The 57,671-nt window shown below is 41.4% G+C and carries 53 protein-coding genes, 1 pseudogene and 1 riboswitch (1 of these 55 running past the window's edge); of the genes and pseudogenes, 30 read left to right on the top strand and 24 right to left on the bottom strand.

The features are described 5' to 3' along the window. Nucleotides 1–665, bottom strand: partial view of an NADP-dependent oxaloacetate-decarboxylating malate dehydrogenase gene (maeB, locus tag AACS92_RS09100; RefSeq protein ID WP_099110900.1) — the beginning only. The gene continues 1,615 nt to the left of window position 1, outside the view; 665 of the gene's 2,280 nt are visible here — the first part of the coding sequence; its start codon is at nt 663–665; its stop codon lies off the left edge, out of view. Between the two features lie 628 nt (nt 666–1,293). Between maeB and AACS92_RS09095 the strand changes: the two genes are divergently transcribed. The 5 genes from AACS92_RS09095 (at nt 1,294) to AACS92_RS09075 (ending at nt 5,102) form a co-directional block, all read left to right on the top strand. Beyond that, nucleotides 1,294–1,929 (top strand): response regulator, encoded by a 636-nt coding sequence (locus AACS92_RS09095; protein ID WP_099110899.1) that lies wholly within the window; start codon nt 1,294–1,296, stop codon nt 1,927–1,929. Between the two features lie 557 nt (nt 1,930–2,486). Then, nucleotides 2,487–2,897: an ArsC family reductase gene (locus tag AACS92_RS09090; protein ID WP_099110898.1), complete on the top strand. Its 411-nt coding sequence runs from the start codon at nt 2,487–2,489 to the stop codon at nt 2,895–2,897. Between the two features lie 171 nt (nt 2,898–3,068). After that, nucleotides 3,069–4,205, top strand: a complete 1,137-nt coding sequence (dapE, locus tag AACS92_RS09085) for a succinyl-diaminopimelate desuccinylase (protein WP_099110897.1) — start codon at nt 3,069–3,071, stop codon at nt 4,203–4,205. After that, the gene (locus AACS92_RS09080) at nt 4,192–4,869 is read left to right on the top strand and encodes a M15 family metallopeptidase (protein ID WP_099110896.1); all 678 of its coding nucleotides are present in this window, start codon (nt 4,192–4,194) and stop codon (nt 4,867–4,869) included. The genes dapE and AACS92_RS09080 overlap by 14 nt, the downstream gene beginning before the upstream one ends. Nucleotides 4,870–4,877: 8 nt before the next feature. Continuing rightward, nucleotides 4,878–5,102, top strand: a complete 225-nt coding sequence (locus tag AACS92_RS09075; protein WP_099110895.1) for a YpfN family protein — start codon at nt 4,878–4,880, stop codon at nt 5,100–5,102. On the opposite strand, the gene AACS92_RS09070 is transcribed toward AACS92_RS09075, so the two are convergent. Both AACS92_RS09070 and AACS92_RS09065 read right to left on the bottom strand, forming a co-directional pair. Continuing rightward, nucleotides 5,017–7,230: a tRNA(Met) cytidine acetyltransferase TmcA gene (locus AACS92_RS09070; RefSeq protein ID WP_099110894.1), complete on the bottom strand. Its 2,214-nt coding sequence runs from the start codon at nt 7,228–7,230 to the stop codon at nt 5,017–5,019. The two genes, AACS92_RS09075 and AACS92_RS09070, sit on opposite strands and share 86 nt — an antisense overlap. Further along, complete coding sequence (locus AACS92_RS09065) at nt 7,227–7,679, bottom strand: DUF441 domain-containing protein (protein ID WP_099110919.1); 453 nt, start codon at nt 7,677–7,679, stop codon at nt 7,227–7,229. Before AACS92_RS09065 ends, AACS92_RS09070 begins: the two co-directional genes overlap by 4 nt. 249 nt (nt 7,680–7,928) lie before the next feature. On the opposite strand from AACS92_RS09065, the gene AACS92_RS09060 reads away from it, so the two are divergent. Further along, entirely contained in the window at nt 7,929–8,264 is a 336-nt protein-coding gene (locus AACS92_RS09060; protein WP_099110893.1) for a hypothetical protein, read from the top strand. Nucleotides 8,265–8,406: 142 nt separating this feature from the next. On the opposite strand, the gene purC is transcribed toward AACS92_RS09060, so the two are convergent. From purC to dapA, 3 genes are all read right to left on the bottom strand, one after another. Further along, nucleotides 8,407–9,120, bottom strand: a complete 714-nt coding sequence (gene purC / locus AACS92_RS09055; protein ID WP_099110892.1) for a phosphoribosylaminoimidazolesuccinocarboxamide synthase — start codon at nt 9,118–9,120, stop codon at nt 8,407–8,409. Between the two features lie 212 nt (nt 9,121–9,332). Continuing rightward, entirely contained in the window at nt 9,333–10,379 is a 1,047-nt protein-coding gene (gene bamC / locus AACS92_RS09050) for an outer membrane protein assembly factor BamC (RefSeq protein WP_099110891.1), read from the bottom strand. Nucleotides 10,380–10,395: 16 nt separating this feature from the next. Next, on the bottom strand, nt 10,396–11,295 hold the full coding sequence (dapA, locus tag AACS92_RS09045) for a 4-hydroxy-tetrahydrodipicolinate synthase (protein WP_099110890.1): 900 nt from the start codon (nt 11,293–11,295) through the stop codon (nt 10,396–10,398). Between the two features lie 247 nt (nt 11,296–11,542). On the opposite strand from dapA, the gene AACS92_RS09040 reads away from it, so the two are divergent. Then, entirely contained in the window at nt 11,543–12,121 is a 579-nt protein-coding gene (locus AACS92_RS09040) for a glycine cleavage system transcriptional repressor (protein WP_099110889.1), read from the top strand. Nucleotides 12,122–12,291: 170 nt separating this feature from the next. Next, nucleotides 12,292–12,765 carry a thioredoxin-dependent thiol peroxidase gene (gene bcp, locus AACS92_RS09035; RefSeq protein ID WP_099110888.1) on the top strand — a complete coding sequence of 158 codons (474 nt, stop codon included), beginning with the start codon at nt 12,292–12,294 and terminating at the stop codon, nt 12,763–12,765. 87 nt (nt 12,766–12,852) lie between these two features. Here the strand turns inward: bcp and AACS92_RS09030 are convergent, their stop codons facing one another. Continuing rightward, nucleotides 12,853–13,875, bottom strand: coding sequence for an AbrB family transcriptional regulator (locus tag AACS92_RS09030; protein WP_241537982.1), 1,023 nt, complete (start codon nt 13,873–13,875; stop codon nt 12,853–12,855). Nucleotides 13,876–13,938: 63 nt separating this feature from the next. Further along, a complete protein-coding gene (locus AACS92_RS09025; protein ID WP_099110887.1) occupies nt 13,939–15,006 on the bottom strand; it encodes an AI-2E family transporter in 1,068 nt (355 codons plus the stop codon). A gap of 158 nt (nt 15,007–15,164) precedes the next feature. Between AACS92_RS09025 and AACS92_RS09020 the strand changes: the two genes are divergently transcribed. Continuing rightward, nucleotides 15,165–16,628 carry a beta-barrel assembly-enhancing protease gene (locus AACS92_RS09020; RefSeq protein WP_099110886.1) on the top strand — a complete coding sequence of 488 codons (1,464 nt, stop codon included), beginning with the start codon at nt 15,165–15,167 and terminating at the stop codon, nt 16,626–16,628. Between the two features lie 11 nt (nt 16,629–16,639). Beyond that, a complete protein-coding gene (gene arsC / locus AACS92_RS09015) occupies nt 16,640–16,999 on the top strand; it encodes an arsenate reductase (glutaredoxin) (protein ID WP_099110885.1) in 360 nt (119 codons plus the stop codon). Nucleotides 17,000–17,062: 63 nt separating this feature from the next. Here the strand turns inward: arsC and hda are convergent, their stop codons facing one another. The 4 genes from hda to upp all read right to left on the bottom strand — a co-directional run bounded on the left by hda (nt 17,063) and on the right by upp (nt 20,766). Continuing rightward, nucleotides 17,063–17,770, bottom strand: a complete 708-nt coding sequence (gene hda, locus AACS92_RS09010; protein ID WP_169926588.1) for a DnaA inactivator Hda — start codon at nt 17,768–17,770, stop codon at nt 17,063–17,065. Nucleotides 17,771–18,196: 426 nt separating this feature from the next. Continuing rightward, complete coding sequence (locus tag AACS92_RS09005; RefSeq protein WP_099110883.1) at nt 18,197–18,547, bottom strand: hypothetical protein; 351 nt, start codon at nt 18,545–18,547, stop codon at nt 18,197–18,199. A gap of 212 nt (nt 18,548–18,759) precedes the next feature. Next, nucleotides 18,760–20,073, bottom strand: a complete 1,314-nt coding sequence (uraA, locus tag AACS92_RS09000) for a uracil permease (protein ID WP_099110882.1) — start codon at nt 20,071–20,073, stop codon at nt 18,760–18,762. Nucleotides 20,074–20,139: 66 nt separating this feature from the next. Beyond that, complete coding sequence (gene upp / locus AACS92_RS08995) at nt 20,140–20,766, bottom strand: uracil phosphoribosyltransferase (RefSeq protein WP_099110881.1); 627 nt, start codon at nt 20,764–20,766, stop codon at nt 20,140–20,142. 229 nt (nt 20,767–20,995) lie between these two features. Between upp and purM the strand changes: the two genes are divergently transcribed. From purM to mgtE, 7 genes are all read left to right on the top strand, one after another. Continuing rightward, nucleotides 20,996–22,036, top strand: coding sequence for a phosphoribosylformylglycinamidine cyclo-ligase (purM, locus tag AACS92_RS08990; protein WP_099110917.1), 1,041 nt, complete (start codon nt 20,996–20,998; stop codon nt 22,034–22,036). A gap of 38 nt (nt 22,037–22,074) precedes the next feature. Further along, nucleotides 22,075–22,713: a phosphoribosylglycinamide formyltransferase gene (gene purN, locus AACS92_RS08985; RefSeq protein ID WP_099110880.1), complete on the top strand. Its 639-nt coding sequence runs from the start codon at nt 22,075–22,077 to the stop codon at nt 22,711–22,713. A 200-nt stretch (nt 22,714–22,913) separates the two neighbouring features. After that, nucleotides 22,914–23,477: a spermidine N1-acetyltransferase gene (gene speG, locus AACS92_RS08980; RefSeq protein ID WP_099110879.1), complete on the top strand. Its 564-nt coding sequence runs from the start codon at nt 22,914–22,916 to the stop codon at nt 23,475–23,477. 23 nt (nt 23,478–23,500) lie between these two features. After that, entirely contained in the window at nt 23,501–25,570 is a 2,070-nt protein-coding gene (gene ppk1 / locus AACS92_RS08975) for a polyphosphate kinase 1 (protein ID WP_099110878.1), read from the top strand. A 3-nt stretch (nt 25,571–25,573) separates the two neighbouring features. Then, nucleotides 25,574–27,106 (top strand): exopolyphosphatase, encoded by a 1,533-nt coding sequence (gene ppx / locus AACS92_RS08970; protein WP_099110877.1) that lies wholly within the window; start codon nt 25,574–25,576, stop codon nt 27,104–27,106. Nucleotides 27,107–27,118: 12 nt separating this feature from the next. Then, a complete protein-coding gene (locus tag AACS92_RS08965; RefSeq protein ID WP_099110876.1) occupies nt 27,119–27,283 on the top strand; it encodes a YfgG family protein in 165 nt (54 codons plus the stop codon). 46 nt (nt 27,284–27,329) lie between these two features. Further along, nucleotides 27,330–28,793, top strand: a complete 1,464-nt coding sequence (gene mgtE, locus AACS92_RS08960; protein ID WP_099110875.1) for a magnesium transporter — start codon at nt 27,330–27,332, stop codon at nt 28,791–28,793. Between the two features lie 186 nt (nt 28,794–28,979). Here mgtE and AACS92_RS08955 read toward each other — a convergent pair whose 3' ends face one another. The 3 genes from AACS92_RS08955 to AACS92_RS08945 all read right to left on the bottom strand — a co-directional run bounded on the left by AACS92_RS08955 (nt 28,980) and on the right by AACS92_RS08945 (nt 30,578). Next, the gene (locus AACS92_RS08955) at nt 28,980–29,330 is read right to left on the bottom strand and encodes a hypothetical protein (RefSeq protein ID WP_099110874.1); all 351 of its coding nucleotides are present in this window, start codon (nt 29,328–29,330) and stop codon (nt 28,980–28,982) included. Between the two features lie 161 nt (nt 29,331–29,491). Beyond that, complete coding sequence (locus AACS92_RS08950; RefSeq protein WP_099110873.1) at nt 29,492–29,971, bottom strand: Hcp family type VI secretion system effector; 480 nt, start codon at nt 29,969–29,971, stop codon at nt 29,492–29,494. Nucleotides 29,972–30,272: 301 nt separating this feature from the next. Beyond that, complete coding sequence (locus tag AACS92_RS08945; protein WP_099110872.1) at nt 30,273–30,578, bottom strand: hypothetical protein; 306 nt, start codon at nt 30,576–30,578, stop codon at nt 30,273–30,275. A gap of 296 nt (nt 30,579–30,874) precedes the next feature. Between AACS92_RS08945 and AACS92_RS08940 the strand changes: the two genes are divergently transcribed. The 9 genes from AACS92_RS08940 (at nt 30,875) to fbaB (ending at nt 44,238) form a co-directional block, all read left to right on the top strand. Next, nucleotides 30,875–32,083 carry an MdtA/MuxA family multidrug efflux RND transporter periplasmic adaptor subunit gene (locus AACS92_RS08940; protein ID WP_099110871.1) on the top strand — a complete coding sequence of 403 codons (1,209 nt, stop codon included), beginning with the start codon at nt 30,875–30,877 and terminating at the stop codon, nt 32,081–32,083. Next, on the top strand, nt 32,083–35,265 hold the full coding sequence (locus AACS92_RS08935; RefSeq protein ID WP_099110870.1) for an MdtB/MuxB family multidrug efflux RND transporter permease subunit: 3,183 nt from the start codon (nt 32,083–32,085) through the stop codon (nt 35,263–35,265). Before AACS92_RS08940 ends, AACS92_RS08935 begins: the two co-directional genes overlap by 1 nt. Next, nucleotides 35,262–38,360 (top strand): multidrug efflux RND transporter permease subunit MdtC, encoded by a 3,099-nt coding sequence (gene mdtC, locus AACS92_RS08930; protein ID WP_099110869.1) that lies wholly within the window; start codon nt 35,262–35,264, stop codon nt 38,358–38,360. Before AACS92_RS08935 ends, mdtC begins: the two co-directional genes overlap by 4 nt. Before the next feature lie 8 nt (nt 38,361–38,368). Then, nucleotides 38,369–39,772 carry a two-component system sensor histidine kinase BaeS gene (gene baeS, locus AACS92_RS08925; RefSeq protein WP_099110916.1) on the top strand — a complete coding sequence of 468 codons (1,404 nt, stop codon included), beginning with the start codon at nt 38,369–38,371 and terminating at the stop codon, nt 39,770–39,772. Beyond that, nucleotides 39,772–40,470, top strand: a complete 699-nt coding sequence (gene baeR, locus AACS92_RS08920) for a two-component system response regulator BaeR (RefSeq protein ID WP_099110868.1) — start codon at nt 39,772–39,774, stop codon at nt 40,468–40,470. Before baeS ends, baeR begins: the two co-directional genes overlap by 1 nt. A gap of 85 nt (nt 40,471–40,555) precedes the next feature. Beyond that, on the top strand, nt 40,556–40,900 hold the full coding sequence (locus AACS92_RS08915) for a YegP family protein (protein WP_099110867.1): 345 nt from the start codon (nt 40,556–40,558) through the stop codon (nt 40,898–40,900). A 210-nt stretch (nt 40,901–41,110) separates the two neighbouring features. Next, complete coding sequence (gene trhP / locus AACS92_RS08910) at nt 41,111–42,487, top strand: prephenate-dependent tRNA uridine(34) hydroxylase TrhP (RefSeq protein WP_099110866.1); 1,377 nt, start codon at nt 41,111–41,113, stop codon at nt 42,485–42,487. A 135-nt stretch (nt 42,488–42,622) separates the two neighbouring features. Then, on the top strand, nt 42,623–42,895 hold the full coding sequence (locus AACS92_RS08905; protein WP_099110865.1) for a hypothetical protein: 273 nt from the start codon (nt 42,623–42,625) through the stop codon (nt 42,893–42,895). Between the two features lie 293 nt (nt 42,896–43,188). Continuing rightward, the gene (gene fbaB / locus AACS92_RS08900) at nt 43,189–44,238 is read left to right on the top strand and encodes a class I fructose-bisphosphate aldolase (RefSeq protein WP_099110864.1); all 1,050 of its coding nucleotides are present in this window, start codon (nt 43,189–43,191) and stop codon (nt 44,236–44,238) included. A 77-nt stretch (nt 44,239–44,315) separates the two neighbouring features. Here fbaB and thiD read toward each other — a convergent pair whose 3' ends face one another. The 3 genes from thiD to AACS92_RS08885 all read right to left on the bottom strand — a co-directional run bounded on the left by thiD (nt 44,316) and on the right by AACS92_RS08885 (nt 47,794). Further along, nucleotides 44,316–45,113 (bottom strand): bifunctional hydroxymethylpyrimidine kinase/phosphomethylpyrimidine kinase, encoded by a 798-nt coding sequence (gene thiD / locus AACS92_RS08895; protein ID WP_099110915.1) that lies wholly within the window; start codon nt 45,111–45,113, stop codon nt 44,316–44,318. 86 nt (nt 45,114–45,199) lie between these two features. Continuing rightward, nucleotides 45,200–45,292: riboswitch (TPP riboswitch) on the bottom strand. A gap of 142 nt (nt 45,293–45,434) precedes the next feature. Continuing rightward, nucleotides 45,435–45,644: a transcription antiterminator/RNA stability regulator CspE gene (gene cspE, locus AACS92_RS08890; RefSeq protein WP_038269841.1), complete on the bottom strand. Its 210-nt coding sequence runs from the start codon at nt 45,642–45,644 to the stop codon at nt 45,435–45,437. Between the two features lie 788 nt (nt 45,645–46,432). Next, a complete protein-coding gene (locus AACS92_RS08885; protein ID WP_099110863.1) occupies nt 46,433–47,794 on the bottom strand; it encodes an amino acid permease in 1,362 nt (453 codons plus the stop codon). Nucleotides 47,795–48,266: 472 nt separating this feature from the next. Between AACS92_RS08885 and AACS92_RS08880 the strand changes: the two genes are divergently transcribed. Beyond that, nucleotides 48,267–48,647 carry a helix-turn-helix domain-containing protein gene (locus tag AACS92_RS08880; RefSeq protein WP_099110862.1) on the top strand — a complete coding sequence of 127 codons (381 nt, stop codon included), beginning with the start codon at nt 48,267–48,269 and terminating at the stop codon, nt 48,645–48,647. A gap of 87 nt (nt 48,648–48,734) precedes the next feature. Here the strand turns inward: AACS92_RS08880 and AACS92_RS08875 are convergent, their stop codons facing one another. Next, nucleotides 48,735–49,577, bottom strand: a complete 843-nt coding sequence (locus tag AACS92_RS08875) for an N-acetylmuramoyl-L-alanine amidase (RefSeq protein ID WP_193756960.1) — start codon at nt 49,575–49,577, stop codon at nt 48,735–48,737. Nucleotides 49,578–49,786: 209 nt separating this feature from the next. Further along, on the bottom strand, nt 49,787–51,241 hold the full coding sequence (locus tag AACS92_RS08870) for an alanine/glycine:cation symporter family protein (protein ID WP_099110860.1): 1,455 nt from the start codon (nt 51,239–51,241) through the stop codon (nt 49,787–49,789). 1,370 nt (nt 51,242–52,611) lie between these two features. Here AACS92_RS08870 and AACS92_RS08865 point away from each other — a divergent pair. Together AACS92_RS08865 and AACS92_RS08860 are read left to right on the top strand one after the other, a co-directional pair. After that, on the top strand, nt 52,612–53,091 hold the full coding sequence (locus AACS92_RS08865) for a PliI family lysozyme inhibitor of I-type lysozyme (RefSeq protein ID WP_099110858.1): 480 nt from the start codon (nt 52,612–52,614) through the stop codon (nt 53,089–53,091). A 234-nt stretch (nt 53,092–53,325) separates the two neighbouring features. Then, nucleotides 53,326–53,703 carry a hypothetical protein gene (locus AACS92_RS08860; protein WP_099110857.1) on the top strand — a complete coding sequence of 126 codons (378 nt, stop codon included), beginning with the start codon at nt 53,326–53,328 and terminating at the stop codon, nt 53,701–53,703. Between the two features lie 193 nt (nt 53,704–53,896). On the opposite strand, the gene AACS92_RS08855 is transcribed toward AACS92_RS08860, so the two are convergent. The 4 genes from AACS92_RS08855 to AACS92_RS08840 all read right to left on the bottom strand — a co-directional run bounded on the left by AACS92_RS08855 (nt 53,897) and on the right by AACS92_RS08840 (nt 56,904). Beyond that, entirely contained in the window at nt 53,897–55,024 is a 1,128-nt protein-coding gene (locus tag AACS92_RS08855) for an RNA ligase RtcB family protein (RefSeq protein WP_099110856.1), read from the bottom strand. A gap of 338 nt (nt 55,025–55,362) precedes the next feature. After that, nucleotides 55,363–55,761, bottom strand: coding sequence for a VOC family protein (locus tag AACS92_RS08850; RefSeq protein ID WP_099110855.1), 399 nt, complete (start codon nt 55,759–55,761; stop codon nt 55,363–55,365). A gap of 258 nt (nt 55,762–56,019) precedes the next feature. Continuing rightward, nucleotides 56,020–56,373 carry a GNAT family N-acetyltransferase gene (locus tag AACS92_RS08845; RefSeq protein WP_193756958.1) on the bottom strand — a complete coding sequence of 118 codons (354 nt, stop codon included), beginning with the start codon at nt 56,371–56,373 and terminating at the stop codon, nt 56,020–56,022. A gap of 51 nt (nt 56,374–56,424) precedes the next feature. After that, a complete protein-coding gene (locus AACS92_RS08840; RefSeq protein WP_099110854.1) occupies nt 56,425–56,904 on the bottom strand; it encodes a hypothetical protein in 480 nt (159 codons plus the stop codon). Nucleotides 56,905–57,347: 443 nt separating this feature from the next. Here AACS92_RS08840 and AACS92_RS08835 point away from each other — a divergent pair. Then, nucleotides 57,348–57,572, top strand: a pseudogene (locus AACS92_RS08835) (IS982 family transposase); the annotation flags it as partial. Between the last annotated feature and the right edge of the window lie 99 nt (nt 57,573–57,671).

Below are 57,671 nucleotides of genomic sequence, written 5' to 3'. Positions count from 1 at the left end.
TTCGAGTCACAAACGACAATATTTTCACGTTTCAGGCCTAAAGCCACCAGCAGGTTCATACAGGCAATAGATGCCGCACCCGCACCAGATACTACCATCCGTACTTTGCTGATATCTTTATTAACGACACGCAGTCCGTTAATTACAGCGGCAGTACAGATAATTGCTGTACCATGCTGGTCGTCATGGAATACAGGAATTTTCATCCGCTCACGAAGTTTTTGTTCAATATAGAAGCACTCAGGAGCTTTGATATCCTCAAGGTTGATACCACCAAAAGTCGGCTCCAATGCCGCAATGATGTCAATTAATTTATCCGGATTAGACTCATCTATTTCAATATCAAAAACATCAACGCCAGAGAATTTTTTGAATAGAACTCCCTTTCCTTCCATTACGGGTTTGCCAGCCAGTGCCCCGATATTTCCCAGCCCCAATACAGCACTACCATTGGAGATAACTGCCACCAGATTACCACGAGCAGTATATTTATATGCCATCAGTGGATCTTCTGCTATTTCAAGACAAGGAGCGGCAACACCCGGTGAATATGCCAAAGCTAAATCACGTTGTGTCGTCAACGGTTTAGTCGGAGTAATCGTGATTTTCCCCGGCTGCGGAAATTCATGAAAATCAAGGGCACTTTGTTTTAATTTTTCGTCCATCGTCTGATCCTTTGTGAGTCATGTCTAAGTAAAAATCCGCTCAGTATAATAGTTACGGAAGGTTAAATCATGGTGCTAACCGCATTTTTGTCAATGATCATTGAAACAACAGATCATATCCTCTGTTGTTTTCAGAATTCAATGCAGCCAGCAAAGCAATCAACAAAGAAGCAACCTTAAATATAGAGAGTATAAAACGATCTGTTAATGGCTTCACATTAACCAATATTATATAGAAAGACTCTAATTATACTCATGTAGAGGTAGCTCCATTTTCTATCCATTAATAACTCACTGAATTAATAAAAGAGACATTTAAGAAACAACTTTAAAATGAGTTTACAAAAACAAAAATTAATCTATAAAATAATCATAAAAATTTGATTGAGAAAATTATTAGCAATTAAGGAAAATCATTTTCTTATGTCTGTGAAATTTATTTCATGTGAATTGATAATCTTATTTGCGATATTTCATTTTTTATATCAGGATATATTTTTGGAATCTCTATTATTGATGATTCAATATACTCTATAAAAATCACACAGCTATTTAACATAAAACAGAATTCTGTTTTTTATGTTTTATCAAAACATAAGATCGGCATTTCTATTATGGGAGAAGGAATATGCATAATCATACAGTCATGATAGTCGATGATCACCCTATCATTCGTCATGGTTTAAAAGGGCTGATTGAATCAGAAAGAGAACTCATTGTGACTGCGGAGACAGATAACGGCGAAGATGCCATTAATATCGCTTGTCAAATAAAGCCAGATATCATTTTAATAGATTTGAAGATTCATGGGCTTTCAGGGATTGATACGATTAAGTCACTACGCCGAAAAGGGCTTGATTCCTATGTTCTGGTTCTCTCAGACTCGGATAACAGAGGTGATATTTATGATGCTGTGGATGCAGGTGCAAATGGTTATTTGTTAAAAGATATTGAACTTAGCCCTCTGTTGGTTAACATTAAAAAAGCAGTAAATGGACAAGCGGTATACAGTGAGAAAGTTTACCAATATTTATCTAACCGTCATCTTTATGTTGATCCTTTATCCAAATTAACCAAACGCGAATTAGATGTTTTAAAAGAAATCTCAGAAGGAATGACGAATAAAGAAATTGCTGACTTTCTTTTTATCTCAGAAGAAACAGTCAAAGTCCATACACGTAACCTGTTGAAAAAACTTAAAGCCCGTTCCCGCCTCGAAGCCACCATTACCTATCTGAAACATAGAAAAGCAGATTTAATATAATATTCGACGCTCAATTCCTACAATGAATAACACAATTTCCCTGATTTTAATTTACAGGGAAATTGTGAATTAAAACCCCTTAAAGTTAATGATAATTAATTCAACTAAATTTATAATAATTTAACTTATAATAAATAATATTATTATTTTGCAATGAAACTAAGTTTTAAAAGTTAATTTATTCACCAGATATATAGATGGTTGTATTTTGTAAACTTTAACTATCTATTGATATTAAATAAAGCAAACCAACTTGTGTATAGTTGACCTCTGATCAAACCTTGCGGACATTGCTAGCCGGATGAAAACGTAAACCCCGCTCAACCGAAGCAATAAGCAAGGTTTGTGTTATCTGGATAAAATGGCAAATTTCCCGCATTATACTCTTCGCCTTTCAGGATTCAGCCAACTGGCTGCAACTTGAAAGTAACAGCTATACCCCATCGGTTGCGCGTTGTATTGCGGTGACAAGGGAATGAATTTCCCCAGCCAGCAAGAGGCAGCTTGAAAAACAACGGGTATATATGTCAGATTAAATCAGGATTAAGGATCTCATAATGTCAGATACCACCTTTCAAAAAACTTTCACTCTGTACGGTATCAAAAATTGCGATACTGTGAAAAAAGCACGTCGTTGGTTGGAAGATCAAGAGATCCCATATCGATTCCATGACTATCGCGCTGACGGCTTATCACCTGATCTACTTCAGCTATTTATTGAACAATTAGGCTGGGAATCTTTACTAAATACTCGCGGAACAACCTGGCGCAAACTAACCGATGAGCAAAAATCAGCCATCAATAATGCCGAAGCAGCCAAGGCTCTGATGCTGGAACAACCCGCTATCATTAAACGACCACTATTAGCGTCTCAAGAAGAAAACACATCTCAAAAAACAGGCAGTTACTTACTGGGCTTCAAAGCTGAACAGTACCAACAGTTTTTTTCACATGATTCTATCCAATAGTTTCTAAAAGAAAGCTGACAAAACTACAGCTTGAAAACTGTAGGGAATTTCTCTTACAAATATACCCGGTAAATTTCAGGCTGCGTCAGCGCTGCAAAGAAACGCAGCCACAAAATGCAGCCTGAAAGATGACAGGCAGAAAGATCTTCCAACTTAATAGGGGCGTATATAATGACTTGTCCAGTGATTGAATTAACCCAGCAATTAATTAAAAGGCCTTCCGTCAGCCCCGATGATCAGGGCTGTCAGGAGATTATGATCCAACGCCTGCAAAACGCTGGCTTTACCATTGAACGGATGCCTTTTGGTGATACCCTGAATTTCTGGGCCTACCATGGAACAGGAGCTACGTTTGCTCTGGCAGGCCATACCGATGTTGTCCCTGCGGGTGATATTTCAGAATGGCAAAGCCCCCCATTTGAACCAACCATTCGTGATGGTATGTTATATGGTCGCGGTGCTGCGGATATGAAAGGATCTCTGGCTGCCATGGTGGTTGCAGCAGAACGCTTTGTTGCAGAAAACCCTAATCATCAGGGTCGCCTTGCTTTCTTAATTACTTCCGATGAGGAAGCCCACGCAATAAACGGTACTGTTAAGGTCGTTGAAGCTTTAATGGCTCGCCATGAGCGACTGGATTACTGTCTGGTGGGTGAGCCCTCCAGCCAAAAACGCCTTGGCGATATGATCAAGAATGGTCGTCGGGGCTCTCTGACGGCAACTGTGACCATTCATGGTATTCAGGGGCATGTTGCTTATCCTCAATTTGCTGATAACCCAATTCATAATTCTCTCCCCTTCCTACAGGAACTCGTCAATACTAAATGGGATAATGGCAATGAGTTTTTCCCTGCAACGAGTATGCAAATAGTCAATATTAATGCGGGTACGGGAAGTAATAACGTCATACCGGGTAAATTAAAGGTTCAGTTTAACTTCCGTTTCAGTACCGAACTGACAGATACCGAGATCCGCCAGCGAGTTGAAAGCATGTTGAAGAAATATAATCTGAAACATGATATTGAGTGGTGGTTATCTGGTCAGCCCTTCCTGACCTGCAAAGGGGAGCTGGTTGATGCGACAGTTGAAGCTATCAGCCATTATTGTGGATACAAGCCGGAACTATCAACCAGCGGCGGTACATCTGACGGACGATTTATTGCCAGAACCGGAGCTCAGGTTGTAGAGTTGGGGCCTATTAACGCAACCATTCATAAAACCAATGAGTGTGTCAGTGTCGCTGATCTACAGGAATTAAGCCTTATTTATCAGCGTATCATGGAGCAATTATCAAATGATGTCGCCTGAAATATTGACGGGGCTCTCGACAGAACACCTAGTGGCACTGTCAGGAGGCCACCATTTACAATTTGATGCAGCTAAAGCCTTCCTTGCGATGCAACGGGATGCGGCCAATGCTGGCTTTAAGTTACAACCAGCCAGCTCGTTTCGTGATTTTACCCGCCAACAGACTATCTGGAATGAGAAATGTCGTGGGCAACGCCCGGTACTGGATGCCGACAGTCAGCCTCTTGATATCAGCAAAATGACCGAAGGAGAAATCTGTGAAGCCATTCTCCGATGGTCTGCCCTGCCGGGAGCAAGCCGCCACCATTGGGGAACAGAATTGGATATCTATGATCCTTTTCTGTTGCCTCAGGATAAAAAGCTACTGTTGGAGCCATGGGAATATGAAGCGGGTGGTTATTTTGAGCCACTAACTGACTGGTTAACCGAAAATATGTCCCGCTATGACTTCTATCGTCCATTTACCCGTGACTGTGCATTGGGTGTAGCCTATGAACCGTGGCATATCAGCTATTGGCCTCTTTCTCATGAAGCAGAATGTCTATTCAATGAGCAGACTCTGTTAAATGCATGGCAGGGTCGTGATATTGCCGGTATCGATTGGCTGACTGCTAACCTCTCCTATGTTTTTAAAAAATATGTTAAAACAGAAAAAGAGGTTTAAGGATACTCATGCACTGGTTAACAAATTATTGGTGGATAGTCCTGCTGTTACTCGCTGGGGTTATTATTAACGCGATAAAAGAACTTAGCCGCCTCAACCCCAAAAAGTTTTTGGATAACAAACCGGAACTTCCTCCTCATCGGGATCTTAATGCTTCATGGGATGATGAGGACGACTGGCCTCAGGCGAATGGTAAAAAGAGTGATCATCAAAAGGATGATCAGAAGAAATAACCCAATCGTTCCATTGTCTGGCAAGTATTTCATCAATATTTGCCAGAGCATGGGCCGTTTCTTCCCGCCAGCATTTCAATAATGCCTTACGCCCATTCAGTGATAACTCATGCGCACATTGCTCAATCTCAATTTTCTGTTGCAAATATTTTCTCAATGCCGGTAAAGCCAGATCACTTACCAACAACAAACGTTGCAACGCAAAGTAAGAAGACGACAAGGAACGATGAGCAAATGCAAAACCAGCCAACTCCCGCCAATCACTTTCATTAAGCTGATTATCATCATTATGCTCAACAGGCAGCGCAAACCCAATCAACGACTTTAGCCAACTTGCATCACGGGATAACTGCTGCTGTGCAGCTCGGGCCAACCATTCCCCCTGTTCACTCAAGGGCAGGATCGCCATGGCAGCATAACAACCACTACTCGCTTCAAGGTGTGTTCCCATCCTCACTAACTGAAAACCACATTTTTGCCAAAGTGACCAGAGTTCAGCGGTATAACCAAAACTAACGGAAATGAAGTCCAGCTTTTGGATTCGGGCGACCTGACACTGCTGAGTAATCAGACGTTGTGCAATCCCCATACGTCGGTATTGTGCCTGAACAGCAATGCGGCTGACTCTCTGTGAACGCATCACTGCTGCCTGCGGAAATCCTGCATGAGCAGCCAGAGACTGGGCTACCAGATTACCTCTCGGGCGACGACGACCAGCCCATATTTCATGTGCCAGTACCGGAGATAACCCGCCTTCATTCACCATCCATAGAGCACCAACCAATCGTGGATTAGCATGATCGGAACTAGACATGGCAGCAAGGAATGTCATTCCATTGCCATCCAGTAACCGGCGTAAATCGAGGGGAGATGTACGATAATGGGCGCTTGCCAGTAATCCGTAAAACTGCCGCAATAGTTGAGGTTGTTGTAACCACACAGCCTGATTAATAGACTGAAAAAACAAACTATTTTCAATATTAGGGTCAGGTAATGACGATGAAAACAAATTGCTGTCATCAAATAGTAGAGCGTTATCCAGCCACTTTTCCAGCGGATCATTTTCAGACCAGCGCATTGGCGTTTTCAACTCCCTAATCTGACAATCAGGCAAAGCAGCACAGAATTTCAATAAAAATCCCCGTCCGGTACCTTCGTAACCCTGTACCGTTGTGGTCATTAGTACACGCGGAAAATATCGAATCAACTCAGATAACTGTGGTGTCGGAATTGCTGCCGCTTCATCAATCAAAAGCCAGTCAGCATTGCTCTGTTGTGTGTCTGTATTTCTCTGTTCCCGACACGCATTCTCCCGGATAAATTTCAGTAAATTATCAACTGACCAGAATGGTATTTGCTGCGAGCCAGAAACTGTATCGCTATTCTGAAGACCACCTTCAAAACTATTATTGAAAGATTCAGCATAGTGCCGAATGACTTCAGTTGTTATTTTTGCCGGAGCACATAACCAGCAGCTTCCCTGCCACTGACGAGCCAGCATTCCTGCCAGTGCAGACTTGCCTCGCCCGCGTGGCGCAGTAACTACCCAAACCCCTTGTGAAACCTGTAACATTTGCTCAAGAATGAGTTGCTGGCCTGCTGTCGGATTCCCATCCGGTTTCTTCCACGACAATGTCTGAGGCAATAGCGATGCCTGAAAAGGCTTGTCTTGACGCCATAATAAACAATCAGAAGAATTAAGGAGCTGTTGTTGGATATGCTGAATAAAATAGCGGGTTGGGATCACACCGGCAGATTCATTCCAGCGAGAACTGTCTTCATCCGGTAAATCAACCCATTGTGACCAGGCAGGAACACGCATCACCAACCAGCTTCCTGCTTTTAGAGTCCCTGCCAGTATTGCTAATGCTTCGGCATTAAAGCCACGGGTGGCATCAAAGACCCCGTGCAAAAATTCACGCCCCAGTAAACCGATTGCTTTTATTGGCTCAACAGAACCGGAAGTACCAGATGCTACTGTTATCCAGTCCCCCTGTAGCTGGTTTTTCAGAGAGGCAACAATCTGTTCACTCCACTGAGTTTCTCCGCTGAGCACCAGTAAACGACGCTGTCCTTGTCGTTGCATCTGCTCCTGCAACGTTTTCCATTCAAAATTCATTCCTGTCATGATTTTCCAATCACAATGGATAATATGCCTGCCGCAATTAATGGGCCAACCGGAACACCTTTAAATAAAGCAACACCGAGCACCGTGCCGACCAATAACCCGGCTACGGTCGATGGCTGATTTGACATCAGGGATACTCCCCTGCTTCCCAGCCATGACACAAGAACGCCGACAGCAATAGCAAGCAATGATTTCCAGTTTAGGAATGAACTGAATATATCCTGTGCAGATATTTTGCCACTTGCGATAGGAGCCATAACACCGATGGTGAGTATTAAGATCCCCAGTGTTAAACCATATTTTTCGACCCAGGGAAAAAATTGATTCAAGGGAGTTATTCGGACAACAAGCAAAAACAACATTGCCAATGTTACAGTCATGTTATGACTGATAATACCGAGCCCTGCCAGTACTAACAAAATGAGTAAGGTAGGATCAATGTGACTCATCATTTTTCTGTTCCATATATACATCCTGATATAGAGCAGAATGATAACTTAATTATTAGACATGTAAGTAGAAATATTAATATCAGTGGAAATATAGTCAATGAATCACTATATTTTATAAAAAATAGTTGCGAATACGTAATTAATCTTTCAAATTATCTTTCTGACAGATATTGATGCTTTTATAAGGTGAATGCGGAAAGGTCACGAGGCACTTCCTCGGCAACAGGAAGCGTTCATACAGGAAATATGAAAAAATCAGCACTTTTAATCACAATCAGTATGTTATTAACAGGTTGTACTACTCAATGGATACCAGCAAGGAGCAATCCAACACCTTTTCATGAAGCAGATTTGGAGTGTCAATCAAACGCTCTACAGCAATTCCCGGTGAAAAATGAAGTAGCCCAGACTTCTCACCTCAAAACCGTCAGAAATTCCTGTGGTAAAGATTGCACATATATGCAAAGCGTTCCTATGACTGAAAGTTATATCATTGACGTTAACGAAAGTTCCAGAAATCAGGTCTATAGTTTTTGTATGCAGCAAAAAGGCTGGAAGCAAAAAACAAATTACTGGCTGTAACTTACCATAGCTGGGTATCCGCCCTAAAATTATCTTTTTATGAAATCAAAGGTGCTCTAGTGTACAGAGCACCTTTGTTTTTTATACCCGCATGTTTGATACAAAATCAGCCATCATTCAAGCAAGGTAATCGTTTGCGTCATTAATCCAAAATAACACCAATCCGCTGAGCTACCTCTTCGTACGCTTCAATTAAGCCACCAAGACTCTGGCGAAAACGATCTTTATCCATTTTATCCATTGTCTGCTTGTCCCACAGCCGGCTGCCATCTGGTGAAAATTCGTCACCTAGCACAACTTTCCCTTTAAACAGGCCGAATTCCAGCTTAAAGTCCACCAAAATTAAACCGGCATCATCAAATAACTTACCCAAGACTTCATTAGCTTTATAGCTCAAGCGCTTCATCTCAGCTAAATGCTCTTTGCTGACCCATCCGAACGTTTCGCAATAAGATTCATTCACCATCGGATCATGCTTAGCATCATCTTTCAGAAACAGATCAAACAAAGGAGGATTCAGCACCATTCCTTCTTCCACGCCAAGACGCTTCACCAGCGAACCAGCCGCGCGATTGCGGATAACACATTCAACCGGCACCATATCAAGCTTCTTAACCAGAGATTCATTATCTGACAGCAACTGTTCCAGTTGGGTTGGAATACCCGCCTCTTCCAGCTTACTCATAATGAAGTGGTTAAATTTATTGTTTACCATTCCCTTACGATCAAACTGTTCAATGCGTTCACCATCCAATGCTGATGTATCATTACGGAATTCCAGCACAAGCAAGTCAGGATTATCAGTGGCATACACTGTTTTTGCTTTTCCACGATACAACTCAGCTTTTTTCTGCATATTACACTCCAGAGATATGACATCTTTAAACGGACTATTAAACAAAAAATTTACTTAACTATATACACAATGGATTTCAAGATGCGTCGCGGCGGCAAGAGAGTGAACCCCCGAGAGCATAGATAACTATGTGACCGGGGTGAACAAACGCAGCCAACAAAGAGGCAACTTGAAAGACAAAGTGTATAAAGGGGCCGAAGCCCCTTTATATATTATTTATTTGTAGCTTTGCTAAATGCTGCTTGTAGCACCTCTACCATTTGATCATTTTCAGACTGAGTCAGCGGTTTACCTTTTTCGCTGATAAATTGCAGGCTGCTCCGGTTATCCAAATCGCCTACCTGTAACTTATAGTTGCCTTCGCTAATAGTTGGTGCTTCCACACCTAATGCTTTCCAGCCGGAAGAAGATAAACCTTTATAAGTAACCTCTATCGCACCAGTCGAACGGGTACGATCATTCACCTGCATACCTATGCTTTCCAACGCGTAAGGCAGCCTGTTCCAGATCACGTTATATGGTGCACGGACGATAATTTGTGGCAAACCTGTATTATCACCGCCACTTTGTACCGATAAAGCACCATCATTCTGCGTATTATGCTGCGCTGAAGCTTCTTTTTGGTCGTTCAGATAACCAGTCAGCGCATTTAGCATCAAGGTGTTGTAACGCTGGATTTCCGACGGGGTGTTAACCGCTTTATCACCCTGTTCCAGACCTGCACCTGAAACTGTTAAAACAATTTGGTAGCCCTGCTGAACCACAGAAATGTGGTAACGAACCTTATAAGGAACATTTTCATCTGATCGAGGCCACAAAATCCAGTCAGTTGTCAATGTCTGGGCTGCGTCATCTTTCTGGCTAATCGGATAGCCTTTTACCGCCAGAAAACTATTTACTTGTGACCACAATTTGCTGTACTCAGGGGTATTTTCAAGCAACAGCTTACTGCTTTGTGCGCTACTTTCAACACGGGAACCCGCTAATAGCGCCACGGTCTGCAACGGTGGACGTATATCAACCGATTTTCCGACATTCCCTTGTGGAACCACAGGTGGAATATCATATTCACCATTTTGCAGAGGTAAGTTCATCCCAGCAGGAATATTCAATAACTTCAGAGGGGGGGTATCAAGATAAGATTCATCACCACTCACTTGATGTTTATAGCTCTGATCGCTGGAACAGGCTGCCAGCAAGACGACCAATGACAGGCCAGCAACCTTCATGACCTTCGATTTTTGCAATAATGTTGCCATTAAAATTCCCTAAATTTTACAGTAATTCAGCCATTTTCAAGGCGTTCTCAACTGAAATTTGCCCTTCTTGCGTCAGCGGAACCATTGGCAGACGCAATGTATCGCTGGCAATCAGTCCCAGTTTATGACATGCCCATTTAGCTGGTGCCGGGCTAGGTTCAACAAATAGTTTATGATGCAATTCCTGCAGGCTACTGTTCAGGCTACGCGCTTTCGCAAATTCACCACGAGAAGCCAACTGACAAATTTGTGCCATTTCTGCTGCCGCTACATTCGCTGTTACAGAAATCGTTCCTTTTCCGCCAAGATACATAAAGTCGAGAAAACTTGCATCATCACCACTTAACAGAATAAAACTTTCATCATTAACCAGTTCTTGGATCTGGCTGACACGACTTAAGTTCCCCGTTGCTTCCTTGATTGCGACAATATTTTTCAGTTTCGCCAAACGTGCAACAGTCGGTGGCAGCAAATCACATCCGGTACGCGATGGTACATTATACAGAATTTGTGGTAAGTCGGTATTCTCAGCTATTGCTTTATAGTGCTGATACAAACCTTCCTGCGAAGGCTTATTATAATAAGGTGTCACAGACAGGCAACCAACAACACCTGTATTTTCAAAGCATCGGGTCAGCGATATTGCTTCCGCAGTAGCATTCGCACCTGTTCCGGCAATAACAGGAATACGACCATCAGCTAATTCGAGTGTTGTCAGTACAACATCGACATGTTCATCATGGTTAAGCGTGGCACATTCCCCGGTTGTTCCGACAGAAACAATTGATGCCGTACCACTGGCAACATGGTAATCAATCAATTTTTTCAAACTGCTCTTATCAACTCGGCCAGTTGAATCCATCGGTGTGATTATCGCAACCATACTGCCTGTAAAATCGAAGTGACCACTCTCCATTACCATTTCCTCTAAAATGAGTCTTACACTACAAATAAGAAAATCATGGTACTTTCTTGTCATAAGGAAGGAAACTCTTTGACCCTATGATTTCGATGATTTTTGTTAATATCAAGTGTAGACAATTAAACAGAGATTATAATCGTGCTCCATCTCTTATAAATGCCATTGACCTTCTCTTGATCATTTTTTATGTTTAGTAGCGACATGTACCCGCAGCCATCGACCATAGATAAGGAAAATCGCTTTGCCGAAATCAAAACAACATTTTTTAGTGCTCACAGCTCTTGGTGTAGATCGCCCCGGAATCGTCAACACCATCACCCGCCTTGTTAATACATGCGGCGGCAATATTGAGGACAGCCGTCTGGCAATGTTTGGCGAAGAATTTACCTTTATTATGCTGCTGTCCGGTAGCTGGAACGCGATTACTCTGATTGAATCGACCCTGCCACAAAGAGCCGCTGAACTCGAATTACTTGTTGTAATGAAGCGCACCCGCAGTGGCGCGGCAAAAAAATTTCCTTCTACTATTTCAGTTCGGGTAGATGTGGATGATTCTCCCGGCATTGTCGAGCGTTTTACCAATCTGTTCACAACCCAGAATTTCAATATTGCTGAATTGGTTTCAAAAACGCATCCCACGACTGAAAATATGCCTGCACGGCTGCAAATACAAATCACAGGCCATAATCCATTAGATGATAAAGGTGTTGTATTTAAAGAAACCTTCCAGCATCTATGTGCAGAGTTAAATGCTCAAGGCAGTATCAGTGTACAGGAAGTGTTAGGCGACGATTCAGTAAACTGGATAAAAAACAAATAATGGTAGCACCTGTAGAGGTTTGTATCCTGTCTTTGGTTTATCGTCTATAGAATCCTAACACAAGCAAAGAAGTTGCAACCCGAAAGATTAAAAATATACATGTAGTGAACATATAAGAATATTAGTGTATAAAACCAGTTAGATAAAAACGACTAAACGGAGAATACGTGATGAGTCCATTGAAAGCCGGAGATAAGGCACCACAATTCAGCCTACCTGATCAAGATGGTGAAAACATTAACTTATCTGACTTCAAAGGTCAGCGTGTTTTAGTTTATTTCTACCCCAAAGCAATGACCCCAGGCTGTACTGTTCAGGCATGTGGTTTGCGCGATACGATGGATGAACTGGAAAAAATTAATGTTGCCGTGTTAGGCATCAGTACAGATGCTCCCGAGAAATTATCCCGATTTGTTGAGAAAGAAATGCTGAATTTTACTCTGCTTTCCGATGTTAATCATCAAGTTGCCGAACAGTTTGGTGTTTGGGGTAGAAAACAGTTTATGGGCAAAGTCTATGATGGCATTCATCGCATCAGTTTTCTGATTGATCCTGCGGGTAATGTTGAACACGTTTTTGATAAATTCAAAACAAGCGATCATCATCAAGTTGTTCTGAATTATCTGCAACAGCATTCATCCTGAAATCTACTGAATGTAGCTGATAGCAAGTCAAGTAACACAGTCCTCCGTCTGCCTGACGGAGGATGCCACAGACTCCTATAGAATGAATTAGCTGTTTTTATGCCTTCCCTGCACGATCAGTGCAATCGCAGAAACTATATGAAGTAACGACATACGTATAATGTGGCTTGCCATCACAATACCTACATTAACCTTCATCGCCATAGCAGCAAATAACATTGCTTCCATACTGCCGGGAGCCCACGAAAGGATCAGCAAGTGCATTGGGTAATCCATCACTTGTGCCGTCACTGCTGCAACTAAAACTGTGATGGTCAGTGCGATAAACACAGATTGTATGGAAGACCAAATATTACTAATCAATGCTGAAAACGGAAACGCACTAAAATACGAACCGATCCTCATGCCCATTAACCCCATTGATAATAAACTGAGCAATTCAGGCAGCTTCAGTGTTACATCAGACAGATAGTGAACAACAATAGCAACAACCAATGAAGTCAGCATATAGGGTGCCGGAATATGTAAACGCTCCAACAGAACGCCGAGGATATAACCTCCGGTGGCAATCAGGATCAACCAGCCAATAATGCCGGGTGTATAAGAAAAAGGTGCTGCTTTAATCACTGGAGGAGGATTTAATCCGGTAATAATCCCGGCAATAATAATCAAGACGACCAAACGAATAGCATGGGAAATAACAATTTTTTGTGGTGGTGTTTTGGAATGTTCAGTCAGTACTAGGATCGCGGCTAGTGCACCGGGAACAGCACCCAATACTGACTCTGTGCGTGTCCATCCCATTTTCCGGTGAAACCAAAAATAGCCGACATTAAATTGCAGGATCAAGCAGATTAATAATGCGGGGAGCAACATCAGGATATCCCGCCCTTCTTCCATCGGTAATCCTTTGACCATCAACCCGATAGAGCTTCCTAATACAATTTGAACCACAGTCAGGCTATGTTTTGGTGCTGTAAGTGATATTTTCAGCCGGGATGCAATAATAACAGCCGCCATTGCCCCAAACATATATGCCAGAGGTAGCCCCAGCAGTGACAAAACCCATCCTAAAAGCATGCAAGGTATAACACTTAACAGTGATTTCACCGCCACTCCTTAGTTCAGTCTGTTTATTTGAATTTTTATCGAAATTACTGCAACAATTTCAAATTACGAAGATAACTCTTCTGATTTATCTTCCGGCCAGACATTAATAACAGCTTTAATCAACGTCGCCAATGGAATCGCGAAAAAAACGCCCCAAAAACCCCACAATCCGCCAAAAATAATGACGGAAATAATGATAATAAGCGGATGAAGATTAACTGCCTCTGAAAATAAAATAGGAACAAGCAGATTACCGTCTAACCCTTGAACAACCAGATAAGCAATAAATAGTGTCCAAAAATCTGTGCCCAATCCCCACTGAAATAGAGCTACCACAATGACAGGAATAGTCACTATTACCGTGCCGACATAGGGAATCAAAACAGATAAACCAACCAGAACAGCAAGTAACATGGAATAATGCAACTCAAAGAAAGCAAATACAGCATAAGTACAAATGGTTAAAATAACCATCTCCACAACTTTTCCCCGAATATAATTCGTAATCTGCTGATTCATCTCATGCCATAATTGCCCGGCTAAACCGTGATTACGCGGTAATATACGCTGGAATGCCGCTACCATTTTATTTTTATCTTTCAACAGGAAAAATACCATTAAAGGAACAATAATCAGGTAAATAGAGAGCGTCATCAGTCCAATCAAAGAAGCTACTGAAAATTTAAATACAGATTCTCCCGCTAAAGAAAATTTATTACGCAGATTTTCGGCAAACATATCAATGATACCGACATCAACTAAAACAGGGTAACGAGAGGGAAAAGTCCGGGCGTATTCCTTAAAGCGATTAAGCATATTCGGCAAATCGGAAAACAGATTAAGCCCCTGTTGCCAGACTGTTGGGGCAACAATCAGGATAATCAATGCACTGATCCCCATAAAAATGGCTAATACAATTGTCACTGAAAGAGTACGACTACAACCCAGCTTTTCTAATTTCACCGTCGGCCATTCCAATAAATAAGCCAACACAATTGCAGCAAGAACAGGAGCTAAGATACCATTGAAAAAATAAATTATGCCAAAGCCAGCCAGCAAAATGAATGATAGTGCAGCAACTTGCGGATCAGCAAAACGGCGGCGATACCATTGCATGATCATATCCAACATAAACCAAACTCCTTAATAACAATACTTAATGACTATTTTACTAAAAGTGCTTACGGCTGATCGATTTTAAGTTAACCTTAGCTATCATACACGTATCCTGAAATTGATAGCTAACTGGGCACAGCATTTTATAAAAATCGTTTTATGAGAATCGCTCTATGAAAAAAACATCTACTAAATCCCTGATAGCGATACTGGTCAGTCTGACACTATTTGGCAATAGCCCTGCATACTCGGTACCTACTGACGAGACATTACCAGATATTGGTACAACCGCTGCATCCACACTCAGTACCAATCAGGAAATAGAGATGGGTGATTTCTATATCCGTGAAATACGTGCTGGAACTCCCTTGATTTATGACCCTCTATTAACACAATACATCAATAAATTAGGCCAGAGGCTCGTCAACCATGCTGATGCAGTGAAAACACCTTTTCACTTTTATATCGTCAATAACCCTAACATTAATGCGTATGCCTTTTTTGGTGGCAACGTTGTACTCCACTCTGCTCTGTTTCGTTATAGCCGAAATGAAAGCGAACTGGCTTCAGTTATGGCCCATGAAATATCTCATGTAACACAGCGCCATTTGGCTCGTATGATGGAAGACACACAGCGAAAAGCGCCACTGGCATGGGCCGGCACACTCGGATCTATCTTACTACTAATGGCTAACCCTCAGGCAGGAATGGCAGCCCTGAGTGGTACGCTGGCTGGTTTTTCACAGGGTATGATCAGCTTTACTCGTGAAAATGAGCAAGAGGCAGACCGTATCGGTATGCGGATATTAAGTCGGGCTGGGTATGATCCTTATGGAATGCCTAATTTTATGCAAATTTTGAGTGAGCGAACTTTACACAACTCAGAAATTCCAGAAATTCTATATACCCATCCACTGCCTGATAGCCGCTTAGCCGATGCCCGTAACAGAGCCAATCAATACCCGAAAAAATCTATTCCGGAATCACAGGAATATCTACTGGCCCGGGTACGAATTCTGACTCTAGAATCCACACTAAGCTCAGCCTATATTGAAGATCTGCTCACTAAATACAGTCGTGGAACGCCAAAAGAACAAATTGCGGCCTCTTATGGGCGGGCTCTTCTACTGACTAAACAGAAAAAATATGTCGAAGCCAGAAAAGTGCTCACCCCGTTATTGAATAACCAGCCAGATAATATCTGGTTTATTGATGCAATGACGGATATCGATATTGAACAAACACGATATGAGCAGGCGATTACCCGCTTACAGCAAGCCTTACAGAAACACAAAAATAACCCTGTGCTGCAAATCAATCTTGCTAACGTCTATATCGAAGCCAAACAGTATCCGAAAGCATCACAGCTGCTATTCCAATACACCTTCAGTCATCCGGATAATTTAGCTGGTTGGTCACTAATGGCCGAAGCAGCAAGCAAACAGGGGAAACGCAGTGAAGAACTGTCAGCTTACGCCGAAACAATGGCATTACAGGGTAAATTTGATATGGCAATCAGTTATCTCAGTCAGGCCAGTGCATTAGCAAAACTGAACAGCTATGATCAGGCCCGTTACGATGCTCGTATCGACCAGTTACGCAAGCTGCAACAGCGCTATAGCCAATATAAGAAATGAGGTTCTTTTATATGCAACATGTTATTTTTTATCATAACCCCCGCTGTTCAAAAAGCCGGGAAACGCTTAAGTTAGTTCAGGAACTCGGTATTACACCAGAAGTTATTCATTATCTCGATACTCCCCCAACGGCAGAACAGCTGGCTATTTTACTGAAACAACTGGGGTTCAGTGATGCCCGCCAATTAATGCGAACAAAAGAAGAATTGTATAAAGAGCTAGAGCTTGATAATAGTGAACTCACACAAGAAGCCTTACTTCAGGCAATGGCTGATAATCCTAAGCTCATAGAGCGCCCGATTGTTGTTGCAGGAGATAAAGCACGTTTAGGGCGACCACCAGAGCAGGTTAAAGAGATTTTGGGCAATTAATCATTAAAAAAGTGATAGGGAAGTCTACTTTGTACCTCTATCACTTTTTTCTGATCTGGTGTATTAAAGATCAAGAATATCTTTTACGAATGGGATAGTCAGTTTACGTTGTGCCACAATAGAAGCGCGGTCAAGCTCATCCAACGTTCTGAACAGCGTTTGCATTTCTCTGTCAAGACGCTTTAACACAAAACGCCCCACATCTTCAGGTAATTCAAATCCCCGCAACTTAGCTCGTAATTGTAATGCCTGAATTTTTTCATCATCAGACAAAGGCTGCAATTTATAGATCTGCCCCCAATCAAGCCTGGATGCCAAATCTGGCAATGTTAAATTAATTTGCCGGGGTGGACGATCTCCGGTGATCAACAGACAGGTTTTGCCAATCTCTACAATCCGGTTATAAAGATTAAAAATAGCCATTTCCCATACCTGATCACCTGCGATACATTCAACATTGTCAATACACACCAATGATAAATGTTCCATACCATCAAGAACTTCCGGAACAAAATATGCACGTTTATCGAGTGGCACGTATCCGACAGCCTCTCCTTGCTGGGATAGTTCGGCACAGGCTGCATGGAGCAAATGACTCTTGCCCCCGCCATCGCGGGACCAAAAATAGATATAACTGCCATGTGACTGACTAATAGCCAATTTTATTGCGGCTAATAAAGAAGAATTCTCACCTGCAAAAAAACTGGCGAATGTTTCATCATCTGGCAAATATAAGGGCAATGAAAGCTGCGCCGGTGTATTCAGAAGCACCTCAAACAGAATGGATAACGAACAGCATTAAGTTTACCATAGAAACCAAGTTTACCACAAAAAACGATAACAAATGAAATGAATACTTAGTTCAAGATGGTAGCTGTCATTGACACTCGCTTTTTCATGAAAAAAAGAAAAATAAAGCAAAGAAATAGTAAAAATTTATTTTTAATAAAAATTATCATTGACATATATCCAATATTATTCCTTCCTTTTGTTTCAGAACATTATTTATACTGAACACCCCAAAATACTCTTTGTCGAAACTGTGTTTAAAATCACCATTGATTATGAAATATCTGAAATGAATAATATGATCTATACTGAACTCCATGCGCATTACAAATAACAATCAATATAGAAAATAGCAAAACTTAAAAATATCAGATAACAAACTGAGAATTATCTGTTAATTAATAATAATTATCTTTCTTTATCAGATTGAGAAATGATCAGAGCACTCGCTTCTTTCAAGACCTCAATAATTTCTCCTTTATCTAAATCACCCTCAATAGATATAGAACTACCATCATTTTTAGTGATAGATATTTTTAGATTACGCTCACCACCTAAAAGAGCAATTAATGATTTTCTTAAACCATCAAGATACCTTAAATTATCTTTAATAAACGTGAGCGTTCGCTTAGCTATATTGAGTGTTTTCAAATCCGAGCTTATTGAATTAACTTCTATATTAAATTTTTTAAGCTCTGTATAAAATTCTTTTTCCAATGATTTATCTATATATAGAGTAATATTATTTATGCTTTCCATTTTATCCCTCAATATTTTTCATCTTTGAGTGTTTATACTTACAAGTATAGTAAAAAATTATGGCAAAAAGATAGAAAATCGGTAAGTAGGAATGAGGTGAAATTAGGCAACTATAGGGATATCAAGAAAAATTAGTCAATATTTTTCTAATAAAAAAATAAGAGAAAGAGTTCGTTAAAAAACCCTTTCTCTTAAAGAAAAACCAATACAAATTATTTTATGATTTCACTCGCTTTTTTATCATCGCTGAGTGATTCCACAGAAGAACTAATATACGGTTCATCCGGGCGAATGATACTAATCAATTTGAAAATCAGGCTCATACCAATACCTACTACCGTTGCCAGCGCCATACCTTTCAGCTCTGCTGCACCAATTTGGATTTTCGCACCACTTACGCCGATAATCAGAATGACAGAAGTCAGGATCAGGTTCTGAGCTTTGCTGTAATCTACTTTGGAATCAATCAATACCCGTATACCAGATGCACCGATCACACCATACAGTAATAAAGATACGCCTCCCATCACCGGAACCGGAATTATCTGGATCGCCGCCGCCAGTTTACCGACACAAGAAAGTAAAATCGCCAGAATTGCTGCTCCGCCAATGACCCATGTGCTGTATACGCGAGTCAGAGCCATTACACCAATGTTTTCGCCATAAGTGGTATTAGGTGTTGAGCCAAAGAACCCTGAAATAATCGTTGAAAAACCGTTGGCAAACATCGAACGATGCAATCCCGGATTTTTCAGCAAATCTTTTTGCACTATATTGGCTGTTACGACCAAATGACCAACATGCTCCGCAATGACAACCAGTGCCGCAGGCAAAATCGTCATAATAGCAAACCACTCAAAACGCGGAGTGTAAAAAGTCGGCAATGCAAACCATGGCGCTTCACGCACTGGTGTAAAATCTACGACCCCCATAAAAAAGGATAACGCATAACCCACCAGCACCCCGATCAGGATTGGAATGATCGCCATAAAGCCGCGGAACATAACTGAACCCAATATTGTCACAGCCAGTGTAACCATTGAGATGATCAGATTCGTCGTATTAACATCTGTTCCCGCAGCAGGACGTAGCCCGGCCATATCAGCAGCAACCCCTGCCAGTTCCAGACCAATCACTGCAACAATAGCTCCCATTGCTGCAGGAGGAAACATCACATTAAGCCAGCCTCTTCCCGCGATTTTAACAATCAGGGAAACCAGACAGAACAGCAACCCACAGACAATAAATCCGCCCAATGCCAGTTCATACCCTAAAGGCAACAACAATAATACAGGAGATATAAAGGCAAAACTGGAACCTAAATAAGCCGGGATCCTTCCTTTACAAATAAACAGATAAAACAGTGTTCCAATACCATTAAATAATAAAATTGTGGCGGGATTAATTTTAAACAGAATGGGAACCAGAACTGTCGCCCCAAACATCGCAAATAAATGTTGCAAACTTAACGGAATGGTCTGTCTTAACGGTGGTCTTTCATCTACCCCAATAGTCCGACGGGTCACTATTTATGTCCTCTTATGTTTTACTAGGAACCAAAAAAAAGCCGACTTTTCAGCCGGCTAAAAATATTATTTTGTACCAAATATCTTATCGCCTGCATCCCCCAGGCCAGGAACAATATATCCATGCTCATTAAGGCACTCATCAATTGATGCAGTATATAGTTCAACATCAGGATGTGCTTTTTCCAAAGCGGCAACTCCTTCTGGAGCAGCAACAAGAACCAAAACCTTAATAACAGGACATCCTGCTTTTTTCAGCAAATCAATTGTGGCAATCATAGAGCCACCTGTTGCCAGCATCGGATCAACAATCAATGCCATACGCTCATTGATATCAGAAACCAGTTTCTGAAAATAAGGTACAGGTTCAAAGGTTTTTTCATCACGATAAACACCAACAACACTGATGCGGGCACTCGGAATATTTTCCAGAACACCATCCATCATTCCCAGCCCTGCACGCAGGATAGGTACTACAGTAATTTTCTTCCCTTTAATCTGGTCTATTTCTACCGGACCACACCATCCCTCGATGGTCACTTTCTCAGTTTCTAAATCAGCAGTTGCTTCATATGTCAGAAGACTTCCCACCTCTGAAGCCAGTTCACGAAAGCGCTTAGTGCTTATATCATGATCACGCATCAGGCCCAGTTTATGTTTAACGAGTGGGTGTTTAACCTCAACGATCTTCATGGGTTTCTCCTACTGTATATAGCCGGCAGATAAAAAAATCGCGGGATTATACCTCCTTTTTGGGATCAGGCAACTATCAATATATTGATTTTTAGCAACAACAAGTCATTTTTTCCTATTTTTTATCCGCAATAAACCTGCATAAAGCTATCGCAAACGTTTGCCTTGGCTGTTAGAATTATTCCGTTCTGTTTTATTCATTCAAATGCAACTGCCTGGGAGCTACGCAGTGACCAACAAAACTTCTCTTAGCTATAAAGATGCTGGTGTCGATATTGATGCTGGTAATGCCTTAGTCAATCGTATCAAAAGTGTAGTGAAACAGACCCGACGCCCGGAAGTAATGGGGGGATTGGGTGGCTTTGGTGCATTATGTTCTCTGCCACAAAAATATCGTGAACCTGTTTTAGTTTCTGGCACAGATGGTGTGGGGACTAAACTGCGTCTGGCCATGGATCTGAAGCGCCACGATACAATCGGCATTGATTTGGTCGCCATGTGCGTCAACGATCTGGTAGTTCAGGGAGCTGAACCTCTGTTCTTCCTTGATTACTATGCAACAGGGAAATTAGATGTTGATACCGCATCGAGCGTTATAACCGGCATCGCAGAAGGCTGTAAACAGGCAGGCTGTGCTCTGGTCGGCGGGGAAACAGCTGAAATGCCGGGCATGTACCACGGTGAAGATTATGATGTTGCGGGCTTTTGTGTCGGTGTGGTTGAAAAATCAGACATCATTGACGGCAGTAAAGTTCAGGCTGGAGATGCACTCATAGCACTGTCATCCAGCGGGCCACACTCCAATGGTTATTCACTGATCCGTAAAATCCTTGAAGTGAGCCAGACCAATCCCGAGACAACTGAGCTGGATGGTAAAACACTGGCTGATCATCTTCTCGCTCCAACCCGTATTTACGTTAAACCACTGCTTGAACTGATCGAGCAACTTGAAATCCATGCGATTTGCCATCTGACAGGTGGTGGTTTCTGGGAAAATATTCCCCGCGTTCTGCCTGAAAGTATGCAGGCAAAAATCGATGGCACAAGTTGGCAATGGCCTGCCATTTTTAAATGGCTGCAACAGGCTGGCAATGTCAGCGACCATGAAATGTACCGCACGTTTAATTGCGGCGTCGGCATGATAATTGCGCTACCTCAGTCTCAGGCAACACAGGCAATTGAATGGCTGAATAAAGCGGGTGAAAACGCATGGCAAATCGGCAACATCACTGAATCTGATCATAGCGGGCAGCAAGTTACGATCAGTTAATAAAAAGCCAGTTAATAGAAAGTGATTCAATGAAGACTATGAAAAAAATTGCGGTCTTAATTTCTGGTAATGGCAGTAATCTGCAATCTATCATTGATGCCTGCCAGCAAAACCGGATTAATGGCCAGATCTGTGCTGTGTTCAGCAATAAAGCCGATGCTTATGGTCTGCAACGCGCTGAAGAATCAGCTATTCCAACCCATTTTCTTAATCCGAAGGAATATTCTGATCGCACAGATTATGACTCTGCCCTGCTTACAGCCATTGATCAATATCAGCCCGATTTAATCGTTTTAGCGGGTTATATGAGGATCTTGTCATCTGGCTTTGTGCAGCATTACCGTGGACGACTACTCAATATTCATCCCTCCCTGCTACCGAAATATCCCGGCTTACATACTCACCGTAAGGCGATAGAAAACGGCGATCAGGAACATGGTACTTCTGTCCACTTTGTCACCGAAGAACTTGATGGTGGGCCTGTTATCTTACAGGCGAAAGTGCCCATTTTTACAGAGGATCAAGAAGAGGATGTTATTCGACGCGTGCAAACTCAGGAGCATAATATTTACCCGCTGGTCATTGGCTGGTTTCTGGAAGGCCGTTTGAGCATGGGCAATAATACCGCCATTTTGGATGGGAAAGTACTTTCTCAACAAGGATATGCTTCAGACTAATCGATATAATTAATTCCAAAATTTATTATTAGTTCCAAAACTACAGCATTGTGTTAAGGTTAGTTAGTTAAACTAAACTTAATCATACTAAGGTAAAAATAATTAGCCGGACACCTTGCTGTACTTTATTACTTCATAATATTCTCTTTTATAAAAATCAAAACCAAGTCATCCTTACGTTAAAAGCACTGAGGTATCTAATGTCCAGTGGTTCCGAAAATCCACCCGTAAATCTACGCCCACTTGAGCGGGAAGATCTCCCTTTCGTCCACCAGCTTGATAATAATGCTAGTGTTATGCGCTACTGGTTTGAAGAGCCTTATGAGGCTTTCGTTGAATTATGCGATCTCTATGACAAACATATCCATGATCAAAGTGAACGCCGTTTTATTATTGAGAGTATGAATTCCAAAGTTGGTCTGGTGGAATTGGTGGAAATTGATTATGTCCATCGTCGGGCTGAATTTCAGCTCATTATTGCACCGGCTTATCAGGGGCAAGGCTATGCAACAGAAGCAGTTAAACTTGCGATGGAGTACGCATTTTCAGTCCTAAACCTCTATAAACTCTATTTAATTGTTGATAAAGAAAACGAAAAAGCAATTCATATATACAATAAACTGGGATTTTATACAGAAGGAGAGCTTATTGATGAGTTCTTTGTAAACGGCTCTTATCATACTGCTATCCGAATGTGTACTTTCCAGCACCACTATTTTGCTAACAAAATTAGGCATTCCCAGAGTAAAAAGCAGCACTGTTAACCAATGGACCAAATGGAGTAGTAATGTCCCAAGACCGCCTCTATACAGAAAAAGAACTCAGCTGGCTCTCTTTCAATGAACGTGTGCTTCAGGAAGCGGCTGACAAAAGTAATCCACTTATTGAAAGGATGAGGTTTTTAGGGATCTACTCCAATAATCTGGATGAGTTTTATAAAGTCCGTTTCGCCGATGTCAAACGTCGCATTCTGATTAGCGAAGCGCGGGGTTCTGCAACCGGTGCCCGGCAATTATTAAAAAAAATTCAGTCAAAAGTTGCCAAAATCGATCAGGAGTTTGATGAACTCTATAACGATTTATTGTTGGAAATGGCGCGTAATCAGATTTTCCTAATCAATGAACGGCAGATATCCCCGAATCAGCAAATCTGGCTCCGGCAGTATTTTCGCCAGCATTTACGTCCACACATTACGCCTATCGTTATCAATCCAGAAACTAATCTGGTTGAATTTTTAAAAGATGATTACACCTATTTAGCGGTGGAAATTATTCGCGGGCAGGAAACCAAATATGCTTTGTTGGAAATCCCTTCCGATAAAGTTCCCCGTTTCGTTAATTTGCCGCCGGAAATGCCCAAAAGACGCAAATCAATGATCCTGATTGATAACATTCTGCGCTACACATTGGATGAAATTTTTAAGGGATTTTTTGATTACGACACACTAAGTGTTTATTCCATGAAAATGACCCGTGATGCTGAGTACGATTTGGCAACGGAAATGGAGTCCAGCCTGCTGGAGTTAATGTCTTCAACACTGAAACAAAGGCTGACAGCCGAGCCTGTCCGTTTTGTTTATCAGCGCGATATGCCTGATGAAATGGTCGAATTATTGCGTAGCAAACTGGGGCTTTCCAATGATGACTCAGTCATTGCCGGCAGCCGTTATCACAATTTCAGAGATTTCATTAAATTCCCCAATGAAGGAAACCGGACTCTGCTGAATAAACCCATGCCCCGGCTGCGCCATACCTGGTTTGACCATTTCCGCAATGGTTTTGATGCTATCCGTGAACAGGATGTATTGCTTTATTATCCTTACCACACTTTCGAGCATGTACTGGAATTGCTGCGACAGGCATCATTCGATCCAAGCGTATTATCGATAAAAATTAACATCTATCGGGTAGCGAAAGACTCACGCATAGTTGAATCCATGATCCATGCAGCCCACAATGGCAAAAAAGTGACAGTGGTCGTGGAATTACAGGCACGCTTTGATGAAGAAGCCAACATTCACTGGGCAAAACGCCTGACTGAAGCGGGTGTGCATGTCATTTTCTCGGCTCCCGGCCTGAAAATTCACGCCAAACTGTTTATCATTTCACGTCTTGAAGGGAATGAAATTATCCGTTATGCCCACATCGGCACAGGGAATTTCAATGAAAAAACAGCCCGCTTATATACCGACTACTCCCTACTAACAGCCAAACCCGAAGTCACCAACGAAGTACGCCGGGTATTTAACTTTATTGAAAACCCTTATCGTCCGGTGACATTTGAGAACTTGATGGTTTCTCCCCAAAACTCACGGGCTATGCTCAATAAATTAATTGATCAGGAAATTGAAAATGCCAGAGCAGGAGAAATTGCGGGCATCACGCTGAAAATAAATAATCTGGTAGACAGAGAATTAGTAGATCGCCTATACGATGCCTCTGAAGCGGGTGTCAAAGTACGGCTTCTGATCCGGGGAATGTGTTCTCTGGTTCCCGGCCAGCCCGGCTTTAGTGAAAATATTCAGGTCACCAGTATTGTTGATCGTTTTCTTGAACATGATCGGGTTTATGTTTTCACTAATAAAGGAGATGAGAAAATTTTTCTTTCTTCCGCAGACTGGATGACACGGAACATTGATTATCGTATTGAAGTTGCCGTTTGTCTGCTTGACCCACTGTTAAAACAGCGTGTTCTCGATATTCTGGAATTACAGTTTAGTGATACGGTCAAGGCTCGTTATATTGATAAAGAATTGAGCAATAGGTATGTCCCACGAGGAAATAAACGTAAAATTCGCGCACAAACTGCCATTTACGATTATCTGAAAAATCTGGAACAGCCTGAATCAAGAGTTTAATTTATGCCGTTGAAACACGATACACCAACGCCTAAACCGCTGGAAATTGCAACCATCGATCTGGGCTCCAATAGCTTTCATATGGTTATCGCCCGAATTGTAAATGGAGCATTACAAGTTATCGGTCGCCTGAAAAAACGGGTTTACCTTGCTGATGGATTCAACGATAAAAATGAACTGAGTGAAGAAGCCATCAAACGTGGTCTTGAGAGTCTTTCATTATTTGCCGAACGATTACAAGGTTTCTCCGCAGAAAATGTCTGCCTTGTAGGAACTCACAGTTTACGGGAAGCAAGTAACGCCGAAGAATTCCTGCAACGGGCCAAAGAAGTCATCCCCTATCCCATTGAGATTATTTCCGGTCATGAAGAAGCCCGTTTAATTTTTATGGGCGTAGAGCATACTCAGCCCGAAAAGGGTCGTAAGCTGGTGATTGATATTGGTGGCGGTTCAACCGAACTGGTTATTGGTGAAGGCTTCGAACCTCTTCTCATTGAAAGCCGTCGTATGGGATGCGTCAGTTTTGCCCGGCAGTTTTTCCCTGATGGGGTGATAAATGAACATAATTTCCGTAAGGCACAACTTCAAGCGGAACAAAAGCTGGAGAATCTCATCTGGCAATTCCGCACAAAGGGCTGGGATTTTGCTCTGGGGGCGTCGGGTACAATTAAGGCAGTGCATGAATTATTGGTTGAATTGGGTGAAAAAGATGGCCTGATTACACCTGAGCGGCTTCAGATGCTGGTCAAGAGAGTATTGAAATACAAAAATTTCAAATCGCTGGATCTGCCCGGTTTATCGGACGATCGCAAACAGACTCTGGTTCCTGGTCTGGCAATCCTGTGCGGTATATTTGATGCCCTGAATATTCAGGAATTATGCTTGTCTGACGGAGCACTACGTGAAGGCGTTCTTTACGAAATGGAAGACCGTTTCCGCCATCTGGATATCCGCCAGAGAACCGCCAAAAGTCTTGCTGATCACTATAATATCGATCGCGAACAGGCCAGTCGTGTCTGGGATACAGCTAAAACACTGTATGATCAGTGGGTTACACAAAACCCGAAGCGGGTGCATCCACAATTGGAGTCTATCCTGCTCTGGGCTGCCATGCTACATGAAGTTGGCTTAAGTATTAATCTGAGTGGCCTGCAACGGCACTCTGCCTATATTCTGCAACATACTGATTTACCGGGGTTCAACCAAGAACAGCAATCATTACTGGCAACCTTAGTTCGTTATCACCGCAAAGCGGTTAAAGTTCATGAGCATCCGCGTTTCTATTTGTTTAAGAAAAAACAATATCTTCCTATGCTCCAGATATTAAGATTAGCAACACTGCTGAATAATCAGCGTCAGTCCACCACCACACCTGAGTCACTGAGACTGGAAACGGATCATGGGCACTGGATACTTTCCTTTCCGAAAAACTATTTAACCCAAAATACACTCATGCAACTGGATTTAGAAAAAGAGCAAGCTTACTGGAGTGATGTGGCAGGCTGGCATCTACATATCCAAGAGGAATCAACTTAACGATATCGAATTATGAAAAAGAAAAAGAAAACCGCTCAGATTACAAAATTAATTCTGCTTATCAGCTTTCTGATTTTATTTGGGCGTTTTATCTATTCATCAATTGCAGCGTTAGAACATCATCAGCAAAAAAAGCAAAATATGATGGAACAAAGCAGCGATCTTAAGACAAAATAACATCATTCCTGATAGTGTAATTTTGGCAAAAACTAAAGGTCATATAATGTTACAGCCAGCCTTTAAACCCGATAATACGAACGTTGCCAACCAACATTCGCAAAAGCTGGCTCTTGCTCGCCAGCATCTGTTTTCTCTGTTAATTAACGATAAGCTATTCGTTGATACATTATTAGGACAGGCTGATGCACATGCAAAGATTAGCAATGATCTGCTACTCGAAAAAATTGAAGAAGTCCGCTCTTTACTGACCAGCCTGCATGCAGCAGATATCGCAGATATTCTGGAGGCACTGCCTTATGATGAGCGCCTTGCTTTATGGCGACTCATCGACAACAACCAGCGTGGTGAAGTTTTGGTGGAAGCTTCAATCCCGGTCTGGGATAACTTAATTAAAGATATGTCCGATCTGGCGCTACTTAGAGCAATCGGTACACTGCATGTCGATGAACAGGCTTATATTGTCGAACACCTTCCCAGAGATACCACACACCGTCTGCTGACCTATCTGGAACCCAGCCAGCGCAACCGTATCCGGGAAGTATTACAATACCACAAAGACAGCATCGGCCAGATGATGGACTTTGAATTTGTAACTGTACGAGGCAATGTCACGCTCAGCACCGTTCAGCGTTTTCTGCGTTCCCGTGGGTCTATTCCCGCAACAACAGATAAAATCTTTGTTATTGACCGTAAAAACCGGCTTCAGGGGGAACTTCCGCTCACTACCCTGCTAACCAACGCCCCCGATAAATTAGTTGCTGAAGTGATGAACATAGATACCGTGACTTTTTTGCCGGAGCAAAAAGGTGAAGATGCCGCCAGCGCGTTCGAGCGTTATGACCTGATTTCCGCGGCGGTTGTGGATAATAATGGCCGTCTTATGGGGCGTCTGACTGTTGAGGATATCGTCGACACCTTAAGCGAAGAGACAGATACCAATATCCGCCGTATGGGTGGCCTGAGCCGTGAAGAAGATGTTTTCGCTCCGGTTGGGCAGGCAGTGAAAACCCGCTGGGCATGGCTAGCCATTAATTTATGTACTGCATTCGTTGCTTCACGGGTTATCGGTCTGTTTGAGCATACCATTTCCCAGCTTGTTGCGCTTGCCACGCTGATGCCTATCGTGGCAGGTATCGGAGGGAATACCGGCAATCAGACTATCACGATGATCGTACGGGCACTGGCACTCCATCAAATCCGGACAGGAAGTTTTCCTTATATTTTATTAAGGGAACTGGGTGTTGCCCTGATAAACGGTATTATTTGGGGGGGAATTATGGGGCTTGTCACTTATCTGCTCTATGATGACCCAGCAATGGGCGGAGTGATGACCATGGCAATGATACTCAACCTGCTGATGGCTGCCCTGATGGGCGTGCTGATCCCTTTTATTATGATGAGACTAGGCAGAGATCCTGCTATTGGCTCCAGTGTGATGATAACTGCGATTACTGATACCGGTGGTTTTTTTATCTTTTTAGGACTGGCAACCCTATTTTTGGTTTAATGCGCAACAGGTTACCAAAAGCGCATTAAAGTCAGGCCTCTGGCAAGAGATTACTTTAAAAAAACACCGACTGGCTTAACCCGCATTTAACGCGGGTTAATATTTACCATTTAAAAATACTTTGATGATTATGAAAAATCATTTGATTGGCTTCTCATAATTTTATAATTGATAAAAACCAATAAACTACTCAATAGGCTTTTCAGTATAGTATCTTATTAGCTCACTATGCTTATTAATTATTTCCATTTTCCTGGGATCGTCTTTGTATTTTTCCTTCAATTCATAAAATAATTCATTGGCTTTTTTACAATATATATTAATCTCATCTTCCAGTAATCGCTTTCTTTCATCAGATAAATCACTATCCCATTCACCTGTAAGATATTCACAATATTCAGTTTTTTTCATGTATTCTTGCAAATCTTTTGGCATATTATCTCTTAATGCCCATGAAACCCCATGTAGGCAGAAAAAAATCACACTCGATATGATTATCTTTTCCATTTTATTGCTAATTTTCCATACCCAGTGCATTAGGAAAGCTCTCCCTGAAAGTCTCACGGTTGAAGATATTATTACTCTGGCACCTGATTTTTTTCATTGTCACGCTTAGAACTGCATAGGAGGTTTAAGCGTGGTAATGAAACGCCGATTGAATTTATCGGCGTTTTGGCAGTGATTGAGTTAACTCAGCATCAATAGACTCTTTCGTCCCAGACACTATATCCGGATGTTCCTGCCATATGATGACGACTGATGATATCTTTATATTTAACAGAAACAATTTCTTCCGGCTGTGCTTCCGCATGGTTAATACTGTGCGGATAATTCGGTGATAACTCAATAATCGTCGCATCACGACACTCAATTGAGTAATAGAGTTCCTGAGATCCTAATTGTGAAGTACGATAAAAATCAAATTTCAGGTTCAAACTTTCATTATCTGAAATTGCCATCATTAATAACGGTGATGATTTATCCTGCGGCTTTACAAATACAATTGGACTATGGTTAACATTTTGTTCTCTGTGAATGGAATGATGAAGATTTAATACAAAAATTTCATCTTCATGACCTGCCTGATACTTATTGCCAATGGATTCAACTGAAGAGCAACCTTGTGAAATCAACCCTTGTTTGTTTCCTTGCAAGGTTAAATAGATCATATTCGCCATGATAACTTCCTGTTTTTTTAAGGTTTTAAGAACTATCAATCGCTTCTAATATAGTCTGAAGTACTACATTTTTTCAGGGACAATGTGATTAAAATCACGATTCCCTAAACCAAACTATATTTTCATTGTTGCTAATTCTAGCGACTCATTTTATCAGCGATCATGCGATATTATACCAACGAAAAACAAGATAGGATATGTGCATTATTTGATAATTCACTCAGTATTACTTCCGTTTTTATAAGTATCAACTGTGCTATGAAAACTGATAACAAAATAAAATCTAACAGATTGTTATTTTTTATAGACCTATCTGAACAGACATATCGTACTCATCAAGTATTTTTATTTTATGAATATCATCTTTGTATTTATTTTTTAGTTTATTATGTAAAATTTTTGCTTTTTTGCAATATTCCGCTGAACCTTCCTCTATTTCTTTTTTACGATCTTCAGGAAGAGAATTATCCCATTCATTCGAGAAGTGTTGACAAGTTTCTATACTATCTATGTATTCCTGAATATCTAGTGGAATCTCTCTTTCTGATGTAAATGAATAAGCAGAAAAAAGTGAAATTATAATACCTAATATTATTGATTTTTTCATATTTCCCATCTCATTATGCTATGTTTACTGTTTTTAAATTTAACAATCATTCCTGATAAAAGATACTTTATCAGATATCACGTATGCTAATGGATGTTTTACATGCTCTCTCGCCCTCCATAGCTCCGATTTCCTCATAAAACGTTCTGCATTATCTCATTGACACAATTTCCATATTTTCTCCATGATTGGCAATTTCTCTCCAAGTACACTAATTAAATATATATTTACACTAATTTAGCATAAGATGCATGCGTGGCTGATTACCGATGCAATATTAAGAGAATGTCGAATATATGAGCAATAAACGTCGTACCTACTTTTTTTGTTTTGCTGCGTTAGTCGTTGTCATCGCAGCAATTTTCTTTGCATGGAACCATTTCAAAACATCACAAAAGTCCGGCCCACAACAGAATTTAGCAACAGTACCACCCCGCCCTGTTCAGGCGGCTACCGCTAAAATGGAATCCGTGCCCCACTATCTGGTCGGGTTAGGAACGGTTCAGGCAGCAGATACTGTCAATGTCACCAGTCTGGTGAGCGGGCAATTAATTGCCCTGCATTTTATAGAAGGCCAACAGGTGAAAAAAGGGGATTTACTGGCAGAAATTGATCCCCGCCCTTATCAGGTCAGGCTGGCAAAAGCACAAGGCCAATATGTTAAAGATCAGGCAATGCTGGCCAATGCTGAGCAGGATTTATCCCGCTATCAACAACTGGCAAAAAGTAAATTAATTTCTCAACAGGATCTAGATAAACAGCACGCTTTAGTTCGTCAATATAAGGCCGCCCTCAAAAGTGATCAGGCAGAGATTGATGAACAAAAACTCCAATTAGCTTACAGCCGTATCACGGCCCCCATTTCAGGTCGCGTCGGTTTGAAACGGATAGATGTCGGTAACTACATCTCTTCTGGGGGAGAAAAACCGATTGTCGTCATTACGCGCGTTGATCCAATCGACGTGCTGTTTTCTCTGCCTGAAAACGATCTTAGTGCCATACTGAAGGCACAGAAAAATAATACGATACCTGCCGTCATTGCCCGGGATCGCAATAACCAACTGCAATTAGCACAAGGCAAACTACTCAGCATCGATAACCAAATTGACGTTGCAACCGGCACCATAAAAATGAAAGCCAGATTTGATAATCAGGATAACACCCTGTTTCCAAATCAATTTGTTAATATCCAAATCAAAGTAAATACGCTGGATAACGCCATAGTCATCCCTGATGCTGCATTACAGATGAGTGGCAGCGGTCACTTTGTCTGGCTGGTAGGTAAAGATAATAAGGTTAAAAAGCATAATATAACCATCGGGCTGCAAAATGATAATCTGGTTATTATCAACAGCGGTCTGTCCGTTGGTGATCGGGTAATAACAGACGGTATTGATCAGTTGACAGAAGGAGCGGCTGTTGAAATTGTTAAGCCTCTGCAACCAAAATCAGATAACAGCAACGATAAATCAGCTAAGTCAAACGGTAAGGTGGAGAATAGTTAATGCTTTCTGATTCTCCGGTGACAGGGGGCGGTCCATCCCGCTTGTTTATACTGCGTCCGGTAGCAACGACGCTGTTTATGATTGCAATTTTGCTTGCTGGTATTCTCGGCTACCGGATGCTGCCGGTTTCTGCATTACCACAGGTGGATTATCCGACTATTCAGGTTGTTACACTCTATCCTGGTGCCAATCCTGACGTGATGACCTCTGCCATAACAGCCCCACTGGAACGCAGATTCGGGCAAATATCCGGCCTGAAACAGATGTCATCACAAAGTTCTGGTGGAGCTTCTGTTATTACGCTGGTCTTCCAGCTTTCCCTGCCATTGGATGTTGCAGAGCAGGATGTGCAGGCTGCAATTAATTCAAGTATCAATTTGTTACCGAATGACCTGCCCTACCCTCCTATCTACAGTAAGGTGAATCCGGCTGATCCACCGATTTTAACTCTGGCCGTGACTTCTGATGCCTTACCAATGACAGAAGTGCAGGATATGGTGGAAACCCGTGTTGCTCAGCGTATTTCTCAGGTTGGTGGTGTTGGTCTAGTGACACTGGCTGGCGGGCAACGCCCTGCTGTCCGCGTGAAGTTAAATGCACAGGCCATAGCCGCGCAGGGGCTGGATAGCCATGCCATTAGTAATGCGATTGTCAGTGCGAATGTGAATTCACCAAAAGGCAGTTTTGATGGTCCAACGCGGTCAATTACCTTATCTGCTAACGATCAGATGAAATCCATTGATGATTACCGCAACTTAATTGTGACCTATAAAAATGGTGCTCCGGTTCGTCTGCGTGATGTTGCTACCATTGAGCGGGAAGCAGAAAATACGAAACTCGGTGCATGGGCAAATGAAAAACCCGCCATTGTTATTAATGTTCAGCGTCAGCCGGGCGCTAATGTTATTGAAACCACGGATAATATTCGTAGCGTATTGCCAGAGCTGATAAGCAGCCTGCCTAAATCGGTTAAAGTTGACGTTCTGACGGATCGTACTGTCACGATCCGCGCTTCCGTTAAAGACGTGCAATTTGAATTATTGTTAGCGGTTGTTCTGGTTGTCATGGTGATTTACCTGTTTTTGCGTAATGCCACCGCGACCTTAATCCCAAGTATTGCCGTTCCGCTTTCACTTATCGGCACATTCGCAGTAATGTATTTCTGTGGTTTCTCCATTAATAACCTGACATTGATGGCATTGACCATTGCAACTGGCTTTGTTGTCGATGATGCCATCGTTGTTATCGAAAATATTTCCCGTTATATCGAGCGAGGAGAAAAACCGCTTGCCGCTGCGCTCAAAGGAGCGGGCGAAATCGGCTTCACTATTATTTCACTGACTTTTTCTCTGATTGCCGTTTTGATCCCGCTGTTATTTATGGGGGATATTGTAGGGCGTCTATTCCGGGAGTTTGCGATCACACTCGCGGTAGCAATTTTAATTTCAGCCGTTGTCTCACTCACCCTGACACCAATGATGTGCGCACGAATGCTGAAAGCAGAATCAGACATTAAACATAATCGTTTTGAACAAGCCTGTGAGCACTTTTTTGAATGGATAATTGCGATATATAGCGTATGGCTGAAACGAGTCCTGAACCATCCCTGGCTGACACTCGGTGTCACACTCGGCACTCTGGCTCTGACCGTCCTGCTCTATATTGTTATACCTAAAGGATTTTTCCCGTCACAGGATAATGGATTAATTCAGGGAACACTGGAAGCACCACAGTCCATTTCTTTCAGTGCCATGGCAGATAAACAGAGTCAGGTAAGCGCATTACTGCTACAGGATCCGGCGGTGGAAAATGTGACTACATTCATCGGCGTTGATGGCAGTAACCCTACGCTGAACAACGGGCGTATGCAAATTACGTTAAAACCTTTCGACCAACGTCATGACAGAATTGAGGATATTATCCCGCGTCTACAGGCCCAGGTAGCCAAAGTGCCTGATATCACCTTATATCTGCAACCGATTCAGGATCTGACTATTGATACCCAGCTTTCCCGTACGCAATATCAATTTACGCTACAGGCCACTTCTCTTGATGAATTAAACATCTGGGTACCTAAGCTACAGGAAGCCCTGAAAAAGCGTCCTGAACTGGTCGATATCAGCAGCGACTTGCAAAACAAGGGATTAGTCGCTCATATCAATGTAAATCGTGATATGGCCAGCAGATTAGGTATTACGATTGCTGCGATTGATAACACGCTATATAACGCCTTTGGTCAGAGGATGATCTCAACCATTTATACGCAGTCAAATCAATATCGGGTTGTACTCGCGCAGGATACAACACACTCTCCCGGCATTGATGCGCTCAATGATGTCCGGCTTTTAAGTGCAGATGGTAATATCGTACCTCTGACTGCTATCGCCACGATTGAACAGCGGCTGGGATATTTATCCATTAATCACCTGCAACAATTTCCTGCAACCACATTTTCATTCAATGTGGCACAGGATACCTCTCTGGAAGCAGCCGTTAATGCCGTGAAGGAAACAGAACATGCCATTAACATGCCTAAAGATATCAATACACAATTTCAGGGAGCAACTCTGGCATTCCAGAATGCGCTGAGTAATACCTTATTGCTGATATTGGCTGCTGTTGTTGCCATGTACATTGTGCTCGGAATATTGTACGAAAGTTTTATTCATCCAGTAACTATCCTGTCAACACTGCCCACTGCGGGAGTCGGCGCATTGCTGGCATTAATGCTGGGAGGCTATGAACTGGATATCATTGCCATCATCGGGATTATTTTGCTGATCGGTATTGTGAAGAAGAACGCCATTATGATGATTGACTTTGCGCTGGCAGCAGAACGCGAGAAAGGTATGTCGCCCTACGATGCTATTTTTCAGGCCTGTCTCCTGCGTTTCAGACCGATTCTGATGACAACAATGGCAGCACTGTTAGGCGCATTACCATTGATGCTTAGTACCGGCATCGGTGCTGAATTGCGCCGTCCATTAGGTGTCAGCATGGTAGGCGGTTTGATTATGAGCCAAATTCTGACTCTGTTTACGACTCCGGTCATTTATCTGCTATTTGACAGACTGGCGCACTATTACAGAAATAGGCAAGGCAAAAATAAACAAAACAGACATCAGGATGATAATCAAACAGCATTAGCGCGTTCTTCTACTGATCATCAGGAGCCGTTGTGAAATTTTTCGCCTTATTTATCAAGCGGCCTGTTGCAACCACATTATTGAGTGTAGCTATCACACTATGTGGGGCATTCAGTTTTATTCTATTGCCAGTATCCCCTCTGCCACAAATCGACGTTCCGGTGATTGGTGTTTCAGCTTATATGCCCGGCGCATCACCGGAAACAATGGCCTCCTCTGTCGCAACCCCACTAGAGCGATCACTTGGCAGAATTGCGGGTGTTAAAGAAATGAGCTCCTCCAGCTCATTAGGCTATACCTTCATTTATCTGCAATTTGAACTGAACCGGGATATCAATGGAGCTGCCCGGGATGTACAGGCTGCGATTAATGCTGCGGAAAGCCTTTTGCCTTCAGGGATGCCAAGCCGCCCAACCTACCGCAAGGCAAACCCCTCCTCTGCTCCCATTATGATCCTAACGCTTACATCAGACAGTTATGGTGGTGGGCAGTTATATGATATCGCCTCGACACGTCTTGCCCAGAAAATCTCACAGATAGAAGGTGTCGGTCAGGTCAGCGTTTCTGGCAGTTCATTGCCTGCAATAAGGGTTGAACTCAATCCCAATGCCCTGTTCAGTAAGGGGATCTCACTGGATGACGTCCGCACTGCAGTCAATAATGCTAATGTCAGAAATCCGACGGGACATGTTGAGACAAGTGAGTACAACTGGCAAATACAAACTAACGATGAAATTAAAAAAGCGGATGACTACGCTTCTATTATTGTCGATTATCGTGACGGCTCACCTGTTCGCTTAAAAGATCTCGCAACAGTCAAAGAGTCTGTAGAAGATATCCGCGCCTCAGGTATGTCCGGTAATAAACCGGCTATTGCCCTGATTATCCGGGGGGAACAAAATGCGAATATCATTGAAACCATCAATAAAATTCGTGCAGAACTCCCTACTTTACGAACCTCAATACCCGCCAATATTAAACTTACTGTTGTACAGGATCGCTCTCCCACTATCAGAGCTTCCCTGTATGAAGTGGAACGAGCGCTTGCCCTTGCCGTTGCGCTCGTTATTCTGGTTGTTTTTCTGTTCCTGCGTTCAGGGCGTGCCACTCTTATTCCAGCAATTGCCGTTCCGGTTTCACTGATTGGCACATTTACTGCGATGTATTTATGTGGTTTCAGCCTGAATAATCTCTCACTCATGGCTCTGACCATCGCAACGGGTTTTGTTGTGGATGATGCCATTGTTGTGCTGGAAAATATCTCCCGTCATCTGGAAGCCGGGATGAAACCTGCACAAGCCGCGCTTAAGGGTGTAAGAGAAGTGGGTTTTACCGTTCTTGCCATGAGCCTGTCTCTCGTGGCGGTTTTTATTCCCCTTCAATTGATCGATGAAATGCTCGGCAGGCTGTTCCTTGATTTTTCCATCACACTCGCAACGGCGATAGGCATTTCTTTATTTGTGTCACTCACCTTAACTCCTATGATGTGTGCACACCTGCTAAAATCTTCGCCTGAAAAATCACTGAAGAAAACCCGCGGTTTCGGTAAAGTTTTTCTCAGGTTCCAGCAATATTATGGCCGTTCATTAAAATGGGTTCTTAACCACACACGCTGGGTTTTATTGATGCTGATCGGTATTATCGTCCTGAATGGCTGGCTCTATATTAATATTCCGAAAACCTTTTTTCCCAGACAGGATACGGGTCAATTACTGGGTTTTGTCGTTGCTGATCAAAGTATTTCTTTTCAGGCTATGCAAAAGAAGATGGAACATTTTATGCAAGTCATTAATGCTGACCCGACTGTTGAAAATGTGACAGGCTTTACCGGTGGCGACAGCATGAATGTCGGTTTTATGTTTATGTCATTAAAGCCTGTGAGTGAACGTACAGAAAGTATCGATAAAATCATACTTCGTTTACGGGAGAAATTATCTCACGAACCGGGAGCTGAGTTGTATCTGATCCCTGTGCAGGATCTCAGATCCGGCGGTGGCGGCGGAGGTAATGCCAAATCTATTTATCAATTTAATTTACTGTCAGACGATTCTGATGCGCTTCGTAAATGGGCACCTATTATCCGCAAGGCATTGAAAACGTTACCCCAGTTGACGGGCGTTAATTCTGATGACGACGATAAAGGTTCTGAACTGGCGATTACCTATGATCGTGATCTTATGGCCCGCCTCGGTATCAGCGTTGCTCAGGCGAATAGCCTGCTTGGAAACTCTTTCGGGCAACAACCGATTTCAACGATTTATCAGCCTCTCAATCAATATAAAGTGGTGATGGAAGTTGCTCCTGAATATAACCAGGATATCAGTGCACTGGAGAAAATCTTTGTCATTAATAAGGAAGGAAAACGTATTCCGTTCTCTTATTTTGCCAGCTGGCGGCCAGCCAATGCGCCATTAGACATTTATCATCAGGGGCTTTCGGCAGCTTCTACGATCTCATTCGATATTGCGGAAGGCTATACGATGTCTGATGCAGTGAGTGCGATAGAAAGAACAATGACTGAACTCAGCGTTCCATCCGCTGTGCGTGGCTCTTTTGGCGGCACTGTGCAAGATTTTCAGGAAAGTCAGCGTTCACAGTTATTAGTGATCCTTGCGGCTATCATTACTGTTTATCTGGTTCTCGGGGTATTGTATGAAAGTTATATTCACCCACTGACAATCCTTTCTACCCTTCCGTCTGCCGGAATTGGCGCTTTACTGGCACTGGAACTCTTCAATACGCCATTTAGCCTGATTGCCATGATTGGCATTATGCTGCTGATTGGTATCGTGAAGAAAAATGCCATTATTATGGTGGATTTTGCTCTTGAAGCTCAGCGTAACGGGCAACTCAGTGCGCGGGAAGCCATATTTCAGGCCAGCTTATTAAGGTTCAGGCCAATCATGATGACGACTCTTTCTGCTTTATTCGGTGCCTTACCTTTGGTACTGAGCAATGGTGCTGGCGCTGAGTTACGTCATCCTCTGGGTATCACGATTGTTGGTGGGCTGGTGATGAGCCAAATTCTTACGTTATATACCACCCCTGTCGTTTATCTGTCTTTTGACAGACTGCGTGAGAAGTGGCAACAACGCCGTTTAGCAAAATTTCAGAGAATAAAATCGTTGTGAAATTGCGGATAAAAGCCGGGATCAGCGGCAAACTGTTTCTGGCTATTTTTGCTACCTGTATGCTGGTATTAGTGACAATGCACTGGGGCATTCGCCTCAGTTTCCAGTATGGATTCATCGGTTATATTCAGCAAAACAGCCAGCTACGTGCCAGAATGCTGGCCGAAGCATTAACAGAACAATATCAGCAATATGGTAACTGGGATTTCCTGACCCAAAATGATCGGGCCATCTTTAAAATTATCCAAAATATCGAACAAAACAGTGATAATCGGCAAGAACTGTCTCCCCGTGCTTGGCGCTCCCAGTTCTGGGTAGTTGACAGCCATATGCACCGGTTAGTGGGTCATTCTGACAATATGTCGGAAGAAACTTACCGCGTTCCGGTAAATTACCAGAATAAAGTGGTCGGTTGGGTTATTGTCAGTACTTCGGACAAAATTACCCGTCAGGCTGATATTCGTTTTGCTCAGCAGCAACAGCTGACCAGTTGGATTATCGCTGGTTTCTCTACTATGCTGGCTCTGATTGCAACTTTCGTTTTATCCCGCATTTTCTTGAAACCGGTCAAGCGGCTGGTGGAAGGCACTCATAAACTGGCTTCCGGTGATTTCAGCGTGCGTGTTGCATCATCCGATCAGGATGAAATCGGGCAATTAGCATCAGATTTTAATCACCTTGCCTGCACGCTGGAAAAGAATGAACAAATGCGCCGGGATTATATGGCAGATATCTCCCATGAATTACGCACTCCACTCTCTATTCTGCGTGGTGAGCTGGAAGCCTTACAGGATGGCGTCCGTCAGCCGACAGCAGAAACTATCCAGTCGTTACTGACAGAAGTTACCATTCTGACAAAATTAGTGGATGATTTACATTTGCTATCCCTGACGGATCGTGGCTCCCTGACTTATCGAAAAGAACAGGTTAATGTCAATGAGCTTCTGCAAATCGCTGTCGCGGTTTATCGTGGACGTTTTGCCGATAAACAAATTTCACTGGAAATATATTTACCGCAAAACACAATAGTATTTGCAGACCCTAAGCGATTAACTCAGCTATTCCATAATTTGCTGGAAAATAGCCTGCGCTATACTGCTGATCACGGAACAGTGCTTATCCACGGGTATGTGAACCAGCAAAAATGGTTATTAAACTGGCAGGATAGTGCTCCCGGTCTTACTGCTGAACAATGTCAGCGTATTTTTGAACGTTTCTACCGTTGCGAATCTTCCCGCAATCGAGCCAGTGGAGGCTCTGGTTTAGGACTGGCAATCTGCTACAACATTATTGAAGCGCACAATGGTCTTATTTATGCTGAAATATCACCTTTAGGTGGTATTCAGATTCACGTAGAATTACCCTTGTTCAAATTTTCTGAACAGAAAACACCAAATAAGATATTGAAATAATGAGTGCACAATATACCGTTCTGATCGTTGAAGATGAACCTAAGCTGGGGCAGTTACTGGTTGATTATCTACAAACTGCAAATTATCAAACACAATGGTTGGTGCGCGGTGATGAGGTGGTTGCTCATGTCCAGCAACACCAGCCTGATATTATTCTGCTCGACCTGATGTTACCCGGCCTTGATGGGTTATCTGTCTGTCGGGAAATTCGTAAATTTTCAGATATCCCCATTGTGATGATGACGGCTAAAACTGAAGAAATTGATCGGCTGCTGGGGCTGGAAATTGGTGCGGATGATTACGTCTGTAAGCCTTATAGCCCACGCGAAGTCATTGCCAGAGTGAAAACTATTTTACGCCGCTGCTATCGTCCGCAGGATATCGTCAGCGAACAGGGAGCACTGACGATTGATGAAAACCATTTTCAGGCTCGCTACCTTGAACGGGTGCTGGATCTGACTCCGGTTGAATTCCGGTTACTTAAAATCATATCCAGTCAGCCCGGACGTGTTTTTTCCCGTGATCAACTGTTGAATAATCTCTATAACGATCATCGTATTGTGAATGATCGAACAATTGATAGCCATATAAAAAATCTACGCAGAAAATTAGAACAGCTGGATGAAGATAAATCTTTCATTCGCTCAATTTACGGGTTGGGATATCGCTGGGAAGCAGAAATTTGCCGCCTGATGTAAGTTACCTACTATTATTAAAAAAATTCACCTGCATAAATTTCAGGCTAAACTTAATCTGATAATTACCCAATCAGGAGAATTTCTTATGGCTATTGGTCACTATGATCTTAAGAAAGCGAAGAACGGGCAATTTTACTTCAATCTGGTAGCAGCAAATGGTGACATTATTCTCAGCAGTGAGATGTACACCACTAAGGCTGCCGCCAATAAAGGTATCCACTCGGTGCAAGTCAACTCTCCGGATAAAACCCGTCATGAAGTGAGGAAAAATAAATCTGGCAAAACATATTTTGTCCTGAAAGCCAGAAATCACCAGATTATTGGTATTAGTGAATCTTATGGTGATGAAACAACAATGAAAAAAGGAATGCAGTCTGTGATGAAAACCGGGGTAACCGATAAAATACGGGACTTGACCAAAGGCAGTTAGTTGTAGGTCGTTAATAGCGCCGCATCCGCGGCGCGTTTTTGTCAGCATATCCATTCCCCATATCTGTTTCCTCTGTATCTATGATATGTACCTTGCAAGACAATCTTGAAAGACAAAAGGTATAAGCGCTAAAATCCCTTCTTTAACCTTACCCTTTGTAATGATAAAGGATAAGGTCTGATTTGAACTCAGACTGAGAACGCTAATAATATGTTTACTCCAGAATTACTCTCTCCCGCCGGCTCCCTGAAAAACATGCGCTATGCCTTTGCTTATGGCGCAGATGCTATCTATGCCGGACAACCTCGTTACAGCCTGCGTGTTCGTAACAACGAATTTAACCATGAAACACTGGCTCAGGGGATTAAAGAAGCCCATGAATTAGGCAAACGTTTTTATGTCGTTGTCAATATTGCCCCACACAATGCAAAACTGAAAACCTTTATCCGTGATTTGAAGCCTGTGGTTGAAATGGGGCCTGATGCGCTAATTATGTCCGATCCCGGTTTAATTATGATGGTGAGAGAGGCCTTTCCCGAAATGGATATCCACCTTTCCGTACAGGCAAATGCGGTTAACTGGGCAACAGTGAAATTCTGGAAACAAATGGGCTTAACGCGGGTTATTCTCTCACGTGAGCTTTCACTGGAAGAAATTGCAGAAATCCGCCAGCAGGTGCCTGAAATGGAGCTAGAAGTCTTCGTACATGGCGCACTTTGTATGGCTTATTCAGGCCGCTGTTTACTATCGGGCTATATCAATAAACGCGATCCTAATCAGGGAACCTGCACGAATGCCTGCCGCTGGGAATACAATGTGCAGGAAGGCAAAGAAGATGATACAGGCAATATCGTTCATACCCATGACCCTATTCCGGTTAAAAATATTGAGCCGACACTAGGACAGGGAAATCCGACGGATAAGGTATTCATGATAGAAGAAGCCAAACGTCCGGGGGAATATATGAGCGCATTTGAAGATGAACATGGCACTTATATCATGAACTCCAAAGATTTGCGGGCAGTGGAGCATGTAGATCGTCTGACTGGCATGGGCGTACATTCGCTGAAAATAGAAGGCCGCACTAAATCTTTCTACTATTGTGCCCGTACAGCTCAGGTATACCGCCGTGCCATCAATGATGCCGTTGCCGGTAAACCGTTTGATCCAACCTTAATGAGCACGCTGGAAGGATTAGCTCATCGTGGTTATACCGAAGGCTTTTTGCGTCGCCATACTCACGATGCCTATCAAACCTATGAATATGGTTATTCAGTATCAGAGACGCAACAATTTGTCGGAGAATTTACCGGCAATCGGATCAACGGGCTGGCTGAAGTAGCAGTAAAAAATAAGTTCCTCGTTGGTGACAATCTTGAAATTATGACGCCAGCAGGCAATATCAACTTTGTACTGGCATCAATGACAAACAAAAAAAATCAGGTTGTCGAAGTTGCTCCGGGTGACGGTCATATTGTTTACTTGCCTGTTCCTGAAGAAATTGAACTGAATTACGCGCTGCTTATCCGTAATCTGAAATCGGGTAATACCCGAGCACCTCATACAAATACAGTTCCTAAAAAATAATTCAGTATGAATTTTACAGAAATAGTTCCATTTTTTTAGAAACAGATCACATCAATACTATTTTATTTCTCGTATCATCCATTCTGAAAAATGAAGAACTAAAAAAGTTTCACTGTAAGACTAGGAACCACCTCCTTGGCTAGCTCAATCTCCCTTGGGCTAGCCTTTTCTTTTCCTGAAAATTTTAAAATTCAAAAAATCATCAGTAATATCAGCAAGAAAAAATCATTAACTGAATTACTAGTTATTGAGTTTATCCAGTCAATAATAATTATCTCACTACCCATTACAAAATTAATTGTAAATAAAAAAATCGGTTTGAATAAATATCACTCATATTTATTCAACATACTGAAGGAATTTTTAGAAAAACACCTTGAGATAGTTATTTCCAACAGAGTCGATTGATATTATCTCACTATACACATGCATGACAGGAGGGAAATAATTAAATTTTAATAAACATAACATTAACTATGAAAAATATACCCAATGGTTCCAAGTTACATCGCAGCGACAAGGGAATGAATCCAGGCCATTGGATGACTGGAAATGAGTACAACCAACAAAGAGGCAACTTGAAAGACGACGGGTATAATCTCAACTGAAGCGATCCACTACATCTTCCCTTCCTGCTCACCTTGTACTCCATGCAAATATAAACAACAATCAGTAGCGCCTTTTGCAAACTGGAGTTAAACATGACTGATATCGTGAAGTTGTTAGGAAAAGACGCAGAAAGTTTATTGCAGCATCAATGTTCCACTATTCCACGTGAAAATCTCTACATTCCGGGTGCAGATTTTGTTGATCGTGTAATGATCGAAAACAATCGGCCAAACGCGGTATTGCGCTCAATGCAAACTTTATTTAATCATGGGCGTCTGGCAGGAACTGGTTATCTTTCGATTCTGCCGGTTGATCAGGGAGTTGAACATTCAGCCAGTGCCTCTTTTGCAGCAAATCCGCTCTATTTTGACCCCAAAAATATTGTTGAATTAGCAATTGAAGCAGGATGTAATTGCGTTGCTTCGACTTATGGTGTTCTGGCATCTGTTTCCCGCCGCTATGCCCATAAAATTCCATTTCTGGTGAAACTGAATCACAATGAAACTCTGACCTACCCCGCTGAATATGATCAGACTTTATATGCCAGCGTTGAACAGGCATTTAACATGGGTGCAGTTGCAGTTGGTGCAACGATTTATTATGGTTCTCATGAGTCACGCCGCCAGATAGAAGAAATTTCTGCTGCTTTCGAACGTGCTCATGAATTAGGAATGGTCACAGTACTGTGGGCATATTTACGTAATTCTGCCTTCAAAAAAGATGGCGTTGATTACCATACAAGTGCCGATTTAACCGGTCAGGCAAACCATCTGGCAGCCACTATCGGTGCTGATATTGTTAAGCAAAAAATGGCGGAAACTAATGGCGGTTATACTGCTATTGGTTTCGGGCACACAGATAAACGTGTCTATACTGAATTAACAACAGAACACCCTATCGATTTAGTTCGCTATCAGTTGGCTAACTGTTACATGGGGCGTGCCGGCCTAATCAATTCCGGCGGAGCTTCTGGTGCCAATGATTTGAGTGATTCAGTCCGTACTGCGGTCATCAACAAACGCGCTGGAGGCATGGGGTTAATTCTTGGGCGCAAGGCATTTAAGAAGTCAATGAAAGAAGGCGTTGCCCTGATCCACTCAGTACAGGATGTCTACCTCGACAAAAGCGTCACTATAGCCTGATAAAATCAGGATAATTAATTGAATAATAAAGAAATTAGATATGGGGATAGCTATATCCCCATTTTCACGGTCAGTAACTACCACCATTGATGGAAATGATGTACCGGCCCTATCCCTTTTCCCACGTCTAATTTATCTGCCTGCACTAAGGCATTGTGTAAATAAGCTTTTGCAATTGGCACTGTGCTCTGCCAATCTTCATAACGTGGTCGTAATGCAGCAAGAGCCGCCGACAAAGTACAACCCGTGCCATGTGTATTGTGGGTATTAACTCTGGAAGCAGTAAAACGCCATTCTCCTTCAGGCGTAAACAACCAGTCAGGACTTTCTCCGTCAGCCAGATGCCCCCCTTTCAACAGAATTGCCTGACAACCCATTGATAATAATTTTCGCCCTTGTTGCAACATTTCATCTTCTGTTTCCGCAGAAGAACATTTCAACAGTGCTGCCGCTTCAGGTAAATTGGGAGTAATTAAAGAAACAACAGGTAGTAGTAACTCTGTCATAACTGTGGCAGCTTCTTCCGACAGTAACGGATCTCCACTCTTCGCCAGCATCACTGTATCCAGTACAGTATAAGGAACTGGGTAACGTTGCAGCATTTCCGCGACAACTTTTACATTAGCAACATTCGATAACATACCAATTTTAATACTGTCTATCCTGACATCTGAAAGCACAGACTCAAGTTGAGTAGCAAGGAAACTTGGGTCAATATCGTAAACTGCTTGCACTCCAGTGGTATTTTGCGCAACGAGGGCGGTAATCACAGTTGTGCCATAAACGCCAAGTGCAGAAAAGGTTTTCAAATCGGCTTGAATGCCGGCACCACCGCTAGGATCAGTTCCTGCAATGGTCAATGAATGAATTGACATGATGATGATTCCTGCGACCAGCTCAGGAAAAGCGGCAATCAAAATACCCACTCTCTTTCAAGTTGCCTTTCAAGATCTGTCGGATATGGGATATACCGAGACTTCCCTACGCTAGCATTATCCAGATCAGGTAATACGGGTACTTCTCAGTTCAATTAAGAACGCCCCGAGCCAAAATAAAAATCACTCTATTAGTATCCCAATAGAGTGATATTTGCAATATGTTATCGTTAAATAATGAAACAGATTAACGATATATATTCAGCTGGCAATGAAAATACCAGCAAAAATAAATTTATTACTTTTAATTACTTTTTATTACTATAAAGTTGTCACGTTTGCAGCAGCTGGACCTTTAGGACCATCCTGAATTTCAAACTCAACTTGTTGGCCTTCAGACAATGTTTTAAATCCATCTTTCATAATTGCAGAAAAATGTACAAATACATCTTTGCTGCCATCAGCTGGAGTAATAAAACCAAAACCTTTAGACTCGTTGAACCACTTCACAGTACCAGTGATTTTTGCCATTTCAAAAATTTCCTTTGAATCACTTTATTAGCCGATTGGCATTAAAAAGAAACGAACCCGTATTCATTGCTGCTATTCATTAACAGAAATAGTACTTCGTTTACCCATGTGTTTTATCACATACTCTTTATATAATCGCAAGCCATTTTTTTCAGCGGCACGAGCTAAAGCACATATTTCAAATTATTAATATCTGCTTTTTATTTAACGTCAACCAGAAGTATTTATATTACATAACACCATGAATTAAAAAAGAAATAGAATTTTAACCCTTGGAAAGTATTTTGATTTTTTTGATATATAATTCTGTTTATCACGCTTATTAAGAGATACAGCAGAGAGTTATAACTTTTAAACTTTATTGAAGAAGCGATAAAAGAATGGAGTATATTTGTTAACACCTGAGAGTGTAATATGACTGCTCCAAATTCAGCTGTTTTATATTTTGTATATCCTTTATTAAAGATTGTTCAGTTGAATTCCCTTTTATTCAATTTATAGACGTCCTTTATTATTTAAATATGTCAGAAGCTGACTTCATGTTTATAGCCCAAGAAAAACTGAGCTTTAAGCAGCCTATTACACGGATATTAGTTCAGTGCAAACATTTTATGGAGAAAAATGGATAACATTCATTTTATATGCAATTTTTGTAGTTTAAATTTTCACATAGTTTTCTCATGTAATAAAATTTTGTTATCAGGGATTAATAAAATTAGATTCATTATAAAAAAATCAGCCGGGCATATGCCCGGCTGATAAAGTATACTCATTTTAAAACTATCAAGTTATGTCTTTGCTTTATTGGATCTGGAAAATAAATAACCAACCCACAATGCTCCAATCCAGAATGGCATGAGGATAACAGATATACGTATATCAGGTATCGTCAGGATAATAATAAGAATACAAGCCAGAAATATCAGACACAGGAAATTACCAAATGGATACCAGAATGCTCTGAAACTTGTTTTAACCCCTTCGGCATCCTTTGCAGCCCGAAATTTCAGGTGTGACACACAAATCATAATCCAATTAATAACTAAGGTTGTCACTACCAATGCCATCAAAAGCTCAAATGCCTTACCCGGCATAACATAGTTAATTAATACACCTATCGATGTTGCCAAAGCTGACAATGCAATTGATAAAACCGGAACACCGCGCTTATTCACTTTGGTCAGAATACGTGGTGCATTCCCCTGCTTAGCCAAGCCGTATAACATTCGGCTGTTACAATAAACGCCGCTGTTATAAACCGACAGCGCTGCAGTCAGCACGACAACATTCAAGGCATTAGCAACCCAAAAGCTATCCAAATTATGGAAAATCAGAACGAATGGGCTTCCACCCTCAACAACTTTTATCCACGGGTAAAGAGACAACAGAATGAACAACGAACCGATATAAAACAGTAAAATACGGTACACAACCTGATTAGTTGCCTTCGGGATGTTTTTTTCTGGATTTTCAGCTTCTGCCGCCGTAATTCCTACGGTTTCCAATCCACCGAATGAAAACATAATTACGGCCATTGCTGTGATCAGACCCGCAGCACCATTAGGCATGAAACCGCCATACTGCCATAAATTGCTTACGCTGGCCTGCGGCCCTCCTGTTCCACTAATGAGTAAGTAAGAACCGAAGAGGATCATGCCGATAATAGCTCCGACTTTAATCATAGAGAACCAGAATTCTGCCTCCCCATAGAGCCGGACATTAATTAAATTGACAGAATTAATCACCACAAAGAATATTGCTGCTGAAGCCCACGTTGGGATTTCAGGCCACCAGTATTGAATATACATACCGACAGCTGTGAGCTCCGCCATTCCAACCAGTATAAACATAACCCAGTAATTCCAACCGGATAGAAAACCAGCAAAATTACCCCAATATTTATAAGCAAAGTGGCTAAAAGAACCTGCTACTGGCTCTGCAACAACCATTTCCCCCAACTGGCGCATTATCAGGAATGCAATAAAACCACTAATAGCATACCCAAGAAGCACTGAAGGCCCGGCCATTTTTATCGTTTGGGCAATTCCCAAAAATAACCCTGTCCCTACTGAGCCACCGAGTGCAATAAGCTGAATATGCCTGTTCTTTAAACCACGCTTAAGCGTCGACTGTTGTATATGCCCCGTCATCTAGTCCTCTTATTTCGATAATTATATCCGTCGTCTTTCAGGCCATTTCTGTGTTGGCTTAGTTTACTCACCGCTGCAATGCAGCCCGAAATCCATTGGGTATAGAACCTGTTTAAACTATTTTATTTGTCGTTTTGGACCTGAACTGGCTGAAGAAACCTTAGATTCCTTCAATTTTTGCGCGATCTATCATACCCAAACTACTCTGACACTAATTGCTATCGTGTCAGACTCTGATTTTGACTCAATATTTAGTCTACTCATTCAAATCAGATGAATATTAAAACATCATTCACAAAGAATAAATACCGGAAACGCATACTAATTCACTCTTCATCCCTTTGTGATTGTAATGCATATTCAGGCCCGATAAGAGTAAAATTAACTCTCGATTGTCGATTATGTATAAAACTAAAATCTTGAAAAGAAGTTGTGTATACTTCCCATCACCTTTAACCAATTTATAATTGTAATGCCACAGGATAATCACTTAGCACTTGTATGCGCACTGAGTAAATGGATAGAAAACCACCTTGGTCGTGTCATCCATCTTGAAGAACTTGCTGCTTACTCTGGCTATTCGCTTTGGCACATGCAGAAAATATTCAAGGAAGTCACCGGGATCTCACTGGGTAAATACATACGTCAACGTCGGCTGGCTGGTGCTGTACATCTTCTGAAGAACAGTTCCCAACCCATTTTTGATATTGCGCTGGATTTCGGCTTCGGCTCTCAATCCCACTTTACTTATATGTTCCGTAAAGAATATGGCATTACACCTTACGATTTTCGTCAAAGTACAGATATAGAGCTTGAAGTTAAACTTCCATTACACCTGTCTTACAATTGCTAATCATAAGATAAATTATGCGGCCTGACGTCAATATCAGGCCGCTACTTTACTAACTTCTCAACCATCTTCCTTAGTACCGTAACGAGATTAGTTTTCATTTAATTTATACTTTTCAACTAAGGCTAATGCTATCGCTTCCGTTTCTGCATCGGGATAACCCTGAATATCTGATGGACGAAAATGCATCTGAAATGCCCGGATCGTTTTATGCGTATGCACATCCAGATAGCCTGTCTGAGGAATAGAATACCCATAAACAGCCAGTGCTTTTTGTATTCTGATAACGGGAACAGGCGTATCTGGCGCTCTGTCAGCTAAATATTTACTTACCGTATCAACATCAGGCCAGGCCCCGATCCCTTCTTCATAAAGAGTATGCCATGGAAAAACAGGCCCGGGATCTTCTTTCCGAAGTGGGGCGATATCACTATGACCAACCACATTTACAGCTTCAATTTTATGCCTACGGATAATATCTTTTGTCAGTCGGATCAAGGCATCTATTTGTGTTGGATGATATTCACACCACTCTTTTTTAAGAAAGTATTTTTTAAATCCACAATTAACTATTTCTATGCCGATAGAATAATTATTTAAATTTTTATATCCCCTCCACTCACTTCTGCCAGCGTGCCAGGCTTTTTCTCCCTCAGAAGATAATTGAAAAATAATCGGTTCATTATTTTTATATTTGGGATGAGCGGGAATCAAATACTGGACACTGACATTACCGCCAGTCAGAGCCCGTAAAGAACGCTTCTCATTCAAGGCCGTATAATGTATAACCAAAAACTTAACTGATTCAATATTCTTTTTTGTCGAATACGAATAAAAATGATCAATAAGATAATCATTCCTTTCTTCCAATGGGGATTGCCGACTACAACCAATCAATAGCGTAATAAGCACACCTACTAAGATTTTTCTCATCATATTTATACAATAACAGAAGAAAAATTGAATAATGTCACTATATAGTAGATGAAACTAGAATAGATGCTGTCTTTTTATCGGCTGGAATGCTATGCGTTATACCATTTTTACAATAACATAAAAGCCGGACTTCCATTTGAATCTGGAATATCCGGCTAATATGTTTATCCATTTTATTTTACTAATAATGAATATTGGTCTTAATTTCAGCTATTACGTTTTTGATTCTTCTGAGCCGGCTCATTATCCCAAATGCCTTCTTCAATCTGCTTTTGGAGTTCCGGATACATATTAATATCAAATGTTGGTAACTGCCCTGCTTTTCTCTGCTGGTTATAGTCTTTAGCCAATTTCAGCGCAATGCCTGATAACAAGAAAATAGCTATCAGGTTCACAATAGCCATACAGGCCATGGATACGTTTGCCATATTCCAGACTAAAGGCACTTCCGCCATTGTACCGAACATCACCATGGCTAATGCTGCAATACGTAAAATGAATAAACCAGCAGTATGGTTACGTTCGAGGAATATCATATTACTTTCAGCATAAGCATAGTTAGCAATAATTGATGTAAAGGCAAAGAAGAAAATTGCAATGGCAACGAAAGTTGTTCCCCAATGACCAACCGCGGAGGATAGCGCACGTTGCGTCAATTCAATTCCACTGATGGCAGTAACATTCTCATTAAGGATGCCTGAAGAAAGAATAATGACTGCTGTAGCACTACAGATAACGATCGTATCCATAAATACCCCCAACATCTGCACATACCCCTGAGAGGCCGGATGTGGCGGATATGGAGAAGCAGAAGCCGCTGCGTTTGGTGCAGAACCCATTCCCGCTTCATTCGAGAACAAACCACGCTGAACGCCCTGAAGCATCGCCTGGGAAATACCATAACCCAATGCTCCTGCCGCAGCTTCCTGAAGACCAAAAGCACTCTTAAAGATTAATGCAAATACTTCCGGAATACGTTCAATGTTGTGACCTACAACCCAGAATGCCAGAATTAAATATGCACCCGCCATAAATGGAACAACTAATTCAGCAACCCGCGCGATTGAGCGCAAACCGCCAAAAATAATCACACCACTAATAATGACTAATACAATACCCACATATAATGGATTGATATCGAAGGCAAAAGAAGCTGCTTGTGCAATTGAGTTTGCCTGAACGGCATTAAATACAAGACCAAACGCGATAATAAGGAAGAATGAAAACAATACACCCATCCACCGCTTCTTCAACCCTTTCTCCATGTAGTAGGCTGGGCCACCACGATAATTTCCCTGATCGTCTTTCGTCTTGTACAACTGAGCAAGCGTGCTTTCCACGAAGGAAGTTGCCATACCAATAAATGCAACAACCCACATCCAGAAAATAGCCCCAGGACCGCCAGCAGTCAGTGCAATCGCAACTCCGGCAAGATTCCCGGTCCCTACGCGCGCCGCAAGGCTGGTACATAAAGCCTGAAAAGATGAGATGCCGGATTTATCTGATTTCTTGCTGTGTTTCAGGACTGAAAACATGTGGCCAAAATGGCGAAGTTGTATAAAACCAAATCGTATAGTGAAGTAAAGGCCAACCCCAAGAAGCAAGTATATTAATACGTAGTCCCAAAGAATGTTGTTAATGAAGTTAATCAGATCCGTCAAGATATTTTCCCCTTACTATTAGCAAACATTAGCTGACCATAATCAGTATCCGTCTAAAATTTATTGTGCTTAATATCCTTTATTATTAACAAGTAACACAATTCTGCGAATGAGACACAGAGATACTAGCCAGTAAAACGAAAAGAATGTAACACAATATCTATTTCAATGGGTAACTTTTAATGAAATTTTTACATTTACTTTAGCGTTTATGAATATTTGCACTAAGTTACATTCATGCGAACGGCCCTATTTTAGCCCTGTTAATCATACTTAATGACGAATAAATGGTCTGTTTTGTTTATATCATCTGTATTTAAGATGAACATCTTACGAAACAATCAGGATACAAAAAAGAAACAAACAGCAAACAAAAATCAACTTTTCCAAAAGTAATTAAATATAAAACGCTTATAAAAGCTTCTTTTAATCACTGCCCGCATGTCTAATCGATAGAAAATTAATTGTTTATTTTACAACCTATTAATGTAGTTAATCTCTCAACACAACAATAATTACATTCATTAAAAACACTAAAATAACGACAAAATTTAATGTTGAAATCTCTTAAATTTAAGAAAACATATAGCAATATCTTTCTTCAAATGAGATTATTAAATTTTAATGCTGTGATAATTGGAAAAAGCCACCATTTCATATTAAGATTTTCACTTGTTATTTTTTACATAAGAAATAAAAACAATAGGTTAGCAAGATATTAATATTCCACTATCTGGCCATCAGATAATCTGCTAGTGAGGTTATGATTGATGTTAGAAAGAAAAAGAAAAAATCCAGCGGATAACATACTGCCAAAACGGGTATATAGGGGAAAATCTAAATACGAGTACCATCCAGCAACAGGCGGTTCTATCTCAATTTGCTGTTTAAATTCGCCGCTGTCTGTTATCTGGAAAGAGTACAACAAGATTGTAGAAAAAATTGAAAAAAATAGTACTTAGCCCCCTGTTTATATCAAAATTAATAAAACGGGAGTCTTCACTCCCGTTATTTTCAAACCATAAATAATCAATGGATTATATAAATGTGGTTATTTATATAATCACAGGCTATTCTTGCCAAAGAAACTTTATTAACTCTATCAAAATCCATCTTACATCATGGAATGTTTTCGGTTAATTTATATCTATAATCATATTTTTCAAACAACCAATTAAACATAAAAAATAATAATGATTATAGTTAAGTCTGCATGCACTTGGCGCCTGTTTATCCGACATAATCTGCTTGATTTTTACTTTTCTACCCAACACTATCGTCTTTAAAAATCCATGCTACGATATAAATTCGCCTATCAGCTTCTGCTATTTTTCCTTTGAAGCAACACATTAACCAATGGAGTATTGTCGATGCTTATAGTTAAAAAAATAAAATTTTCCGTACTCGCAACACTGTTTACCTTATTATTATCATCTCCAGCCTTTGCCAAAGATGGTGTATTGATTAATTTACCTGATAAAAAATTTGCAGTTATTTCAGTCGGTGATCTGGAAAGTGCATCCATAGGTAGTTATTCCATTGCTGTTTTCCAGGATAAAGAGCTAACAGAATTCACCACTGGTGCCGTTTTTTCCCGCAATGGCTCAATATTTGAAGATGACGGAAAACCAAGAACAACATTTGCTGATATTGATGGTGACGGGAATAAAGAACTCATTATCTCTAAACTCACCGCAGGCTCAGGGAATTACCTTGAAGTAGATGCTCTCAAGATTACCGATAAGGATGTCAAATTACTGACCCGCATCAATACTAATAGTACGAATAATATTATTAGATTACTTCGTAATCATTGTAAGAAAGAGCAATGCTTAAAGCAGGAACAGTGATAACACCTGAATCAGTTATTCAATGCCCATAAAATGTAAGGCAAACGATAGATAATGTACTATTGTTAATGTTATCACCACCATACCCAATGGATTTCGAGTTGCATCGCGGAGGAAAGCAAGTTATTCCCTCCGAAAACATGGCTTACTATATAATCGGGGTGAGCATAGCCAATAAAAAGCAACCTGAAAGGCGATGGGTATACCACGGTATAGCTTGATAAAGGGGAATCTATGAAACGTCTTTTATTATCATTTTTTTTGCTACCGCTCTCGTTCTTCTCTTATGCCGCACATACAAATCAGGACAAAATTGCTGAAACCTATTGTGATGTGTTTGGCAAAGCTTCCGTAGAGGCATTTAAAACTCATGACTCGCCAGATGTGATAGCGCAAAATGCATTAAATGCTTTACATAAGAAAGGGTTAACCCTGAAAGAAATCCAGTCTAATAAAAATGAATTTATTGCAACAATTAAACAAACTGTTGCTGAAGTCAGAGAACATAAGCCAAAATTTCCGAGCAACCACCATTTTGATGAGACGCTGGCTAAATCAGTTAAAGATTGTAAAGTTCAGATAAAGCATGTTTTATCCCAACATGCTCGCTAATTAAATGCGGAGCGACGAAGATTCGCCGCTCCGCATATACTTGTACTCTTGCAAATTACCACTTTATTCGCAGCGGTCATATCGTCAGTTATGCTTCCGGAGTGCACTTTTATTGCGGCAACTTATTCTGGAATTCATTGAGTATATTTAGTTCAAGGCTCCAGGGCAAAACAGTACAAAAGGATTTATGGAATTACTCTTGGTTTTTTCTGGTCTTGTAAGTCAATACAGGCTTAAGCCGTGCTACCAATTTTACCAAACCTGTTTGTACCATAGCATCCATTACGCCACTAATAGGCTTATAGGCTTCTGGCGCTTCCTGAAAAATAAGCTGATTATCCAGACAAACAACACGACTGCCCAATGCGGTACGCGAAAGTTGTCGGGCATTATAACGCCCGGCTAAACGTGATTTACACTCATTACGTCCCCATTTACGACCAGCACCATGAGCAAGAGAAAAAAGACTTTGTTCAGTTGCTACCGGTTTCACTAAATAGCTATAGTCCCCTCGAGAACCGGGAATAACGACCAATCCCTGATCAGAAGGTGTTGCACCTTTGCGATGTAGCCAGCCATCAATTCCGTCAATAACACTGGAGGTGAGCAAATTGTGTGAAACATCCAGTAAACAGCACCCTTCAGCTCGCCAGCGCCCCAGCATCCGTTCAGCAATTAACTGACGGTTAAGGTGAGCATAATCGAGAGCTTGTTGGTGTTGCTGAAGATAATGCTGCGCCTGTACACTGGACGCCTCCAACCCTTTATGCCCATACTGGCGAACATGCTGTTCAAGGATCATTTGCCCCATCCCGCGTGAACCGCTGTGTACCAACAATAAAAGCTCTTGTTTATTAAGTTGCCATGTTTCAAGAAGTTCAGGCTGATAAATTTCATCTATTTGCTGCAATTCAGCAAAGTGATTGCCACCACCAATCGTCCCCGGTGAATAGCAAAAATATTCGGCCATATCCTCTGGCAGTTCATCTTCTTCCAAAGGATTATCGATAGAACCGAGTTTTTTCTCCAGTTTATCTAACGACCATTTATTCAGCACTAAATCTGTTTTCCACAACGCCATACCACACCCAATATCATTGCCGATGAGTGCAGGATAAAAACGTGACTGTGAGAAAAATGCCGCGCCAACCGGATAACCTCTACCCGGATGCAGGTCAGGCAAACCGACCACACGTACCATATCAGGAAGTTGTGCTGTTGTTTCGAGTTGCTGGATGGCCTTACCTTCCAGCCAGGTATTTTCTGCTGCAATAATCTGGATATGCGATTGTGGTGCAGCCGAATATAATGTATTGCCCATAGATCAATCCTATGATCGATAAAAATAATAAGAGTTATGGTTCAGGCTGTCCTAGCCAAAGCAATACCAGATGTAAAAATCTTAGTAATTAGCTACAGACTGGCCCGAAAAGAGTCATTGTTACTGTCGTCATTATATTTTCTCCTTTCAGTCGTTAATGTAGATTAGTCAATATATAAAATTGAAGTTAGGCATCATACTCTAAATATGGATCAGATTACCAGTGATTTATTTAATTCACTCTCAATAATTTAAAACCAATATCAAATAATAATTCCAACATGTGATCAAAAACATAACTTTATGCTTTTAACCACATATTGAAATTAATAAATCCCTTAAGCAGTCCATTCTCTATTTTGTAGAACTACTCTATAACCATCTATATCTTCAAAGGTTTTTCCCACTACATCCCAATAGTCATTATATGATTGAACCACCTTAAAACCTGCATTTATCATACGCTCACAGCATTGTTCCCAAACACTATTTTCACTAAAGTAAAAAACTAGCAGATTATCTTTTGTTGGTGCTCTTCCAACAACAGTTCCTTGATGATGCGTAAATTCCAAATGATAGCTGTGTTTTTCATGCCCAATGATTGAACCATCAAAGTTATTATGCCCCTGAAACTCACCTAATAGCTTAAACCCCAATCCATTAACATACATATCTGTAATTTCTTTAAGATTATCAGTTGGCCTGGCTACTCTTAATATTGATGACCTTGGGATCATTATATTCTCCATAATTTATTTTAAAGTTTTTATATTTTTTACTAAAAAGCACGTACACTCTAAAACCTTAACCTAACTTTAGGTCAAGCCACATTTATCAGAATATTTTTTGGATATATAGAAAATAAAATTGATAGAATATTTATTCTTTGAGCATCAATTTATTTTATAAAAAAATACTAACTCGGGATCATCTTCATCAAGGTTTTCTATATAACCACTTTTCCTAAAGCCCGCCTTGTTTAATAATGATTGCATCTATTTATTAGATTGGTTCGTAGATGTGAATAATTTTGGACAAGAACAAATTGATTTTAGGTAGTTGATAAGTTGTAAGCCAACGCCTTCCCTTCTGTTTCTTTCTCCAACCACCAGCATCTCAATAAAAGCATAATCAAAAAAATTATAATGCAGTACACCATAAGCAACCACTTCACTATCTAACTTTACCAAATAGCAAAATTGACTCTTGACCCAATTTTTAATTTGATCTAACCGGCGATTATCATACAGAGCAACTGGATCGATTCTGGTAAGAATATCGATATCAGGCATATCAGCACGCCGGATGTAGAGTATTTTGTCTTTTTGGTCATCGTCCAGATTCATCATAATGTCCCACCTTTAGAGCCTTCACCTTTAAAACGACATAATAGTAATTGTTTAATTACCGACTCTCGTACATCTTCCCAATACAGCATTCATCGGACTAAAAGGATCATTACTACTCAAAGTAGCTACCACTCCTGACTGTTTAGTGCCTACCAGATAGGAAAAATTTATGTTGTCCTTAACGGAATCATAAATAACCTTTTTATTGTCTCTTGAACCAAGCTCCACCTTAGCACCAAAATAACCCCATACTCCTTCAGGTTTTACTCTCGGTGGCATATTAGGATAGAGACTAACACCTATGTATTTTCCGTTTGCTTCCGCCCTCACCTTCATCATGACTTTAGGAAAATACCCGGGAGGAAATTTTTTGTGGTTTTTGGGCTCCCTGAATATGTATGCCGGGTACAAATAACAGGAATAATTACCATTACGGATATCGAGCTTACCATCAGCAATGGTATAAACTCCGGTATCTGCCAGTAAGTAACCCGGAAACAACAGTAATGCAACGGCCATTTTCTTTAACATCTGTCACCACCTGTCATGACTCAAATGATTCAAGTATAGCTTTGACGTTAAATAACATATAACTCGATACCAGGGCTTTATGCTCTCAACTAATCACAAATTTCTATCATAGACTGCACTCAAACAGTATTACGAGAAAATGTAGGATTTTATTTTTTAGGTAATTAGAAAGTAAAGGTAACCAAGTGATCGATCATTATGCGGATTGGAAACGATCTGCCGATAAATCCTTGAATAGAAGACAGTGATTATTCTTTGAGAGCATTATCTCATCAAGAGAATGGGTAAATAAATATTGACTTTATTTTTATGTGTTAACTGTTCGTTAAAATCGTTCGCTTATTATTAGTTAACCTGAATTCTGGATAAGAAATTGACGAGAGGCCTGTTCCAGGAGCAAAGTTTTGGTGAAAGCCTAAAACGACTCCGGGGAGGAACAGGCCATGGACAAGTTAGTTGAAATTTTCTGCGATGTCGACGACTTTTGCCGTCTTTTCATCCCCCAGTGGGCGCAGTTTTGTCTCGATAACGGATACCGCCTGCGCCGTAGACAAGGCCACATGTATCCCAGTGAAATCATGACAATTTTAATCCTCTTTCAGCGGTCGCATTACCGTGATTTTAAAAACTTTTATTTGGAGCATATCTGGCAATACCATCACCGCGACGGTCATGCTCCCAATAGTTAGATCTGTTATGAAAGATAGTATTCACGCTCAATGAACGTACCTACCACTTTGTCATGCATCTCTTCGGATTTGGAATAA

The sequence above is a fragment of the Xenorhabdus sp. KJ12.1 genome, from assembly GCF_963876495.1.
Taxonomy (GTDB): Bacteria; Pseudomonadota; Gammaproteobacteria; order Enterobacterales; family Enterobacteriaceae; genus Xenorhabdus; species Xenorhabdus stockiae.
Note: the sequence above shows the minus strand (reverse complement) of the source record. Positions and strands in the feature narration are given on the sequence as shown.

What these genes read in the sequence shown, in the direction of transcription:
- AACS92_RS08865 (WP_099110858.1), top strand. Translation starts at nt 52,612, where the DNA reads ATGCTTATAGTTAAAAAAATAAAATTTTCCGTACTCGCAACACTGTTT.
- bcp (WP_099110888.1), top strand. Translation starts at nt 12,292, where the DNA reads ATGAGTCCATTGAAAGCCGGAGATAAGGCACCACAATTCAGCCTACCT.
- AACS92_RS08945 (WP_099110872.1), bottom strand. Translation starts at nt 30,578, where the DNA reads ATGAAAAAATCAATAATATTAGGTATTATAATTTCACTTTTTTCTGCT.
- AACS92_RS08955 (WP_099110874.1), bottom strand. Translation starts at nt 29,330, where the DNA reads ATGCACTGGGTATGGAAAATTAGCAATAAAATGGAAAAGATAATCATA.
- fbaB (WP_099110864.1), top strand. Translation starts at nt 43,189, where the DNA reads ATGACTGATATCGTGAAGTTGTTAGGAAAAGACGCAGAAAGTTTATTG.
- AACS92_RS08915 (WP_099110867.1), top strand. Translation starts at nt 40,556, where the DNA reads ATGGCTATTGGTCACTATGATCTTAAGAAAGCGAAGAACGGGCAATTT.
- AACS92_RS09075 (WP_099110895.1), top strand. Translation starts at nt 4,878, where the DNA reads ATGCACTGGTTAACAAATTATTGGTGGATAGTCCTGCTGTTACTCGCT.
- purN (WP_099110880.1), top strand. Translation starts at nt 22,075, where the DNA reads ATGAAAAAAATTGCGGTCTTAATTTCTGGTAATGGCAGTAATCTGCAA.
- AACS92_RS08845 (WP_193756958.1), bottom strand. Translation starts at nt 56,373, where the DNA reads ATGATGAATCTGGACGATGACCAAAAAGACAAAATACTCTACATCCGG.
- AACS92_RS08940 (WP_099110871.1), top strand. Translation starts at nt 30,875, where the DNA reads ATGAGCAATAAACGTCGTACCTACTTTTTTTGTTTTGCTGCGTTAGTC.
- thiD (WP_099110915.1), bottom strand. Translation starts at nt 45,113, where the DNA reads ATGTCAATTCATTCATTGACCATTGCAGGAACTGATCCTAGCGGTGGT.
- trhP (WP_099110866.1), top strand. Translation starts at nt 41,111, where the DNA reads ATGTTTACTCCAGAATTACTCTCTCCCGCCGGCTCCCTGAAAAACATG.
- AACS92_RS09025 (WP_099110887.1), bottom strand. Translation starts at nt 15,006, where the DNA reads ATGTTGGATATGATCATGCAATGGTATCGCCGCCGTTTTGCTGATCCG.
- AACS92_RS08885 (WP_099110863.1), bottom strand. Translation starts at nt 47,794, where the DNA reads ATGACGGGGCATATACAACAGTCGACGCTTAAGCGTGGTTTAAAGAAC.
- AACS92_RS08840 (WP_099110854.1), bottom strand. Translation starts at nt 56,904, where the DNA reads ATGTTAAAGAAAATGGCCGTTGCATTACTGTTGTTTCCGGGTTACTTA.
- AACS92_RS09090 (WP_099110898.1), top strand. Translation starts at nt 2,487, where the DNA reads ATGTCAGATACCACCTTTCAAAAAACTTTCACTCTGTACGGTATCAAA.
- purC (WP_099110892.1), bottom strand. Translation starts at nt 9,120, where the DNA reads ATGCAGAAAAAAGCTGAGTTGTATCGTGGAAAAGCAAAAACAGTGTAT.
- AACS92_RS09005 (WP_099110883.1), bottom strand. Translation starts at nt 18,547, where the DNA reads ATGGAAAGCATAAATAATATTACTCTATATATAGATAAATCATTGGAA.
- AACS92_RS09065 (WP_099110919.1), bottom strand. Translation starts at nt 7,679, where the DNA reads ATGAGTCACATTGATCCTACCTTACTCATTTTGTTAGTACTGGCAGGG.
- upp (WP_099110881.1), bottom strand. Translation starts at nt 20,766, where the DNA reads ATGAAGATCGTTGAGGTTAAACACCCACTCGTTAAACATAAACTGGGC.
- mgtE (WP_099110875.1), top strand. Translation starts at nt 27,330, where the DNA reads ATGTTACAGCCAGCCTTTAAACCCGATAATACGAACGTTGCCAACCAA.
- AACS92_RS08950 (WP_099110873.1), bottom strand. Translation starts at nt 29,971, where the DNA reads ATGGCGAATATGATCTATTTAACCTTGCAAGGAAACAAACAAGGGTTG.
- AACS92_RS09095 (WP_099110899.1), top strand. Translation starts at nt 1,294, where the DNA reads ATGCATAATCATACAGTCATGATAGTCGATGATCACCCTATCATTCGT.
- AACS92_RS09070 (WP_099110894.1), bottom strand. Translation starts at nt 7,230, where the DNA reads ATGACAGGAATGAATTTTGAATGGAAAACGTTGCAGGAGCAGATGCAA.
- ppx (WP_099110877.1), top strand. Translation starts at nt 25,574, where the DNA reads ATGCCGTTGAAACACGATACACCAACGCCTAAACCGCTGGAAATTGCA.
- baeR (WP_099110868.1), top strand. Translation starts at nt 39,772, where the DNA reads ATGAGTGCACAATATACCGTTCTGATCGTTGAAGATGAACCTAAGCTG.
- AACS92_RS08860 (WP_099110857.1), top strand. Translation starts at nt 53,326, where the DNA reads ATGAAACGTCTTTTATTATCATTTTTTTTGCTACCGCTCTCGTTCTTC.
- AACS92_RS09060 (WP_099110893.1), top strand. Translation starts at nt 7,929, where the DNA reads ATGAAAAAATCAGCACTTTTAATCACAATCAGTATGTTATTAACAGGT.
- AACS92_RS08965 (WP_099110876.1), top strand. Translation starts at nt 27,119, where the DNA reads ATGAAAAAGAAAAAGAAAACCGCTCAGATTACAAAATTAATTCTGCTT.
- AACS92_RS09020 (WP_099110886.1), top strand. Translation starts at nt 15,165, where the DNA reads ATGAAAAAAACATCTACTAAATCCCTGATAGCGATACTGGTCAGTCTG.
- AACS92_RS08875 (WP_193756960.1), bottom strand. Translation starts at nt 49,577, where the DNA reads ATGAGAAAAATCTTAGTAGGTGTGCTTATTACGCTATTGATTGGTTGT.
- dapA (WP_099110890.1), bottom strand. Translation starts at nt 11,295, where the DNA reads ATGGAGAGTGGTCACTTCGATTTTACAGGCAGTATGGTTGCGATAATC.
- AACS92_RS09080 (WP_099110896.1), top strand. Translation starts at nt 4,192, where the DNA reads ATGATGTCGCCTGAAATATTGACGGGGCTCTCGACAGAACACCTAGTG.
- bamC (WP_099110891.1), bottom strand. Translation starts at nt 10,379, where the DNA reads ATGGCAACATTATTGCAAAAATCGAAGGTCATGAAGGTTGCTGGCCTG.
- AACS92_RS08850 (WP_099110855.1), bottom strand. Translation starts at nt 55,761, where the DNA reads ATGATCCCAAGGTCATCAATATTAAGAGTAGCCAGGCCAACTGATAAT.
- AACS92_RS08935 (WP_099110870.1), top strand. Translation starts at nt 32,083, where the DNA reads ATGCTTTCTGATTCTCCGGTGACAGGGGGCGGTCCATCCCGCTTGTTT.
- AACS92_RS08880 (WP_099110862.1), top strand. Translation starts at nt 48,267, where the DNA reads ATGCCACAGGATAATCACTTAGCACTTGTATGCGCACTGAGTAAATGG.
- ppk1 (WP_099110878.1), top strand. Translation starts at nt 23,501, where the DNA reads ATGTCCCAAGACCGCCTCTATACAGAAAAAGAACTCAGCTGGCTCTCT.
- arsC (WP_099110885.1), top strand. Translation starts at nt 16,640, where the DNA reads ATGCAACATGTTATTTTTTATCATAACCCCCGCTGTTCAAAAAGCCGG.
- speG (WP_099110879.1), top strand. Translation starts at nt 22,914, where the DNA reads ATGTCCAGTGGTTCCGAAAATCCACCCGTAAATCTACGCCCACTTGAG.
- AACS92_RS08855 (WP_099110856.1), bottom strand. Translation starts at nt 55,024, where the DNA reads ATGGGCAATACATTATATTCGGCTGCACCACAATCGCATATCCAGATT.
- cspE (WP_038269841.1), bottom strand. Translation starts at nt 45,644, where the DNA reads ATGGCAAAAATCACTGGTACTGTGAAGTGGTTCAACGAGTCTAAAGGT.
- dapE (WP_099110897.1), top strand. Translation starts at nt 3,069, where the DNA reads ATGACTTGTCCAGTGATTGAATTAACCCAGCAATTAATTAAAAGGCCT.